This is a genomic window from Nonomuraea candida (assembly GCF_000725485.1).
GTDB classification, from domain to species: Bacteria; Actinomycetota; Actinomycetes; order Streptosporangiales; family Streptosporangiaceae; genus Nonomuraea; species Nonomuraea candida.
Window position 1 is genome coordinate 1 of record NZ_JOAG01000061.1, and the last position, 56,754, is coordinate 56,754.

The window sequence follows — 56,754 nt, forward strand, 5'->3', positions numbered from 1 at the left end:
GCCCCACCCCGACGGGCACGCCCGCCCCGATCCCGACCTCGACCGAGCTGCCGCCCGAACCGCCCGCCGAGCCCTCGGCCACCCCACCCACGGACGCCCCCACGCAGACCCCGCCGGAGACCCCGCCGGGCACCCCCACGGAAACGCCCACCGACCCACCGGCAGAGCCGCCCACGGACACCCCGACGGAGACCCCGGCTTCCTGAGACCCATCCCCACGCCGGCGCTTCCGATCTGATCAGCGTCACGCAGCCGGGCAGAGCCGCTCACACCCCCCACCCCGGCCACCCGGACCGCCTGACCGCCCAGTCACCCCGGCCGCCCAGCCACCCCGACCGCCCAGCCACTCCGGCCGCGGGGACGGCGTTGCCGTCGTGGTCAGAGCGCGCGTAGCTCGGCGACGGCCTCCGCGAGGGTCGGCCGCAGGTCCAGCACCTGGTCCAGGCCGCGCTGGCGGAAGGACGCCCGCATCAGGTCACCGACCCCGCACACCAGCGCCCGCCCTCCCGACGCCCGCGCGTGCCGGTGCGTCGCGAGCAGCACGGTCAGCCCGTACGAGTCCGCCGACGTCAGCCCGCCGAGGTCGATCGCGACCCGCGGCCACGCCCTGGCCAGCGCCTCCTGGAGCAGCGGGCAGGTGTCCATGTCCAGCTCCCCGCCGACGGTGACCACGGTGATGCGGGAGTCGAGCTGGACCTCGGTGATCCGCAGGCGTTCCGTCACGCGCGCGTCCTCGCCATCCAGGTGATCATCCCTACGACTCTATCCGCACCGCGGCGGCGACATGCCGATGCCCGTCGGCCCGCGCCCCCGCCGGTTGACCGGGGCCTGCCGTTTCTTGACGGCGCGGGCTTTGCGTCCGGGGCCGGCCGCTGGTGGAGTGGCCTCATGGGCAGAGGGCACCGGACGATCCCGCACACCGCCGACATCGCGCTGGAGGCGTGGGGCGACGACCGCGAGGAGTGCCTGGCCGAGGCGGTGCGGGCGCTGGTGGGCGGCTTCGCCGACCTCGGCGGGGCCACGCCGGACGGCGAGGTGGAGTTCGAGCCGGGGCGGGAGGACGGCCCGGCACCGCTGATCGCGCTGCTGGAAGAGGTCATCTACCGGGTGGAGGTGGACGGCGTGCTGGTGGTGGACGTCCGGCCGGGGCCGGCGGGCGTGCTGCTGCTGGCCACCGTACCGGTCGAGGGGGTGGAGCAGGTCGGCGCGATGCCGAAGGCGGTCACCACGCACGGGATGCGCTTCGGCCCCGAGAACGGGCAGTGGCGCGCGTACGCGGTCGTGGACGTCTGACCACCCCACGGGCGCCGGCCCACGCCCCACGAGCAAGCGCACGACATCCGCGGCCACCCACGACCGCCCGCACGACATTCGCGAGCGCCCGCGTGCCACCCCACGGGGCCGGTCCTCGCGGGTCTACCCCTTGACCACGCCGACCGGCGCCAGCTTGGCGACCTTCCTGGCCAGTCCCGCCAGGTGGCACGCCTCCACCACCGCGTCCACGTCCTTGTACGCCTGCGGCGTCTCCTCCGTCAGCCCCCGCGCCGACGCCCCGCGCACGGCGATCCCCGCCTCCCGCAGCTCGGCCCGCAGCCGATGCGCCGACGTGCTCTTGAGCGCCTGATGCCGGCTCATCCGCCGCCCGGCCCCGTGGCAGGCCGACGCGAACGCCGGCGCGTCCGGCGCGCCCGACATCACGTACGAGCCCACCCCCATCGACCCCGGCACCAGCACCGGCTGCCCCACGGCCCGCAGGTCCGGCGGCAGGTCCTCGTGTCCCGGCGGCAGGGCCAGGGTGGCGCCCTTGCGGTGCACGCACAACCGCCGCGCCCGGCCGCCGGCCCGGTGGGTCTCGATCTTGGCCAGGTTGTGCGACACGTCGTACAGCAGGGTCAGGCCGCCGTCCCCGGTGGCGCGCTCGAAGGCCCGCCGGGCCGCCTGGCCGAGCAGCTGCCGGTTGGCCCGGCCGTAGTTCGCGGCGGCGGCCATCGCGGCCAGGTACGCCGCGCCCTCCGGCGAGCCGACGGGCGCGCAGGCGAGCTGCCGGTCGGGCACGCTGATGCCGTACCCGGCCATCGCCGGCTCCATGGCCCGCACCGAGTCGGTGCACACCTGGTGGCCCAGGCCCCGGGAGCCGGTGTGGATCAGCACGCAGACGCGGCCGGGCCACAGCCCGTACACCCGTGCCACCTCCTCGTCGTACACCCGCGAGACCGCCTCCACCTCCAGGAAGTGGTTGCCGGAGCCGAGGCTGCCGACCTGCTCCAGCCCGCGCTCCCTGGCCCGTCGGCCGATCGCGCCCGGGTCGGCGTCGGCCACGGCCCCGCGGTCCTCGCAGCGCTCCAGGTCGCCGGGCTCCCCGTGGCCGCGCTCGACGGCGTACCTGGCGCCGCCGGCCAGGATCTCCTCCAGCTCGGACTGCCCGCTCAGCCGCCACACCGCGCCCTTGCTCATGCCGCGCGGCACGAGCGCGTCGAGCGCGTCCATGAGCGCGCCCAGCCGGGGCCGCAGCTCGTCGATGTGCAGGTCGGACAGCAGCAGCCGGACCCCGCAGGAGATGTCGAAGCCCACCCCGCCCGGGGAGACGACCCCGCCGTCCTCGACGTCGGTGGCGGCCACCCCGCCGATCGGGAAGCCGTACCCCCAGTGCATGTCCGGCATCGCGTACGCAGCCTCGACGATCCCCGGCAGCGCGGCCACCGCGGCCACCTGCCCGAGCGCCTGGTCCACGTCCGGGTCGGGCAGCAGGTCGGCGGTGGCGAACACGACGCCGGGCACCCGCATCGGCCCTTCCGGGTCGATGCGCCACCGGTACGGGCTCTCCTGGACCAGCCTGGTCGTCACCCTGTCCCGCCTTTCCCGCCTTCACCTGGGTAAACGCGCCTTATCTGGGCCGTCACCCGCGGGCTCGGCCCGCCAGGGCATGGCGCAGCCGCACGGCCGCCACCGTCACGGCCGCGACCGACGTCACCACGAGCCAGATCATGAACGACGGGTAGAGGTAGACCACCTGGACCCACATGACGTCCCGGCCCCGGGCCAGCACGCGGAAGATCGGAGCGGCCGACAGGCACAGCGCGAGCGGCGCCAGGTGCCACAGCAGCCACCACCGCCGCCATCCGGTGCGTCGGGCCGCCCACCGCCGGGCGCGGACCACCCCGAGTGCCGCCAGCGCGACGGTCACCAGGGCCGCGAGCAGGAACAGGACGTCGATGAGCAGGTGCTCCGAGCCGGAGGGGATCTCGGGGGTGCCGCCCTCGATCAGCGCGACCAGGCCCTCCATGAGCGCGTCGGCGTCGGAGCGGGCCATGCCGGTGTTGGCCATGACGGCGACGCCGTAGCCGGAGCCGGGCATGAGGAGCTGGCCGGCGGTGGAGGTGAACAGGTCGCCGCCGTGCTCGATGACCGGGGTGCCGCGCGGGGTCCGGCCGAGGTACCAGCCGAGCGCGTACTCGGGGTTGGCCCGGGAGGGGGTGCGCAGCTCCTCGATGCTCGCGGGGGTGAGCAGCCCGCCACCGTTCTGCGCGATCAACCACCTGGCCATGTCCGCGGCGGTGCTGAGGACACCGCCCGAGCCGTTGCCGAACCCGGGCGGCTCCGGCAGCGCGACGGCCCGCCCGAGGACGACCAGGTGGCCGCGGGCGGTGGGGGGCAGGTCGCGGTCGGTGTCGATGGTCGTGCTGGAGCGCATGCCGAGCGGCGTGAACACGTGCTCGCGCAGGTGGTCGGCGAACCTCTGGCCGCTCACCACCTCGACCAGGCGCGCGGCCACCTGGTAGTTGGTGTTGTGGTAGTTGAAGACGGCGCCCGGCTCGGCGGCGAGCCGGGCGGTCCTGAGCCGGGCCACGGCGCCCTCCAGCGTGGCGGGCTGGGGCAGGCTCTTCTCGCGGAAGGCCGAGTCGGCCATGCCGGAGGTCTGGTGGAGCAGCTGCCGCACGGTGATCCTGGCCGCCCTGGGATCGGCCATGGCGAACTCCGGCAGGTGGTCGCGTACGGGGCGGTCGAGGTGCACCTGCCCCTTCTCGGCGAGCCGCAGGACGGCCAGGGCGGTGAAGGACTTGCTGACCGAGGCGACGGCCATGGGGGTGTCGGCCGTCACCCGCTCGCCGGTGGCGGCCGTGCCGTAGCCTGCGGCGTGCACGACCCGCGTCCCCTTGACGATCGCGACCGCGGCCCCGGGCAGCCCCGTCGCCTCGCGGTAGCGGGTGACGAAGGCGTCCACCGCCGCGGGGGTGACGGGCTGCGGCGGGGGCTGGGCGGACACGGGAGGCAGCAGGGCGAGGCAGAGCGCGGTGAGAGTGTTCCTGAGCACCCGTCGACGCTAGTTTCGAGCCTCCTCGCCGACCATTGCGGAACTCCTCCGCGTTTCCTGCGGAAAACCCCCACAGCTCGGCTGAAGGACGCCAGGCCCCTCGCCGGCGCCCAACCGGGACGGCGAGACCGGCAAGCCGCCGAGCGCTGAGCACCGAGCCACCCTCGCCACGCCGCTGCCATGGCGCGCCTTATTCGTTTACGGTACCGTTTCGTAAATGAATGAAGGTTCGACGGACACCGACGTCCTCGTGGCCGGCGCCGGCCCGGTCGGGCTGGCCCTGGCCTGCGCGCTGCGCCAGCACGGCGTCTCGGTGCGGATCGTGGACAAGGCACCGGCCCCCGCCACCACGTCGCGGGCCAACTTCGTGCACGCGCGCGGCTCCGAGGTGCTCGACCGGCTGGGCGCCCTCGACGGCCTGCCCCAGGAGTCGGTCCGGGCCATGACGATCACCACCTACGCCGGCGACCGGCCGATGATGCGCATCCGGTTCGGCGACCCCGGCCTGCGCACCGCCGCTCCCCCGATGGTGATCTCACAGGCGCGGGTGGAGGCGCGGCTCCGGGAGCGCCTGGCGGAGCTGGGCGGGCGGCCGGAGTGGGGCGCGCCCGTGGTCGCGGCCGACCAGGACGGCTCCGGCGTCACCGTCGTGCTGGGCGACGGCCGCACGGTGCGGGCGGGCCGGCTGGTGGGCTGCGACGGCAGCGGCAGCACCGTCCACGAGCTGGCCGGCATCGGCTTCCCCGGCGTCAAGGTCAGCGAGCGGTTCCTGCTCGTCGACGCCCGGCTCGACACCACCCTCGACCGCTCGGGGACCAGCGGCTGGGTGCACCCGGAGGGCATGCTGGGCGCCATGCCGATGCCCGGCGGCCTGTGGCGGCTGATCGCCTATGACGCGGCGTTCCCCGGCGGGCCCGACGAGGAGCGGATCGTCGAGCGCATGCGGCAGATCCTGCCCGTGCGCACCGGCCTGCCCGGCATCCGGCTGCTGGACGCCTCCTGGGCCTCGCTGTTCAGCGTGCACCGCCGCCTGGCCGGCACCTACCGGCGGGGGCGCGTCCTGCTGGCCGGGGACGCCGCCCACGTGCACGCGCCCTTCGGCGGGCAGGGCATGCTCACCGGGCTCGGCGACGCCGAGAACCTCGCGTGGAAGCTGGCCCTGGTGGCCGGCGGCCGGGCGGGCGAGCGGCTGCTGGACACCTACGAGGCCGAGCGCCGCCCGCTGGCCACCCAGGTGCTGCGCGGCAGCACCGCGGTCACCAAGGTCAACATCGCCGCCGGTCCCGTCGGCCGGTTCCTGCGCGACCGGGTGATGGTGCCGGTGTTCGGCCTGCCCTGGTCGCAGCGCTGGGTCACGTACACCACCTCCCAGCTCTGGGTGAGCTACCGGCGCGGCCCGCTGGGCGGTGGCGGCGGGCCGCGGCCGCGGCCCGGCGACCGGGTGCCCGACGTGCCGTGCGTGCGCGCGGACGGCACGCGCACCCGGCTGCACGCGGAGCTGCGCGGCCGGTGGGCCGTGCTGGGCGGCGGCGACGCCTTCGAGGCGGCCCGCGCCCGGCTCGGCGGGCTGGTCGTGCACCTGCGGCCGGCCACCCCGCTCCCCGCTATGCTCATACGCCCGGACGCCCACCTGGCCTGCAGGGGCGGCCCCGCCGAGCTGACCCGCTGGCTGGACGGAGCACTGGCTTGACCGTTCGACGAGGGCGCGGACGCCCCCGCGACCCCGGCACCGACGCCGCGATCCTGCGTGCCGCGCTGGAGCTGTTCGTCGAGCGCGGCGTCGAGGGCACCAGCATGGAGCAGATCGCCAAGCGGGCGGGGGTGGGCAAGCTCACCGTCTACCGCCGCTGGAGCACCAAGGAGGACCTGCTCGCCCAGGCGGTCGAGGAGGAGGTCAGCGCCGACCTGGTGCCCTCCCCCGCCGACGTGCGGGCGCTGGAGCCGCAGGAGATCATCGAGGGCGTCCTGCGGGCGGCGGCGGAGACGACCGCGAGCCCGACGTTCCGCGCGCTGGTCGCCCGGATGATGGGCTCGGCCGTCAGCCACCCCCGGCTGATGGCCGTCTACTGGGAGCACCACATCCTGCCACGCCGCGAGCTGGCCATCGCCATGCTGCGGCGGGCCCAGCGCGACGGCACCGTGGCCGCCGACGCCGACCTCGACGTGCTGATCGACATGATGGCCGGCGCGGTGACCTGGCGGGTGCTGCAGCCCGACCCGCCCGACGCCGCCGCGATGCTCGACTATCTCAGGAGCGTCTACCGCCAGGTCGGGCTCTACCGGCCGCCCGACGGGTCCTGACCGGCCCCGCCGGGCGCCATCCGCAGGGCCCCCTGGCAGGGGGAACCGTCCGATCCTGCGGTGTTCGCGACGGGTATCGACAACGGTGCGGCGGCGGCCGATCCTGAAGTGATCGCAAAGTCCGTGCTCTCGGTGAGGAGCGAAGGTTGGTCAGGATCGGCTTCCTGCTTCTTCTCGTCGGGCTGGGGTGGCTGACCGCCGACCTGGGCGGCATCTCCGGCCTGGAGCACTCCGGCGCCTATCTCCTGATCAGCAGCCTGCTGCTCGCCATCGGGCTGTACGGCAGCACCCACGGCATCGACCGGGCCGAGGCCCGCGAGCACGGCCGGCTGATCCTGCTGGCGGTGACCATCGGCGTCCTGCTGAAGGCGGCCTTCATCGCCGGCGTCGTGTATCTCGTCTTCCGCGACCCGCGAGCGATGATCCTCGCGATCAGCGTCGCCCAGATCGACCCGCTGTCGGTCGCCTCGGTGATGGCCGACAACCGGCTGTCGGCGCGGGCCAGGACCATCCTCGGCGCGTGGTCGTCGTTCGACGACCCCGTGACCGTGATCCTCGCCTTCTACGCCGTGTCGCTCACCAAGCCCGGCCAGGACGGGCTCTCCCTGTCCTACCTGGCCGACCTGGGGCTCAACGCGCTGTTCGCGGCCGCCGCGTACGCCCTGTGGCGGCTCATCCGCAACGCCCCGCCGCTGCTGAGCTACCTGGCGGCGGCGGCCGCGGTCGTCTCCGCGGCGTGGAGCTCGCTGATGCTCGGCCTGGCCACCGCCGGCCTGTACCTGCGGCTGCCCGACTCCCGCTGGCTGGTCAGGGCCGTGGCGGTGGCGTTCGCGCTGTCCACGTTCCTGATGGGGCTGCTGCTGGTCGGCGGGGCGAACCTGATGAAGGGCGCCGTGCTGGGCCTGGCCGCCTTCGCCGCGCAGATGCTCGCCGCCCTGGTGCTCACGCGCGGCCTGCCGGTCACCGACCGCGTCCACCTGGGCCTGGCACAGCAGAACGGCATCACCGCGATCATCCTCGCGCTCGCCTTCGAGCGGGACTTCCCCGGCTTCGTGGCGGTGATCGCCCCGGCGATCGTGACCGTCAACCTCCTGTACGTGCTGGCCAACCGGCTCGCCGACCTCTGGGCCGGCCGCCGGACCCTGCCCTCCACCCCGGGCTGACCCGCCCTGCCGCGGGAGGGCTCAGTCCTCCGGCGGCGGCAGGACGGCGGGCAGCGCCTCCTGCACCGAGTCGAAGATCGGCAGGTGGGCGTGCAGCCCGGTGATCCGCAACCAGCGCATCACCAGCGCGTTGGGCCGCAGGAACGCCATCGCGTTGCCCTGCCGGCGCACCTGCTGGTAGGCGGCGACCAGGCTGGAGATCCCCGAGGAGTCGAGGAAGGTCAGCGCCGACAGGTCGACCAGCACGGGCGGGCGCGGCTCGGTGCCCGCCTGCGCCTCCAGCCAGGAGCGCCACCCGGCCACGGTCTCCCAGCCGAGCTGCCCGGACAGGCGGACGACGATCGCGCCCTGCTCCGTCTCTGCGCTCATGGTGAGCCCCTTGTCTCCGTCGCCCATGCCGTCCGTCCCCTCACGGTGGTCAGGTCAAGTAACGCAGCCACAGGTACGGGACGCACAACGCCACGGTGACCGCGGTGACGACCAGACCGTACCTGGTGAACTGCCAGAAGCTGATCGGGGTGCCGTTGCGCGCGGCGATGCCGAGCACGACGACGTTGGCCGCGGCCCCCACCGCGGTGGCGTTGCCGCCCAGGTCGGCGCCGAAGGCCAGCGCCCACCACAACACCCCGGCCGGCCCGGCGCCGCCGTTGGCCTGCACCAGGTCGGCCACGATGGGGCTCATCGTGGCCACGTACGGGATGTTGTCCACGATCGCCGACAGCCCGGCCGAGACGCCCAGCAGCCCCATCGTGGCCAGCCCCAGCCGGCCCTCGGTGGCGCCCGCCGCCGCGTGGGAGATCTGCCCGATGACGCCGGTGTGCACCAGCGCGCCGACCATGACGAACAGCCCGGCGAAGAACGTCAGCGTGGGCCACTCGACCTCGCCGATCGCCTCCGTGGCGGTCACCCTGGTGGCCGCCACCAGCACCCCCGCCCCCAGGATCGCCACCACCGACGGCTCGTAGTGCAGCACCGGGTGCAGCACGAACGCCACCAGCACCAGCACCAGCACCACCAGGCTCTGCGCCAGCAGCCGCCGGTCCTTGATCGCCTCACGCTCGTTCAGGCTCATGATCTCCGCCGCGCGCGCCGGGTCGTACCGGAACGAGCGCCGGAACAGCACCCGGCACAACCCGACGAACACCACCATCAGCACCACGACCATCGGCGCCATGTGCACCAGGAAGTCGTTGAAACTCAAATTGGCCCGGCTGGCGATGATGATATTCGGCGGATCACCCACCAGCGTGGCCGCCCCGCCGATGTTGGACGCCATGACTTCGGCGATCAGGTACGGCGCGGCGGGCAGCGCCAGCCGCTCGCACACCAGGAACGTCACCGGGGCGATGAGCAGCACCGTGGTCACGTTGTCCAGCAGCGCCGACGCGACGGCCGTGATCACCACCAGCAGCACCATGAGCTGGTACGGCCGGCCCCTGGCCCGCTTGGCCGCCCAGATCGCCAGATACTCGAACACCCCGGTCCGCTTCAGCACCCCGACGATGATCATCATACCGAGCAGCAGGAAGATGACGTTCCAGTCGATCCCGGTGGCCTCGTCGAAGAACGCCGTCCCGGCATCGGTGGCATGGATGGCCAGCATGATCCCCGCACCGCCGAGCGCGGCCGCCACCCGGTGCACCTTCTCGGTGGCGATCAGCGCGTAGGCCAGGACGAACACGGCTGCCGTGACCCAGGCGAGGACCGTCATCAGGCGATCGCCTCCGGCCCGGCGACCGACAGCAGGTCTGGGACCGTCCGCGCGCCGGGAGCGTCCGGGGAGCGGTCGTCCGGGGTGGTCGTGGCGAGGAGATCGTGTGCACGCATGGCAGAGCCCTCTTCAGAGGTCGGCAACGACGATTGCCGACCAGGCTTCCCGGCGCACCTGTCACGAACCTATCAAGAAACCTCAGCCGGGGTCACGGCCGGGCAGCGGCACGCACGCCCGGGACCGTGGGCGGGATGCTCCGGCTCTGCTCGTCCGGTCCTGGGCGAGAATGGACCGGCCGACGTCGGCCTCTGATCACGGGAGCACCTCATCGACTGGCAACCCGGCCTGCTCGGATTCGCCGCCGGGCTGCTCATCGCCGTGCTGACCGCGCCGGTCGGCGTCTCCGGGGCGGTGTTCCTGCTGCCCGTCCAGCTCAGCCTGCTGAACGTGCCGAGCCCCGCCATCACCCCGACGAACCTGCTCTACAACGTCGTCGCCACGCCGGGCGCGCTGGCCCGCTACCGCGCCGACGGCCGCCTGTTCGGGCCGCTCACCCGGTTGCTCATCTGCGGCACCCTGCCCGGCGTGGTGGCCGGCGCGGCGGTCCGGGTGTTCGCCGTGCCCGGCACCGGGGTCTTCCGCGTGCTGGTCGCCCTGCTCCTGCTCCCCCTGGGCGTGTGGTTGTGCGCGCGTACGCTGCGCCCGCCGCGCCGGCCGTCGCCGGCCGAGCCGTCCCGCCGCTTCACCGTCCTGCTCGCCCTGGCCGTCGGGGTGGCCGGCGGCGTGTACGGGATCGGCGGCGGCTCCCTGCTCGGCCCCATCCTGGCCGGCCGGGGCATGCCCGTCGCCCGGGTGGCGCCCGCCGCGCTCGCCGCCACGTTCGTGACCTCGGTCGCCGGCGCGGCGGCGTACGCGCTGCTGTCCCTCACCGGGGCGGGCGGCGGGCCGGGTCAGGTGGCCCCGGACTGGCGGCTCGGGCTGATGTGCGGGCTGATCGGCGGCTACCTGGGCGCCCGCCTGCAGCCCCGCCTTCCGGAGACCGCCCTGCGCCTGCTGCTCGGCGGCCTCGCCACCGCCCTCGCACTCCTGTACTTCGCCCAGTCCCTCACCTGAGACGGCACCCCCGGCGACCGGTCAGGGGCGAGGCCCGGTTACGGCAGGGGTGGGAGGACGACGAGGTCGTCCCGGTCGGCGGTCAGCTCGCTCACCACGTCCACCACGCCCTCGACCGCGCGCACCGCCTCCGCCGCGGTGATGGCCTGCGACCGCCACGGCACCCGGCCCCGGATCGTCACCACCCCTCCCCCAGCTCTGGCGGCCGGGCCGGTCAGCGGGCCGGGTGGTCGCGCCCTCGGCGCGCGGGCGCGGGGACGTCGGCCGGGCGCTCGGCAGCGTGATCGGCAGCGTGCTCGGCGGAGTGGTCAGCGGCACGGCCGGCAGGGTGGTCCGCAGCGCGGTCGGCGCGGTGGCCGGCGCGGTGGTCGGCGGGGAGGCGCATGCGCAGGCGTACGACCGTGCCGTGGGAGCCGGTGGTGAAGGAGACGTCGTCGGCCAGGCGTCGCATCAGCCAGATGCCCCTTCCGCCGGGGGAACCCGGGGGCGGCAGCGGGGCCTGGCGCAGTTTCTCCGCAGGGATGCCCGGGCCGGTATCCGACACGTCGCACACCAGTTCGCCGTCCTGCCGCCACAACCGGAGCCGGCCCCGCCCGCCCGCGTGCTCCAGCGCGTTCACCAGGCATTCGGACACCGCGAGAAGGAAGTCTCCGAGCCGGTCCCCGGCCATCCCCTGGTCCCCGGCCGCGCGCAGGACGGCACGGCGGGTGGGCGTGAGGGACTTCTCGTCGAAGTCCACCCTGAGCAGCGCTTCCATGTCCCACCCCTTGAGGCCCGGCCGGCCCACCGCTTGATAGAGGTACGTGTGGCGGCGACGGCGCGATCAATCCCGTTCACGAAAACGCCGTACCCGAGAGAAGTCTGTTACCCGAGAAAGCGCTGAGGAACGGAAAGACGCCGCCGAGGGGAACGGCACCGCGCCAAACGGCACCGTGAGAAGCGGCACCGTGGGAAGCGGCACCGTGGGAAGCGGCACCGCGCGTGCCGTCAGCGGGCCGGCCGGTGGGGAGGGGCGTCCGGGATCAGCGGCGGCGGCAGATCATCAGCTCGGTGGTGGGGCTCTCCCTGAGCAGGCGGACGAGCCGCCGTTCCAGCGGATGCAGCAGCGACCCCGCCACGAACCCGGTCCGCTCCGACACCGTGACGGCGCGCAGGAAGCCGCCCCACAGCCTGCGCCAGACGGGGTGCGCGTCGACCTGGGCGTTCATGAGCACGAGCATCGGCATCCTGCGCATCACGTCGAAGCCGGCCTCGTCCAGCGCCTCGGTGATCCATTCGAGGGTGTGGTTGACCTGGTGGTCGCCGCGTTGTTCCGGCCGGTGCAGGAAGTTCTCGGACAGGACGAAGATCCCGCCGGGGCGCAGCGCCGCCGCGACCGAGCGCAGGGCGGCCCGGTAGCGGGCGTCGTCGGTGATGTGGAAGAGCATGTCCATGGCCGAGACGGCGTCGAACGAGCCCGGTTCGAGCGTGTCGCCCGGCTCGGCGATGTCCAGTTCGTGGAACGTCACGTCCGGGAAGCGGCCGCGCAGCCGTTCGACGGCCGCGTGGGTGAGGTCGCAGCCGACGATCGACTTGACGCCCAGCCCCCGCCAGCGGCGGATGTAGAAGCCGGTGCCCGAGCCGATGTCGAGAACGCGGGCGTCCGGCAGGTGAAGGGGGATGGTGGCGACCTCGCGGTCGAACACCTCCGCGCGGACGCGGTACATCCAGACGTTGAAGGCCCGGCCGAGGGCCGCGTATCCGACGCCGCTCTCGGTCCAGTCGGCATTCAGGCGGGTTTCCCAGAAGCCTTTCAGTTCACCGTGCGTCTTCATCCGAGTCAGGCTAACCGGAAAGGAGCCGCCGACACAGGTGATCGTCGTTCCGACACGCGCCGCCCGGTGGCGTGTCTCCCGCCGGTGGCGTGTCTCCCGCCGGTGGCGTGTCTCCCGCCGGTGGCGGTGTCCCGGACTGGCGGGGGTGTGGACGGGTCCGGCCGAGTTCGTACGAGTCCGTCTGCGGCCCTGTTGGACACCTCGGCGCGGCGGTTCTGCTGGGTCACGAAAGCGACGGCCGCGAACCCGGCCCTCGCCACCCACCACAAGGGAGCAGCGACCGATGCACGACAAGATGAAGACGGCCCTCCTGCGCAGGGCGTTCGCCGGTGTCACCGTGGCCGCCGCCGTGATCGCGCTGAGCGGCACGGCGGCCTCCGCCACCACGCACGACATGACCGCCGCGCAGCAGGCCAGAGCCGGCTGCCCGTCCGGGCACGTGTGCATCTATCCGGACAGGACCGACAACGGGAATCCCGCCACCTACTTCCGGTACGGGGCCCACAACCTGCGGAACGTGTTCGGTGACCGGCTGGTCGTCAACAACCAGACCGGCGGCGCGGGCCTGCGCCTGTGCAGGTCCTACGGCGGGCAGAACTGCGAGCACCGGCTGGGCCCCGGCCGTTACGTGGTGAACCTCTCGCCGATCAACTCCATCCTGCTGGAGCCGTGAGCCGCGCGGCCGGATGAGCCGTCCGGGTCGGACCTTCCCTCTGGTCCGGCCCGGACCTGCGCGCCCGCCCCTTCCCGAACCCCAGCCCCCCGGATGCCTGCCCTCCCGGACCCCGGCCCTCCCTGCCCCCTGCCCTCCCTGCCCCCTGCCCTCCGCGCCGTCCGCCCGAGCCCGCGCACCCTTCCTCAGTTCCGGGCGCCGCCCGCACGAGGGCCGGCGGATCTGAAGGAGGCGCGGTAGGACTGCGGCGTGACCCCGGCGACGCGCTTGAAGCGCTCGCGGAAGGCGGTGGCCGAGCCGAACCCGGACTCGGCCGCGACCCGTTCCACCCCGTGATCGGTGTTCTCCAGCAGGAACTGCGCCCGGCGCACCCGGGCCCGCAGCAGCCACTGCAGCGGCGTGGTGCCGGTCTGCTCGCGGAAGCGGCGGCTGAACGTGCGCTCGCTCAGCCCGCTGCGCGCGGCCAGCTCCGCCAGCGTGATCTCCTCGGCGAGGTGCTCCTCGATCCACGCCAGCACCGGCTCCAGCAGCGAGCCCCGGGGCACCGGCGGCAGGGCGTGGCTGATGAACTGCGCCTGCCCGCCCTCCCGTTCCAGCGGCACCACCGACAGCCGGGCGGAGTCGGCGGCCACGGCCGAGCCGAAGTCGCGGCGGATGAGGTGCAGGCACAGGTCCAGCCCCGCCGCCGCCCCGGCCGAGGTGAGGATCTGGCCGTTGTCGACGTACAGCACGTCCGGCCGCACGTCGATCAGCGGGTACGCCTCGGCCAGCCGCCGCGCCGCCGCCCAGTGGGTGGTGGCGCTCAGCCCGTCCAGCAGGCCGGCCGCGGCGAGGGTGAAGGCCCCCACGCAGATGGAGGCGATCCTGGTGCCGCCGACCGCCGCCGCGCGCAGGGCCGCGAGCACCTCCGGGTCGGGCGGCGCGGCCGGTTCCGAGCGGCCCGGCACGATGACGGTGTCGGCCTCGCGCAGCGCCTCCAGCCCGTACGGGGCGACGATCGTGAACGCCTCGCCGGTCACCTGCGGCGTCCGCGCGCACACCCGGACCCGGTACGGACAGCGCCCGTCGGCGAGGGCGGCCCGCCCGAACACCTCGACCGGCGTGGCCAGGTCGGCCGGCACCACGTGGTCCTGGGCCAGGACGGCGATCGTGTGCATGAGTGACACCGTAGCGGCCATCCGCCCCGCCCGAGAGCCGGCGTCTGCGAGAGGGCCGGTGGCGGGAACCCGTGGGAAATTGTCGGTTCAGCCCATGGGGCGGCGGCGGACGGCCGTCCTAGTCTGGCGCGGCCCCCCTCTTCTGTCCCCTTCACGTTTCGCAGAACGGTACGCCGCACTCATGTCCATTCTCATGCCGATCCTGATCGGCCTGATCGCCGTCACCCTCATCTCCCTGATCCCCGAGCCGCACCGGCGCACGGTCAACGCCGTGATCGTGGCCGGCGCGGGCGCCGCCTACCTCAGCGGCGGCGCGCTCGGCTACGCGGAGTTCGTGCTGCCGATCGTCATGACGTACGTCGCCTACCGGGGGCTGACCAGCTATGCCTGGATCGGCGTCGGCTGGCTGCTGCACACCGTGTGGGACGTCATCCACCACCTCAAGGGCGCCCCGATCCTGCCCTTCGCCGAGCACTCCTCGTTCGGCTGCGCCATCTGCGACCCGGTGATCGCGCTGTGGTGCTTCGCGGGCGGGCCCTCCGTCATCGGCTGGATCCGCGCCCGCTTCTCCCGCCGGCCCGCGACCCCAGCCCCCTCCGGCAGGGAGACCACCCCCGGCCCGGAGACCACGTCCGCCGGGCCGTCCGGCACGGAGGCCACGTCCGCCGGGCCGTCCGCCGCCGGGTAGGCCCTCCTGCCCCGCGGCTACCATCGACCGGTGGAAGATCGACGGGACCTCGGCCCCTTGCGGTTGCTGGCGGGCGCGCCGGGCGCCGGCAAGACGACCCTGCTCCCCCACCTCCTGCGGGCGGCGGACGGCCTGGTCGTGATGGACATGGACGAGCTGCTCGAAGACGGCGCGCTGCTCGGGATCCCGATCGCCGAGCCGGCGGCCGCCCCCGTGTGGCCGGCCTATGACCGGTTGTGGGGGCGCGTCGTGACGATGGTGCGCCGGGCGGGCCATCCGGTGCTGCTGCTCTGCCCGATCCCCGACGCCGATGAGCTGGCCCCCGGCGCGCGGTGGGACGGGCCGGTGCGCTGGGCCCTGCTGGACTGCCCGGACGAGGAGCGGCTCCGCCGGTTGCGGGAGCGCGGCGCGCCGGCGGAGTGGATCGGCGGCGCGGTGGCGGACGCGGCGCAGGGGCGCGCGCTGATCCCGACCGTGTTCGACTCGGTGGCGGGCGAGCCCCGCGCCGAGCTGGCGGCCCGGGTCCTGGCCTGGGCCCGCGCCTGACGACCGGCGCCTCACCATCAGCGCCTGACGACCAGCGCCTCACGACCTGCCCTTCGGCCGGAGGCCCAACGGCTGGCGCTGACGGCCGACGGCCGACGGACTGGAACGGTCGGAGGTCGTGGAGTCACAGGTCGCCGCGGTGCCAGGACTCGGTTTCGGCCCGCAGGGCGTCCTCGTCGGGCCGGGGCGGGCGGGCGTGGGTGATCCAGTGGCGCAGCAGCCGGGCGAGGGCGGCGGCGTGCGGGGGCCGTACCGTGCCGTGGACGGCGAAGTACGTGACGATCGGCCCCGCGACCGGGTCGTCCGCGTCGCAGCGGGCGCAGACCAGCACCTCGCCGACCCCCCGGACGGGCCGGCCCGCGGCGTTGGTCCAGGTGTGCGGGAGCCGCAGGACGGCGAGCACCTCGCCGGTGCGGCACCGCGGGCAGGCGCCGGTCATGACCCGCCGACCGCCGCCGCCCCCAGCAGCGCCTTGATGTCGCCGTAGAAGGCCGGGCCGGGCGTGACCTGGAAGGGCGCGAGGTCGAGCAGCAGGTGCGCGGCGTGGAAGCGGTGCAGGTGCACGTGTACGGGGGCGCGCCCCGGGTGGGCGGTGAGGATCTGCCGGAACTCCCTGACCAGGCGCGGGCTCAGCTGGCTCTCCTGGAGCGAGATGACCACGGGCTGCTCGGCGCCCGCGGCCGTCAGGTCGAGCGGCACGACCTCCTCGCCGTACACGCTGAGCGTCTCGTCGCGCACGTTGATCCGGCCCCGCACCGCGATCACGCGGTCCTCGGCCAGGGTCTCGCCGTAGAGCGCGTACGTCTTGGGGAAGATCAGGCACTCCACGGCGGCGTCGTGGTCCTCGACGGTGACGATCGCCCACGGGCTGCCCTGTTTGGTCACCTTGCGCTGCAGGCCGGAGATGATGCCGCTGACCCTGACCGGCCCCCGTCCTGGCGGCCCGAGGCCAGCAGGTCGGCGATCGTGGTGTCGCGGTTGGCGTCGAGAACGCGTTCGGCGCCGTCGAGGGGGTGGCTGGAGACGTACAGGCCGAGCATCTCGCGTTCGAAGGCGAGCAGGGTCGCCTTGTCCCACTCCCCCTCGGGGACGGCGATCGAGAAGGCGCCGGTGTGGCCGGGCTCGCCGAAGAGCGTGTCCTGGCCGTGGGCCTCGTTGCGCTTGACGTCGATGATGGTGTCGATGGCCTGCTCGTGCACCGCCACCAGGGCCTTGCGGTGGTGTCCGAGGCCGTCGAAGGCGCCGGCCTTGGCCAGGGACTCGATGACGCGCTTGTTGCAGACGATCGGCGGGACCTTGGCCAGGAAGTCGTCGAAGTCGGTGTAGGGGCCCTTGGCCTCGCGGGCGGCGACGATGGCGTCCACGACGTTGGCGCCGACGTTGCGCACGGCGCCGAGGCCGAAGCGGATGTCGGCGCCGACGGCGGCGAAGTCGAGCCGGCTGGCGTTGACGTCGGGCGGCAGCACCTTGATGCCCAGGCGGCGGCAGTCGGACAGGTAGACGGCCATCTTGTCCTTGTCGTCGCCGACCGAGGTGAGCAGCGCGGCCAGGTATTCGCAGGGGTGGTTGGCCTTGAGGTAGGCCGTCCAGTAGGAGACGAGGCCGTACCCGGCGGTGTGCGACTTGTTGAAGCCGTACCCGCTGAAGGGCACCAGCACGTCCCAGACCGCCTTGATCGCCTCGTCGGAGAAGCCGCGCCCGCGCATGCCGGACGAGAAGCGGTCCCACTCGGCGTCCAGGACCTCCTTCTTCTTCTTGCCCATGGCCCTGCGCAGCATGTCGGCGCCGCCGAGGCTGTAGCCGGCGAGCTGCTGGGCGATGGCCATCACCTGCTCCTGGAAGACGACCAGGTGGTAGGTGTCGCCGAGGATGGGTTCGAGCGCCTGCTCCAGCTCGGGGTGGATCGGCTCGGTGGGCTGTTTGCCGGTCTTGCGCAGCGCGTAGCTGGTGTGGGCGTTCATCTCCATCGGGCCGGGACGGTACAACGCCGACACGGCCGCGATGTCGGTGAACTCGGTGGGCTGCATGAGCCTGAGCAGGGTGCGCATGCCGCCGCCGTCGAGCTGGAAGACGCCGAGCGTGTCGCCGCGGGCCAGCAGCTCGTACGTCCTGGCGTCGTCGAGCGGCACGTCCAGGATGTCGATGTCGAGGCCCTTGTTGGCGCGGACGTTGGCGATCGCGTCGCCGATGACGGTGAGGTTGCGCAGGCCGAGGAAGTCCATCTTCAGCAGGCCCATGTCCTCGGCCTGGGTGAAGGGGAAGCCGGTGATGACGGGGCCGTCGGCCTTGGGCCTGGCCAGCGGGATCACGTCGATCAGCGGCTCGCTGGACAGGATGACGCCGGCGGCGTGCACGCCGGTGCCCCTGGTCAGGCCCTCGATGCCGATCGCGGTGTCGATGACGCGCCTGACGTCGGGGTCCTGCTCGTACATGGCGCGCAGCTCGGCCGCCTCGCCGTGTCGGGGGTGGCCCTGGTCGTGGATGGCGGACAGGGGGATCTCCTTGCCGCCGACCGCGGCGGGGAACGCCTTGGTGATGCGGTCGCCCACGGCGTACGGCAGGCCGAGGACGCGGCAGGAGTCCTTGACGGCGGCCTTGGCCTTGATGGTGCTGAACGTGACGATCTGGCAGACGCGGTCCTCGCCGTACCTGCGGGTGACGTAGTCGATCATCTCGTCGCGCCGCCGGTCGTCGAAGTCGAGGTCCACGTCCGGCATGGTGATGCGCTCGGGGTTGAGGAAGCGTTCGAAGATGAGCTTGTGCTCGATGGGGTCGAGCTGGGTGATGCCGGTGCAGTACGCGACCATCGACCCGGTGGCCGAGCCGCGCCCCGGGCCCAGGCCGATGCCGTGCTCCCGGGCGTACCGGCAGATGTCGGCGACGACCAGGAAGTAGCCGGGGAAGCCCATGGCGTCGATGACCGACAGCTCGTAGTCGATGCGGTCGAGCACCTCCTGCGGCGGGTCGCCGCCGTAGCGGCGGCGCGCCCCCGCGAGGGTCTCCTTGCGCAGCCAGCTCGACTCGCTCTCGCCGCCGGGGACGGGGAAGCGCGGGGTCAGGTCGCGGTGGGCGAACACCTCGCCGTAGTCGCCGACCCGTTCGGCGATCAGCAGCGTGTTGTCGCACGCGCCGGGCACCTCGGCGTCCCACAGCGCCCGCATCTCGGCGGCCGGTTTGACGTAGTAGCCGCTGCCGCCGAAGCGGAACCGGTCGGCGTCGGCCAGCCGCTTGCCGGTGCCCACGCACAGCAGCGCGTCGTGCGCGGCGGCCTGGTCCTCGGTGACGTAGTGGGAGTCGTTGGTGGCCAGCGGCGGCAGTCCGAGCCGCCGGCCCAGGCGCAGCAGGTCGTCGCGGACCCGGCGCTCGATGGGCAGGCCGTGGTCCATCAGCTCCAGGTAGTAGTTGTCCGCGCCGAAGATGTCGCGGTAGCGGGCGGCGGCCTCGACGGCCCGGTCGTACTGGCCGAGGCGCAGCCGGGTCTGCACCTCGCCGGACGGGCAGCCGGTGGTGGCGATGATCCCCCGGCCGTGCTCGGCGAGCAGCTCGTCGTCCATGCGGGGATATTTCTGTACGTGCCCCTCCAGCCAGGCGCGCGACTGGAGGCGGAACAGGTTGCGCAGCCCGCCGGCGTCGGCCGCCCACATGGTCATGTGCGTGTAGAGGCCCCGGCCGGAGACGTCGCCGCCCTCGCCGGTCTCGTCGTTGGAGCGGCGCAGGGCCGGGTTGTCGCTGTAGTAGACGGGCTGCCGGTGGCGCCGGGAGGCGGGGGCGACGTACGCCTCGATGCCGATGACCGGCTTGACGCCCGCCTTGCGCGCCGACTGGTAGAACTCGTACGCCCCGTGCACGTTGCCGTGGTCGCTCATCGCCACGGCGGGCATGCCCTGCCGGGCCACCTCGTCCATCAGCAGGCCGACCTTGGCGGCCCCGTCGAGCATGCTGTACTCGGTGTGCACGTGCAGATGGACGAAGGAACCCACCGGCTGATCACTCCTGTCGGTTGTAAGCTCTGGGGCGGCCCGCGTCATTCGATCCGAGAGCAGGTGGGGTTGTCCAACAATCGACACGCCGACAAACCACAACCGCCGGTTGTCCAAGAAGGCGAGGCGGACCTGGATCTCGGCACGGTCCGCGCCTTCGTCGCCGTCACCGAGGAGCGTTACTTCAGCGAGGCCGCGATCCGGCTGGGGATCAGCCAGCAGGCCGTCTCGAAGCGGATCGCGCGGCTGGAGTCCGACCTCGGCCTGAGGTTGTTCTCCCGCTCCCGCAACGGGGCCAAGCCGACCGAGGACGGCCGGGCGTTCCTGCCGCACGCCCGCGCCCTCATCGGCCTGGCCGACCAGGCGCGGGAGGCGCTGCGCGGCCGGCGGCGGGCGCTGCGGGTGGACGTGCTGGACACCCGGCTGGCCTCCATCGAGCTGGTCAGGGCCTTCCACGGGCAGAGCGAGGGCGTGGACGTCGAGATCGTCACCTCCAACGGGCTGCGGACCGCCCGCGACTCGCTCGCCCGCGGCTCCGTGGACGCCGCCTTCTGCCGGGCCGCCGGCGACCTGGAGGGCCTGCGCCGCGTGCCCGCCTACCTCGAACCGGTGCACCTGCTCACCGGCCGCGACCATCCGCTGGCCGGGCGGCGGTCCGTACGGATGGCGGAGCTGGCCGGATCGGTGGCGTGGATGCCCGGCAACGCGCCCGACAGCGAATGGGCCGAGTTCTACCGCCTGCTCGGCGCCGAGTTCGGCATCGAGATGGACACCTCGGGGCCCGACTTCGGCTGGGAGCACTTCGTCGCCGAGGTCGCCGCGGGCCGCGGGGTGAGCCTGGTGGGCGCGACGCTGCGGCTGCCCTGGCATCCCGGCACCGTGCAGATCCCGCTGGTCGAGCCGGTGCCCGTCTATCCGTGCTCGCTGCTGTTCCACCGGCACAACCGGCATCCGGTGCTGGAGGCGCTCGTCCGGTTCGTCGCGGCCGGCCACCGTCCCTTCGACCCGGAACGGCAGTGGCTGCCCGAGCCCGACCGGGCCGCGTTCCGCTAGAGCAGCGGAGAAGATCACAAAAAGACGGGGTTTACCCGTATGATCCCGTCGAGGCGAGGAGGCAGGCATGGCGGACGAGCACGTTCCCCAGGGCATCGACCCGACGGTGCCGAGTGTCGCACGGATGTACGACTACTACCTGGGCGGCAAGGACAACTTCCGCGCCGACCGGGAGGCGGCCGAGCAGATCGTGCGGATCGCCCGCGAGAGCGGCTCCGACGTGCGGGAGATCGCCAGGGCCAACCGGGGCTTCCTCATCCGCGCCGTGCGCCACGTCGCCGAGGCCGGCGTGCGGCAGTTCCTCGACATCGGCACCGGCCTGCCGACCCAGGACAACGTGCACCAGGTGGTGCAGCGCGTCGCGCCGGAGTCGAAGGTCGTCTACGTCGACAACGACCCGATCGTGCTGGTCCACGCCCAAGCCCTGCTCGCCGACAACCCCGGCACCTTCGTGGTCGAGGGCGACCTGCGCCGGCCCGGCGACATCCTCAAGGCCGCGGCCGCGCACCTCGACTTCGACCGGCCCGTCGCGATCGTGGTGGCCGCCGTCCTGCACTTCGTCCAGGACGACGACGAGGTGGCGCGGATCGTCTCGACCCTGCGCGACGCGCTGGCGCCCGGCGGCTACCTGGCCTTGTCGCACGGCTACATCGAGCCGGAGGCCGGCGACCCCGGCCGGATCGACGAGGCGCGCGGCGTCTACCGGCGCTCGGCCTCGGGCTCGATCGCCTGGCGCGACCGGGAGACCGTGCGGGGTTACTTCGACGGGCTGGAGCTGCTGGAGCCGGGGATCGTACCGGCCCAGGAGTGGCACAACGACGACCCGTACGTACCGCCCGAGCTGGCCAAGGGCGGCGTGCTGGCCGGCGTCGGCCGCCTGCCCGGCCCCGCCTCCTCCTGACGCCCGCCCACCGAAAGGGGCTTCGCGATGCCGAGCGAGACCAGCGACCCGCCGACGGACGGCGGCGACAGGGACGCCACCCGGTTCCTCATCGACGAAGCGCTCGGATACGTCTACGCCGGCGCGCTGCGGGCCGCCGCCGCGATCGGCGTGGCCGACCGGCTGGCGGACGGGCCGCTCACCGTGGCCGAGCTGGCCGGGCGCACCGGAGTGCACGCGGACGGCCTGCGCCGGGTGCTGCGCGTCCTGGCCACCCGCGGCGTCTTCGAGGAGCTGCCCGACGGGCGGTTCGGCCTGACCGCCGTCGGCCGGTCGCTGCGCTCGGACGCCGCCCTGTCGGCGCGCCCGTCCGTCCTCATGCTCACCGACCCGACGTTGTGGCGGCCGTGCGGCGAGGTGGAGCTGTCCCTGCGGCGGGGCGGCTCGGTGTTCGAGGACATCTTCGGCATGTCGTTCTTCGAGTACATCGCCAGGAACGAGCAGACCGCCGCCGCCTTCCACACCGGCATGGCCGCCTTCTCCGACCAGGAGAACGAGGTCATCGCCGGCGTCTGCGAGCTGCCCGCGTCCGGCGTCGTGGTCGACGTCGGCGGCGGCCACGGCGGCTTCCTGCTGGAGGTGCTGCGCCGCAACCCCGGCCTGGAGGGCGTGCTGCTGGACGAGGAGCACGTGGTGGCCGGGCACCGGCTCGACGTCGCGGAGGTCAAGGGCCGCTGGCGGCTCGCGCCCGGCGACTTCTTCACCGAGGTGCCCGCCGGGGACGTCCACGTCGTCAAGCGCATCCTGCACGACTGGGACGACGAGCACTGCGTCACCATCCTGCGCAACTGCCGGCGGGCGCTGGCCCCCGGCGGCCGCATCCTCGTCATCGACGCGGTCATCCCGCCCGGCAACGAGCCCCACCAGGCCAAGGCCGTGGACATGATGCTGATGACGGCCTTCCCCGGACGGGAGCGCACCGAGGGCGAGTTCGCGGAGCTGCTCGCCGCGGCCGGGCTGCGGCCGGCGCGGATCGTACCGACCGGAACGGTCGTCTCGATCGTCGAGGCCACCCGGGCCTGACCCCACCCCGCGCGGGCCGAACGCCGACAGCGAACAGCCGTCGGCGCGCATCGCGGATGACCTTTCGCGCCTCGCCGCGCCAGTAAGGTTTGCCGCATGAAATCCACTACGGAGAGTATCCTCATGAGGACTCTCAGATACGATCTCCCAGCCTCGCTGGTGGTCTTCCTGGTCGCGGTGCCCCTCTCCCTGGGCATCGCCCTGGCCGCCGGCGCGCCGCTGGCCTCGGGCCTGATCGCCGCCGCCGCGGGCGGGATCATCGCGGGCTGGCTGGGCGGCTCGCCCGTCGTGGTGAGCGGGCCGACCGCGAGCCTGACCCTGGTGATCGCGGGCCTGGTGCACACCTACGGCTGGCGCGCCACCTGCCTGATCACGATCATGGCCGGCGCCCTCCAGGTGCTGCTCGGCGCGTTCAAGGCGGCGCGGGCCGCGCTGGCCGTCTCCCCCGCGGTCGTGCACGGCATGCTGGCCGGCGTCGGCATCATCATCGCGCTGGCCCAGCTCCACGTGGTGCTGGGCGGCAGTCCCCAGCACTCCGCGCTGGCCAACCTGATCCAGCTGCCGGGGCAGATCATCGACATGCACGGCCACAAGGTCATGGTGGGCGTGCTCACCGTCTCGGTGCTGCTGGTCTGGGACCGGCTGCCCAAGCCCGTCAGGGCCGTCCCGGCGCCGCTGGCGGCGCTGCTGGTGGCCGCCTGCACCGCGGGGCTGTTCGGCTGGAACGTCACCCGCATCGACCTGTCCGGCGCGATCACCTCCTGGACGCCGCCGGAGGTCCCGCAGGGCGACTGGCACCACGTCGCCGCCGGGGTGCTGCTGGTGGCGCTGCTGGCCGGGGCGGAGTCGCTGCTGTGCTGCGTGGCCACCGACGGCATGCACACCGGCCGCCGCGCCGACCTCGACAGGGAGCTGACCGGGCAGGGCGCGGCCAACATGGTCAGCGGCCTGCTGGGCGGGCTGCCGGTGGCCGGCGTGATCGTGCGCAGCACCACCAACGTACGCGCGGGCGCGCGCAGCCAGTGCGCGGCCATCCTGCACGGCGTCTGGGTGCTACTGTTCGCGCTCTGCCTGGGCTGGGCCATCAAGCTGATCTCGATGGAGGCGCTGGCCGCCCTGCTGGTCTTCATCGGCCTCAGAACGATCAGCCTCGGCCATGTCAGGAAGGTGCACGGCCACAACGAGGTGCCCGTCTACGCGGTGACCCTGGCCGGGGTGGTCCTGGTGGGGCTGGCCGAGGGCGTGCTGGCCGGGCTCGCCCTGGCCGCGCTGCTGGCGCTGCGGCGGCTGACCCGGGTGACGGTCGACAAGCGCGAGGAGCCCGACGGGCGCGTGCACGCCACCGTCTCCGGCTCGCTCACCTTCCTCGGCGTGCCCCGCCTGACCCAGGAACTGCGCGCCATCCCGGCGGGCACCACCGTGGACCTCGACCTGAACATCGACTTCATGGACAACGCCGCCTTCGAGGCCCTGCACAACTGGCGGCTGGACCACGAGCGCCTCGGCGGCACGATCAGGATCGACGAGCTGCACGACGAGTGGTACACCGTGGCGGCCAGCGGCGCCCGCATGTCCCCGGCCAAGAGCCCGCCCAAGCCGTCCGGGCGCTGGTGGCTGCCCTGGACCCACCGCCGCCGTCCCGGCTCCGCCGCGACCGCCGTCGAATGCCGGCTCACGCAGGGCGCCGACGAGTTCCACCGGCGTACGGCGCCGCTGGTGCGGCCCATCTTCACCGAGCTGGCCCGCAAGCAGCAGCCCACCCACCTGTTCATCACCTGCGCCGACTCGCGCATCATGCCCAGCCTGATCACCTCCAGCGGCCCGGGCGACCTGTTCACCGTCCGCAACGTCGGCAACCTGGTGCCGCGCGCCGGGTCCGACCCCGGCGACGACTCGGTCGCCGCCGCCATCGAATACGCCACCCGCGTGCTTGGCGTCCACACCATCACGGTCTGCGGCCACTCCGGCTGCGGCGCGATGGCCGCGCTGCTCAGCGGCCCGGCGGCCACGACCGATCTGCCCCAGCTGCACCGCTGGCTCCGGCACGGCGACGCGAGCCTCACCCGGCTCGACGCGGCCCGCGCCGGCGCCGCCACCCTGCCCCGGCCCGGCGAGGGAGCCGGCGGCACCCACGGCGCCGACGGTCCCTCTGCTCAGGGGGATGCCGAGGCCATGCTGGACCTGCTCTGCCGTCAGAACGTCCAGCAGCAGCTCGAGAACCTCAAGACCTACCGCAGAGTCAACGAGCAGGTGGAAGCCGGGCGGCTGAAACTGGTCGGGCTCTACTTCGACATCGCCGCCGCGCAGGTGCACGTGGTGCCACCCGCCACCGACCTCCTCGGGACCGCCGACCTCCCCAGGACCGCCGACCTCTCCAGGACTGCCGGCCTCACCAAGACAGACGGCCTCCCGGGGACGGGCGACCTCCAACGGACGAACGATCTTCCCGAGACAGGCGATCTTCCCGGAACGGATGATCTCCCCGGGACCGATGATCTCCCCGGGACGGATGCCTCCGTCCCTCCTGAACCGAGCCGCTCATGACCGGCCGCCCGCTCCCGCACTGACGCACGGAGCCCCACGCGCCGGACCGTGAGACCGACGGACCCCCCGTCCCCGGACCTGAGCGCGAGGCCGACAGACCCGGACCCCGAGCGCAGGTCCCACAGGCGGCGTCTCCCACAGGAGCGAGGCGACAGGCCACGGCCTCATGCCGGACCACACGGCCCACAGGCCACGGCCCTGGACCTGACTGGAGCGCAAGACCGGCAGGCCACGGCTCCAGGCCCGCGCGGAGCACCACTCCGCCGGAGCGCATGTTCGTCACGATCCTCGCCCGCCCGTCCCCCGCGTCGCACAGCGCACCTCGGGCGGGTCTCGACGCCCCCCGCCGGTCCGCGTCCATCGGCTGGGCGGGAAGCCGAGCACAGGGTTCACGGGGTCGGACCGCCGGCCGCACGGCGGGGCTCGCCGTAAGTCAATGTTTTGACATAGGGGCGGGAAAACGCCTAGTCTGCACGGCATGCCCGTTTTCAGCGTGTCCGTTCAGGACCACGACCGCGTGATTCCCGCGCTCGTGCCCGCGCTGCATGCCCTCACCGACGGGCAGCAGGACGCCTTGGGCTCCGTGCTCGGCGCCCTGAAGGCTTCCACCCGGCGGCACTGACCCGCCACCCCACCCCGACGACGCTGACCCGCCACCTCGCCCGACGGCCCGATCCGCCGCCGCTGGCAGGCGGTCCCGATCCGCAGCCTCTGGCGGCCGGCTTCGAGCGTCACGCCTGACCGGCGGCCGGTCACAAGCCGTCACCGCTCCCGGGCGGGCGGGCGCTTCTGCCCGGCGGCCGGTCCGAGCATCACGTCCGCCCGGCGGGCTGTCTCGAACCGTCACTTCTGCCGGCAGGCGGATCTGAGCCGTCGTTTCTTCCCGGTGGCCGGTCCCCAGCGTCACGTCCGCCCGGCAGGGCGTCCCGAGCCGTCAATTCTGTGGCGGGCGGGCCTGAGCCGTCGTCTGTGTGCGATGGCAGCGGCCCGCCTCCTTCGCACGGCAGCGGCGCGACCCCGGCGCCCGGCGCCCGGCGCGCCCATGATCCCCCATGTCCTCCTCTCACAGACAAGGCACCTTCATGCCCTCCACCACCGTGGAAGATCCGGCCCTGCCCGCGCACGCCCCGCCGGGCAGGCGGGCCAACGCCTGGCTGACGCTGATCGCCGTCGCGATCGGCCTGTTCATGGTCAACCTCGACGGCTCCGTCGTGGCGATCGCCAACCCCGAGATCGGCCGGGAGCTGCACGCCTCCACCGCCGACCTCCAGTGGGTCACGAACTCCTACCTGCTCGCCATGGCCGCCCTGCTGATCCTCGGCGGCAAGCTCGGCGACCGGTTCGGGCGGCGTACGTACTACCTGATCGGCACGGCCGGGTTCACCGCCGCCTCGGTCGCGATCGGCGTGGCCGGGTCGATCGAGGGCGTGATCGCCTTCCGGGCGGCGCAGGGCGTCTTCGCCGCGCTGCTGATCCCGAACACGCTCGGCCTGCTGCGCGCGGTCTTCCCGCCGCGGAGGTTCGGCATGGCGGTGGGCCTGTGGGCCATGGTGGCCTCGTGCTCCACCGCGCTCGGGCCGATCGTCGGCGGGCTGCTCATCGAGCACGTCAACTGGGAGTCGGTCTTCCTCATCAACCTGCCCATCGGCCTGATCGGCGTGGTCGTCAGCGCGCTGGTGCTGCCGCAGAGCAGGAACTCCACCGGCCACCACCGCTTCGACCTGCCCGGCGTGATCCTGCTCGCGATCGGCCTGGTCGTGCTGGTCTTCGGCGTGATCAAGGGCGAGACCTGGGGCTGGACGTCCGGCGGCACGCTGGGCGCGCTCGCGGCGGGCGTGCTGGTCCTGCTCGTCTTCGGCTGGTACGAGACCCGCCAGGCCCACCCGCTGCTGCCCATGCGGCTCTTCCGCAGCCCCGCGCTGACCGTCGGCGCGATCGTCACCGCGATCAACTTCTTCGTGCTGCTCGGCGTGGTCTTCTTCCTGATGCTGTACCTGCAGAACGTGCGCGGCTTCACGCCCGTCGAGGCCGGCGTGCGCACGCTGCCGCTGAGCCTGGCCACCGTGGTCGCCTCGCCGCTGGGCGCGGCGCTGACCGGCCGGTTCGGCGCCCGCTTCGCCATGCCGCTCGGCATGGCGCTGCAGGCCGCCGCCTCCTTCTGGATGCTCACCTGGGACGCGCACTCGTCCTACGCCGCCATGTGGCCGCCGTTCCTCGCGCTCGGACTGGGGGTCGGCATGGTGATGTCGGCCTCGTCCGACGCGATCGTGGGCAACGCGCCCGCCAGGGACGCCGGGGTGGCCGGCGGGCTGCAGGCCACGGCGCTGCAGATCGGCGGCGCGCTGGGCACGTCCGTGCTGGTCTCGCTGGTCAGCGCCCGGGTCGGGGCGACGCTCGGCGGCGAGCTGGCCCGCGCGGGCGTCCCGGACGGGACGGCGGCCGGGCTCGCGCACGCCACCGACGCGGTGGCCATGGGCGTCTCCCCCGTCCGGGACGGCATGGCCGGGCAGGTCGCGGCGGCCGTGGCCGAGGGCAGCGGCAACGCGTTCATGAACGGGGTGCACACGGCGGTGCTGGTCACCGGGGTGCTCTGCGTCGTGGGCGGGCTCCTCGCCGCCGCCGGCCTCCCCCGCCGGAACGCGGGCGCTCCGCGTTGACCTCAAGCGCACGCCGGCGCTTCGCGTCGACCTGGAACACACCCGCAAGCTCCGCGTTGACCTGGAGCCCACTCCAGCGGGCAGGCTTGGTCCCATGCAGGAACCCATGAGAACGCGCACCATCGGCGGACGTCAGGTCGGGGCCATCGGGCTCGGGGCCATGCCCATGTCGGTGGCCGGGCACATGCCGGACGAGGCGCAGTCGATCCGTACCATCCACGCGGCCCTGGACGCCGGCATCACCCTGATCGACACGGCCGACGCCTACACGCCCTCCCACGAGGACGTCGGCCACAACGAGCGCCTGGTCGCCAAGGCGCTGTCCACCTGGGGTGGCGACGCCGCCGCCGTGCTGGTGGCAACCAAGGGCGGGCACATCCGCCTCCCCGACGGCTGGGACGTGGACGGCCGGCCGTCGTACCTCAAGGAGGCCTGCGACCGGTCGCTGAAGGCGCTCGGCGTGGACAGCATCGGCCTCTACCAGCACCACCGCCCCGACCCGAAGGTCCCCTACGAGGAGACCATCGGCGCGCTGAAGGAGCTGCACGACGCCGGCAAGATCCAGATGGCCGGCATCTCGAACGCCGGCCCCGGCCAGATCAGGCTGGCCCACTCCATCCTGGGCGAGCGCCTGGTGAGCGTGCAGAACGAGTACTCGCCGCGCTTCCGCTCCAGCGAGCCCGAGATCGACGTGTGCGCCGAGCTCGGGCTGGCCTTCCTGCCGTGGTCGCCGCTGGGCGGCATCGGCCGCACCGGCGAGCTGCGCGAGCGCAACGCCGCCTTCACCGAGATCGCCGCCGCGCACGGCGTCTCGCCGCAGCAGGTCTGCCTGGCCTGGGAGCTGGCCCGCAGCCCGGTGGTCATCCCGATCCCCGGCGCGAGCCGCCCCGAGACCATCGCCGACTCGGCCGCCGCCGCCACGCTGGAGCTGAGCGAGGAAGAGCTGGCCCGGCTCCGGTAGGGACAGCCCTGCACGGGGGTCAGGTGGCCTGGTCGCGCAGCAGCTCGGTGACGGTGGTGGCGCGCATCATGTGCGGGTCCAGCAGCTCCGCCCGCCGCCTGGGGATGCCGCCGGCCAGGGCCGCGGCGGTGAGCGCCGCCCGCAGCCACGGCACGTCCACCGGGCGGCCGTCGGCCCGCCTGATCAGCGGCTCCCCGGCGGTCCTCATGGCCGACAGCGTACGCAGCAGCGGCCGGGCCGGCGGCGGCACCGGGAAGGCGACCAGGTCGCCGCGGCCGTCGTGCACGGTGACGATGGCCGGCTCGCCCGCCGTCACGGCCCGCAGGTCCTGGAGGGTCAGCCCGGCCAGGGCGGTGGCGGGCGCGCCGGTGGCGTCCAGCAGCGCGACGGCCGCGGCCTCGGCGGGCCTGCCCTCGGCCGCCAGCCGGGCGATCCCGAGCCGCAGCAGCCGCCGGTCCTCCCGGGTCAGCGTCCGGGCGTCGCGGGCCGGGGCCGGGCGCGAGACGGGGGTGCGGTCGTGCCGTACGACGCCGCTGCGCCAGGCGAAGGTGTAGAACGACGACAGCACGGCGCGTTTCCTGGCCACGGTCGCCCTGGCCAGCGGCTTGCCGGGGTTGCGCACGCCGATGGTGAGCGCGCCCGCCAGCGCCGCCTCGCAGTAGGCGTCGAGATGGGCGCCGGTGACGGCGAGCGGTTCGAGCTCCGGCTCCACGGTGCGCAGCCAGCGCAGGAACGAGGCCAGCACCTGGAGGCGGGCCTGCCGGGTGGCCGGGGAGCGCTTGTCCAGCAGCCAGGCGGCCACCGTACGGCGGGCCGGCGCGGCCAGCGCGTCCACCAGGTCCACGTCCGCGCCCGGCACCTCGCCCCCGTCGCCGGGACGGCGGCGCGGGCGCAGCCCGCCGATCCGCCCGACACTGAGCGCCTCGGGCTCCACGGCCTCCCCCTGACCCTGGTTCTCGCCGATCCGGCCGCTCTCAGCGGTGCTCTGGACCTCCTCCGCCGTCAGCACCTCGGCCCGCAGGCGCGCGGTCGAGGACGGCAGGTGTGAGTCGTCTGTTCTGGTCATGCTCAGCACTCGGCCTCGCCCGCCCGCGCGGCGCCGAGCAGCCCCGGCCGCGTCATGGACGTCACGGAGGTGTCGATGGCCGTCGCGCGGGCGGAAGCGCCCCGGCGGCCCGGGCCAGGCAGTCCAGTCATGATCTCGATCTTCTCACGGAGCGGCCCTCCGCCGCCCCCATATCGGACGGCGATCGCCAATGCCGCGATCGTCATCAACCCTCCGCCGAAGTGTATATAGTGCACATATACAGTAAGGATTCCGGTTCGATGGCCGCGCGAAAGGGTCAGAGATGCGCATAGTGATCTCCAACACCTCCGGCGTGCCCATCTACGAACAGATCAAGCAGCAGGTCATCGCCGCGATCCAGACCGGCGACCTGCCGGCCGGCGCGCCGCTGCCGTCGTTGCGGGCCCTGGCCAGAGACCTGCGGGTGAGCGTCATCACGACCACCCGGGCCTACAACGACCTGGCGCGCGACGGGTTCATCACCAACGTGCACGGCAAGGGCAGCTTCGTGCTGCCGCGCAGCCCCGAACTGGTGCGCGAGCAACTGCTGCGCGAGGTCGAGGAGAGCCTGACCGCGGCGCTGCGGCACGCCCGCCGGGCCGGCCTGACGAGGGACGAGGTGATCGAGATCCTCGACCAGCTTCTCCGACTTCCCGAGGAGGGACAGTGACGACCACGCGGAACGCCGTCGAGATCCGCGGCCTGACCAAGCGATTCGCCGGCTTCTGCCTCGACGGGGTGGACCTGGTGCTGCCGCCCGGCTACATCATGGGCCTGGCCGGCCCCAACGGCGCGGGCAAGACGACCCTCATCAAGTGCCTGTTGGGGATGTGGTCGCCGCCGCCCTGGCCCGCGAGGACGCCCCGCCCACGCACGTGGCCGTGGTGTGGCGCACGGCGGGCGCCACGGCGCGCATCCGCGCCTTCGCCCAGGCCGCGGCCGACGCCGTCCGCGCCAACGGCGGCCCCGCCCGCTTCTGACCGGAGAGCGCCTCCCGCCACACGCGCCCCGGGACAACCGGCGAGTACGCGCCGCCGGTGCGTCCTTTTACGAGGTGCCGGAGAGGAGGCTCCCCCAGAGTGTTCCGGGGCCCGGACACACCATCGAGGGGGAACCACAATGTTCAGCACCAGCAAGGGCCGTCGCCTGCTCAGAACCGCGGGCACGGCACTGGGGGCCGCCACCGTCCTGTTCACCGGCGCCGTGGCGCTGGCCGGACCGGCGTCGGCGGCCACCGTCACCGCGCAGCTCGACAGCGGCAGGATCCTGGTCAACGGCAGCCCGGCGGACGACGGCATCACGATCACGCTCAACAGCGCGGGAACCGTGGTGACCATCGCCAACACGCTCGGCTCGGTCGCCGCCGGCGCCGGCTGCACGCGGGCGGCGGGCGAGGCGCGCTGCCCGACCGGCGGCATCACCCGGGTCGAGGTGTTCGCGGGGGACGGCATCGACGCGATCCGCAACGACACCAGGCTGCCGAGCACGCTCTCCGGCGACAACGGCGTGGACACCGTCAACGGTGGCACCGCGGCCGACACCCTGTTCGGCGGGTTCGGCGACGACACGCTCAACGGCGGCTCGGGCAACGACCGCCTGATCGGCAGCATCGGCACCGACACGCTCAACGGCGGAGCCGACACCGACCGCTGCGACGGCGAAGTCGAGAGCGGCTGCGAGCTGTAGGGAGCCCGCGCGGGCCGCCTCCGCCGGAAGGACCGGCGGGGGCGGCTCGCCGTTCACGCGCCGACGGAGACGCCGAACTCCGCTTCGATGATCTCGAACATGATGTCCCAGGTCTTCCACTCGGTGTTGGTGTGCACGGCCACGGTGCGCCGGCTCTCCGGCTCGCTCACCGTGAAGAACCAGGTCCCCCAGAGGCTGCCGCCCGCGCCGCGCAGCGTCCGGCCGCCCGTCATCCGGCGGTCGAGCTCGAACATGCCCAGGCCGTACCGGGCGTGCGGGATCCAGTGACCGCCCTCGGTGGAGACCGTGGTCCACATCTGCCGGTGCTGCTCGGGCGGCAGCAGGGTGCCGCCGGCCATCGCCTCGACGAAGCGGATCATGTCACTGGAGGTGGAGACGACGTTGCCGGCCGACCAGGCCCAGGAGGAGTTGAACTCGGTCACGTCCAGGGGCGGGAGGCCCGGCTCCTCGATCATCGACTCCCAGTTCTCCGGGGTGACCGCCGCCAGGTCGGTGCCGTCCTTGTAGAACAGGTTCGAGTACAGGCGCGGGTGCGGATCGGGGTAGCCGGTCTCCCGCTCGGGGCGCACGCGGGTGTGGGTCAGGCCGAGCGGCCGGGTGATCCGGCGTTCGACCTCCTCGGCGTAGCTGTTGCCGGTGATCCGCTCGATGATCGCGCCGGCGATGTGGAAGCCGCCGTTGGAGTACTCGAAGCGCTCGCCCGGCGCGCCGACCGGCGGCTGGGACACCGCGATCCGCAGCAGTTCCTCGGTGCCGAAGGTGTCGAAGCGGTTCTGGCGGAAGGCGGAGCGGGTGGCGTAGCGGTGGGCCACCTCCGGCGCCAGGCCGGTCGAGAACAGGCCGCTGGTGTTGCTGAGCAGGTGCCTGACGGTGATCTTGTCGCCGTCGTAGCCGTTGACGTCCAGCACGCCGGGCAGCCATCTGTTCACCGGGTCGTCGAGGTTCAGCCGGCCGTCGGCCTCCAGGCCCAGCAGCACGGCGGCGGTGAAGGACTTGCCGCTGCTGCCGGCGTGCACGTGCTCCCCGGGCCGGCGCGGGGCCCCGGTCTCCAGGTCGGCCACGCCCGCGGTGCCGAACCAGGTCCGGTCGCCGTCCTTGACCTCGGCGACGATGCCGGGGACGCCGACCTCGGTCACCGCCCGGTCGAGCACCTGCTGCAGTTTCTCGTGCGCGGTCATTTGCGCTGCCTTTCGAGAGGATGTCTTGCGTACGCCCTTCACGGTGCCGGGCGGCTCTGACAGGCGGCTTATAACGATCTTCCAGCCCTGCCGTGCCGGGGTGAGCGGATTGTCAGGGAGCGCTCCGGACCCGCCCCGACCAGCGGAGACGCGCCCGTGCTTGATCGGTTCCGCCGCCCGTTAGCCTGGTGCGCATGCGGATTGAGCTGCTGGGGCCGGTCCGGGCCCGGGCCGACGACGGCACGCCGATCGAGCTCGGCGGCACCAGGGTCCGCGCGCTGCTGGCCAGGCTGGCCCTGGCCGGGGGCGAGGTGGTGCCGGTCGACTCGCTGCTCGGCAGCCTGTGGGAGGAGGAGCGGCCGCACGGCGAGGGCGTCAACGCGCTGCACGCGCTGGTGCACCGGCTCCGCAGGGCGCTGGGCACGCCCGCGACCGGGCCGGAAACCGGGGCGGCGTCTCGGGCCGGCGCAGGGTCTCGGGCCGGCGCAGGGTCTCGGGCCGGCGCAGGGTCTCGGGCCGGCGCAGGGTCTCGGGCCGGCGCAGTGACCGGGGCACGGGCCGAGACAGGAGACGGGGCGGGGGCGGGGAACGGGCTCGTCGAGACGGTGGGCGGCGGCTATCGCCTGCGCGTGCCCGCCGAGCACATCGACGCCGTCCGGTTCGAGGAGCTGGCCAGGCGGGGCCGTCACGAGCTGGCCGCGGGCGACGCGCCCCGGGCCGCCGCCCTGCTGCGCGACGCGCTGGCGATGTGGCGCGGCGACGCGCTGGCCGACGTACGCGACCTCCCGTTCGCCGGCACGGCCGGCGCGCGCCTCGACGAGCTGCGCGCCGGGGCGGCGGAGGACCGGTTCGAGGCGGAGCTGCGCCTGGGCCGCCACGGCGAGATCCTGGCCGACGTGGAGGCGGCGGCCGCCGCGCATCCGCTGCGGGAACGCCTGGCCGGGCTGCGCATGCGGGCCCTGCACGCGGCGGGCCGCCGGTCCGCCGCGCTGGCCGTGTTCGAGGAGGTCCGCGGCACGCTCGCCGAGGAGTTGGGCGTCGATCCCTCCGAGGAGCTGCGCAGGACGCACCTGGCCGTGTTACGGGGTGAGCCGGAGACCCTCCAGGCCGCCGGCGCGCCACCGGAGGTGGCACGGGGCCGGCTGCCGGCGCCGCTGACCAGTTTCGTCGGCCGGGAGGAGGAGCTGAGGTCGCTGGCCGGACTGCTGGAGACCGCCCGGCTGGTCACCGTCGTGGGGCCCGGCGGCGTGGGCAAGACCCGGCTGGCCGTGGAGGCGGCGGGCCGGCACCGGGCCCATGCCCGCGGCCGGGTCTGGCTGGTCCCGCTGGCCGGGGTGCGCACGGCCGGCGGGCTGCCGGAGGCGGTGCTGGGCGCGCTCTCCGTCACGGACGCCCAACCGGCCGGCACGCCGCTGGAGCGGGTGGCCGAGCTGCTCGCCGGCGGCGAGGGCGTGCTGGTGCTGGACAACTGCGAGCAGATCGCCGGGCCCGTCGCGGAGTTCGCCGGCCGGCTGCTGGAGCGCCGGCCGCACCTGAGGGTGCTGGCCACGAGCCGGGAGCCGCTGGACGTCATGGGTGAGGCGCTGTGCCGCCTGGGCCCGCTCGGCCTGCCGCCGGCCGGCGCCGACGCCGCCCGCGCCCGCGAGTCGGCCGCGGTGCTGCTGTTCCTCGACCGGGCGGCGGCCGTGCAGCCCGGCTTCGTGCTGGACGCGGCCACGGCCGGGCCGGTGGTGGACGTCGTACGCCGGCTGGACGGGCTGCCGCTGGCCCTGGAGCTGGCGGCGGCGCGGCTGCGCACCATGGACGCCGCCCAGGTCGCGCGGCGGCTGGACGACCGCTTCCGGCTGCTCACCACCGGCAACAGGACCGCCCAGCCCCGCCAGCAGACCCTCCACGCGGTCATCGAGTGGAGCTGGGAGCTCCTCACCGATCAGGAGCGGACGCTGGCCCGCCGGATGTCGGTGTTCCCGGCGCGTACCGGGAGCGCGGCGATCGAGGCGGTCTGCGCGGACGGGACGCTTCCCCCGGACGAGGTCGCGCACGTCCTCGACTCCCTGGTGGACAAGTCCATCGTGGAGCGCTCCGGTGACGGTTACCGGATGCTGGAGAGCATCCGGGCCCACGCGGCGGGCAAGCTCCCGCTCGCCGGGGAGCACGAGAGCGTCCTGCGCGGCTTCGTCCGGCACTTCGCCGGCCTGGCCGGGGAGCACGAGCCGCTGCTGCGCTCGGGCCGGCAGCTGGAGTCGCTGCGGCTGTTCCAGGCCGAGTACGACAACCTGCTGCACGCCCTGGACACGGCCGTCGACGGCGGCGACGCCGAGACCGCGGCCCGGCTGCTCGCCCCGCTGTACTGGTACTGGGTCATGCACCGCTACGACGCGCGGGCCGAGACGTACATCGCCCGGGTGGCCGGGTTCGGCGACGCGCTGCCCGCCGCCGCCCGGGCCGCGTTCACCGCGATCCACCTGGTCGGCGTCGCGGGCGGCCCGATCACCGACCCCGGCCGGCTGCGCGTGATCGTCGACGACTGCGCCCGCACGGGCGCGCTGCGGCGCTATCCGATGCTGCTGACCACGGTGCTGGTGATGGCGGCCGTGCTCGGCGTGGCCGAGCTGGACGAGCTGGCCGACCGGGAGATCGCCCGCGTGCGCGGCGGCTCCGACCGCTGGGCGATCGCCTGCACCTTCATGATCGAGGCCATCCGCCACCGCGAGCGGGGCGACCGGGAGGGCTGCGCGGGCGCGATGACGGCGGCGCTGCACGCGTTCGAGGAGACCGGCGACCGGTGGTGGACGGCCAAGACGCTGTACGGACTGGCCCAGCTGCACGCCGTCGCGGGCGACCACGACCGGGCGATCGGCGCCTACGAGCGCAGCATCGCTTTCGCCACCGGCCTCGGCTCGCAGGACGAGGTCTCGACCCGGCTCGGGCTGGCCACCGAACGCATGCGCGCCGGCGACCTGGACGGGGCCCGGCGCGACCTGGAGACCGCCGAGCGGGCGGTTCTGGAGCGCGGGCAGCCGCTGCTGGAGTTCGAGGTCCTGGGCGTCCTGGCCGAGCTGCACCGCCGCCGCGGCCAGGTCGAACGGGCCGAGCGGGCGCTCGACCGGATGGCGGCCGTCGCCCGCGAGCTGCTCCTGCCGGCGGAGGCCACCGACAACCGGCTGCTGCCCGCCCGGATGGCCAACCTGCTCACCGCCGGGGACACCATGCGCGCCCGCGAGCTGCTGCCCCACGCCGTGCGCGCGGCGCAGGCCAACATGGACGCCCCCGTCGCCGCGCAGCTCCTGGCCAGGCTCCAGTTCCTGGAGGGCGACCCGGCGGGCGCGGCCGTCTCGCTCGGCCTGAGCCAGGCCCTGCGCGGCGGCTTCGACCACGGCGACGCCGAGCTGCGCGCGCTGGCCGAGTCTCTCGCGGGGCGGCTCGGCCGGGCCGGCTACGCCGGCGCGTACCGGCGGGGCGCCGGCCTGACCCCGCACGAGGCGGCGGCGCGGCTGGCGGAGCTGTGCCTGCGGGAGCAGGAGAGACCGGCTCGGTGACGCTCCGGCCGGCGCGTGGCGGTGCCGGCCAGGCCGCCGCCGTCGGCGGTCATCATGGCGGCCGGGTCGAGGAGGTCGACGAGGGCCGCGATGTCCTTGGTCTCCCACGCCTCCTTGACCCGCCGCACCACCTCGGCCCGCCCATCCGCCGGCTGGCTTGCAGGCCGCGTCCTCGCCTCGGCCCAGGTCGCGCTCGGCATCGCGCACGTGCCGTCGCTCCATCTCCCCCTGCGCGTGCTGATGTTCGGGCTGAGCATGCTGGCCCTGGCCCGGCGCTGAACCCCCGGCCCGGGGCTCACCGGCGTTTTCCGGGACGCGGGGGCGCCCTCCTGGCGCGTCCCCGCGACGTCGCGCCCCCTGGCTGCCTACGTTGAGAACATGCAGGCACACGGCACCGGGCCGGCGGACCGCGGGCGCGGCCGCCCCGGCGACTCCCGCTACCTGCCGATCGGCGAGCACGGGCTGATCGGCGACCTGCGCACGGTCGCGCTCGTGGGCACCGACGGCACCATCGACTGGTACTGCTGCCCGCGCTTCGACGCCCCGTCGGTGTTCGGCTCGCTCCTGGACGCCGATCGGGGCGGCGCGTTCGAGCTGGCGGCCGACGTGCCGTACACGACCAAGCAGTTCTACTTCCCCGACACCAACGTGCTGATCACCCGCTTCTTCGCCGACGACGGCGTGGGCGAGATCCAGGACTTCATGCCCATCGAGGGCGACGCCTCCGAGGCCGACCGGCACCGGCTGATCCGGCGCGTCACCTGCGTGCGCGGCACGCTGCCGTTCCGCGCCCTGGTGGCGCCCCGCTTCGACTACGCCCGCCGGCCGCACACCGTCAGGCAGGAGGGCGGGCTGACGTTCTTCGCGTCGCCGTCGCTCACGCTGGAGCTGACCTCCAGCATCCCCGTCGAGCACGACGGCCGGGACGTGCGCGGCCGTTTCGTGCTGCGCGAGGGCGAGCGCGCCGTGTTCGCCCTCGACCGGCTCGCCTCCGGCGTCGAGCCCCGCGGCTGCCCGCTGGAGGAGGCCGAGCGGTTGTTCACCGCCACCGTGCAGTACTGGCGCCGATGGCTGTCGGCCTCCCGCTACCGGGGCCGCTGGCGGGAGGTCGTGCACCGGTCGGCGCTCACGCTCAAGCTGCTCACGTACGCGCCGACCGGCGGCATCGTGGCCGCGCCCACGACCAGCCTGCCCGAGCGGATCGGCGGGCGGCGCAACTGGGACTACCGGTACGTGTGGGTGCGCGACGCCGCGTTCTGCGTCTACGCCCTGCTGCGGCTCGGCTTCACCGAGGAGGCCGAGGCGTTCATGGCCTTCCTGGACGAGCACGTCCGGCTGGACGGCACCGGCGCGGGCGGGCCGCTGCAGATCATGTACGGCATCGACGGCCGCAGCGACCTGCCCGAGGAGGAGCTGCCGCACCTGGAGGGCTACCGCGGCTCGCGGCCCGTCCGGATCGGCAACGCCGCCGTGGACCAGCTCCAGCTCGACATCTACGGCGCGCTCATCGACTCGATGTACCTGTACAACAAGTGGGGCACGCCCATCTCCAGCCGGCGCTGGGACGAGCTGTGCACGCTGGTCGACTGGGTGTGCGAGCACTGGGACCAGCCCGACGAGGGCGTCTGGGAGACGCGCGGCGGGCGCAAGGACTTCACCTACTCCCGCCTGATGTGCTGGGTCGCCATCGAGCGCGCCATGCGCGTGGCCCTCCAGCGCGGCCTGCCCGCCGACATCCCGCGCTGGCGGGACAACCGTGACGCCATCTACCGCGACATCATGGAGCGCGGCTGGTCGGAGCGGCTGCGGGGGTTCGTGCAGCACTTCGGCGACGAGGTGCTCGACGCGGCCGTGCTGATGATGCCGCTGGCCAAGTTCGTCTCGCCGACCGACCCCAAGTGGTTGTCCACCCTCGACGCGCTCGGCGACACGCTGGTCTCCGACTCCCTGGTCTACCGCTACGACCCCGAGCTGAGCCCGGACGGCCTGGAGGGCCCCGAGGGCACGTTCTCGATCTGCTCGTTCTGGTACGTCGAGGCGCTGGCCCGGGCCGGCCGCGTCGAGGAGGCCCGGCTGGCCTTCGAGAAGATGCTCACCTACGCCAACCATCTCGGCCTGTACGCCGAGCAGATCGGGCACACCGGCGAGCAGCTCGGCAACTTCCCGCAGGCGTTCACCCATCTGGCGCTCATCAGCGCGGCCTTCAACCTCGATCACGCGCTCGGCTGAGCGGGGCGCGCGGCACGAAGGCGCGCCGGGGTGGGGGTGGGGCGGCGCTGGTCACACGGTGACCTCGGGGAGGCAAGCGCCTTGCCGTGAACACCCCTAGATAGGACAAATATGAAGATATGCCCCCACCTGGGCTGCGTACCGTTGACGTATGTCGCATCGGCTGACTGCGGAGGGGCCGACGCCGGACGGTCGTGCCCGGCGGGACGCCCCCCGTACCAGAACCCTCACCGGGGACGTGGCGGCGGCCGTCGACGAGGCCCTGGTCGAGGCGGCGGCCGAGACGGGCGCGCACCTCGCCACCCTGTACCTGCTGCACGAGACCGACCCCGTGCTGCTGATGGAGGCCGAGCTGGGGCTGCCCGGCTGGGGCGCCAAGCCCTGGACGAGGGTCAGGGCCGACGCCGACACGCCGGTGTCCGCCGCCGTCCGCCGGGGCGAGCTGGTCTGGGTGCCCGGCCCCGACGACATGGCCCGCCGGTTCCCGGGCACGGCGCTGTCCGTCCCGTACGCCTTCGCCCTGGCCGCCGCGCCGATCGACGGCGGCGAGCGCGTACGGGGATCGTGGGCGCTGGTCTGGCCCGCCACCCACCCTGACGTGCTCTCCCCCGCCGAGCTCACCACCGTCCACCGCACCAGCCGGCGCCTCGGCCGGCTGCTGACGGAGGCGGAGGACCACGGCCGCCCGCTGCGCCCGGCGGGACAGCCGCGCTCGCTCACCCTGCCCTCCGCCGGCCTCACCGACGCCCGGCAGGCCCCGGCCGCGCTCGACTGCCTCGACCGTCTCACCGACGGCATCGCCGCCATCGACGTCGAGGGCCACATCACCTTCTGCAACCCCGCCGCGACCGCGCTGCTCGGTCTCGACGGCGCCCCCGCGCAGGGCTGCCGGTTGTGGGACCGGGTGCCGTGGCTGCGCGATCCGGTGTTCGAGGACCGCTGCCGGGCCGCGTCGATCGGCCAGCACGTGGTCTCCTGCGTCGCCGGCCACCCCGACGGCCGCCTCATCCGCATCCGGCTGCATCCGACGCCGTCCGGGATCAGCCTGCACCTCGCCCCCGCCGAGACGGACCCGCCCGGCCCCGGCGAGGCCGCCCTCAGCGACGCGGCGGACGCCGGGTCACCGCCGCTGAGCGACTCCCGCGACTTCCTGCACGTGGCCTCCGCGCTGACCAAGGCGCTGGACGTGGGCGAGGTGGTGGACCTGGTCGCCGACCACGTCGCCCCCGCGTACGGCGTGCGTGCCATGGCCCTGCTGGTGGCCGAGGGCGGCAGGATGCGCGTCGCCGGCTCCCACGGCTGCGACCGTGAGGTGCTCGACCGCCTGAACGGCCTGCCCCTCACCTCCCCCACCCCCGCCGAACGCGTCATGCGCACGGGCCGGCCGCTGTTCTTCGGCAGCTGGGAGGAGCTCCGGCGCGAGGATGATCCGGACTGCGCGCGCTTCGACGACACGGCCGCGTGGGCGTTCCTGCCGCTCACGGTGTCGGAGCAGCGGATCGGCACCTGCGTGCTCGGCTTCGCGGACGAGCGCCGGTTCACCTCGCAGGAGCGTGCCACGCTGACCGCGCTGGCCGGCCTGATCGCCCGGGCGCTGGACCGCGCGCTGCTGTACGAGACCAAGGACCGCCTGGCCCACAGCCTGCAGACCGCCCTGCTCCCCGCCGCGCTGCCCGAGGTGGCGGGGTTGCGCAGCGCCGCCAGGTACGTGCCCGCCACCCGCGGCGTCGGCGTCGGCGGCGACTTCTACGACCTCGTCACGCTGGAGGACGGGGCGATCGCGGCCGTGATCGGCGACGTGCAGGGCCACAACATGACCGCGGCGGCGCTCATGGGCCAGGTGCGCACCGCCGTCCGCGCCTTCACCGGCACCGGCGCCGGCCCGGGCGAGGTGCTGCGGCACGCCAACCGGCTGCTGATCGAGCTGGGCACCGACCTGTTCACCAGTTGCCTGCTCGTCCACGTGGACCTGCGGCTGCGGACGTTCTGCGCGGCCAGCGCCGGGCACCCGCCGCCCCTGCTGTGCCTGCCGGAGCGGCACATCGACGTGATCGAGGTGCCCGCCGGCCCGCTGCTGGGCATCGACCTGGACGCGGAGTATCCGACCCTGAACGCGCCCTTCCCGCCCGAGGCCATTCTCGCGCTCTACACCGACGGCCTCGTGGAGGTGCCCGGCACCGACCCGGACGTCTGCATCGGCGCGCTCACCCGGCACCTGGCCGATGCGTGCGGGCAGCCGCTGCACCAGCTCATCGACACGCTGCTGGGCCACGCCCCGTCGCACCGGCGGCACGCCGACGACATCGCCGTGCTGCTGCTGAAGCACGACCCGTCGACGGCGGCGCCGCCCTGCCCTGTCTCATGACGGCCAGGGGGCTCCGGCCGGCGAGCCGTGGCCCCTGCGCTCCGGATGGCGGCCCGCCCGCCCCGGCCGTCGCCGGCGAGGGGTCAGTCCCAGCCGAGGCGTTGTTCCAGCAGCGCCTGCTGCGCCGGGTTGGCGGTCAGCTCCAGCGCCCGCTCATCGGCCCGGCGCGCCTGCTCGCCGCGTCCCAGGGCGCGCAGCAGCTCGGCCCGGGTGGCGTGCAGCAGCGGGTACCGCTCCAGCGCACCGGCGAGGCCGTCCAGCTCGGCCAGGGCCGCCCAGGGCCCTTGGACGTGCCACAACGCGATCGCCCGGTGCAACCGGGTGACGGGCGAGGGCGCCAGGTGCAGCAGCATGTCGTACAGCACCAGGATCTGCGCCCAGTCGGTCTCGGCGAAGCTCGCGGCCTCGGCGTGGCAGGCCACGATCGCCGCCTGCAGCTGATACGGACCCGGGCGGCGGCGGGTGCGGGCCGCGCGGGTGAGGAGGGCGGTGGCCTCGGAGATGGCCCGCCGGTCCCACAGGCCGCGGTCCTGGTCGGCCAGGAGCACCAGGCGGCCCTCGCCGTCGAAGCGGGCCGCGCCCCTGGCCCGGTGCAGCCGGATCAGCGCCAGCAGCCCGGCGGCCTCCGGCTCGTCCGGCACCAGGTTCACCAGCAGCGCCGCCAGCCACTCGGCGTCGTCCACCAGGTCGCGGGCCTGGGCCCGCGCGGCCGTGCTGCCCAGGTAGCCCTCGTTGAACAGCAGGTAGACGACCGCCAGCACCTCGCCCAGCCGCTGCGGCAGCTCGGCGCCGGGAGGGACGCGGTACGGGATGCCCGCCTCGCCGATCTTCCGCTTGGCGCGGGTGATGCGCTGCGCCACCGCCGTCTCGGGCACCACAAACGCCGCGGCGATCTGGGCCACCGACAGCCCGCACACCACCCGGAGGGTGAGCGCGATCTGCGCGGCGCGCGACAGCGCCGGGTGGCAGCAGGTGAAGATCAGCCGCAGCCGGTCGTCGGGCGGCGCGGGGCCGGGGCGGTCGAGCCGGGCCAGCTTGGCCCGGTAGTTCGACTCGCGGCGCAGCACGTCCAGACCTCGCCGCCGGGCCACGGTGAACAACCACGCGTCCGGCCGCTCCGGCACGCCCTCGACCGGCCAGCGCCGCAGCGCGGTCTCGACCGCGTCCTGGACCAGGTCCTCGGCCGCGGAGAAGTCGCCCAGCAGCGACACCAGCGACGCCGCCAGCCGGCCCGCGTGCTCCCGCACCACGCGGGCCAGCACCTCGTGACCGTCCCGGCCATCCGCCGGCCCGGGACCGGGCCGGCCGCCCGGCTCGGGGTGGCCGGGCGGGCCGGGGTGGCCGGGCGGGCCGGGGTGGCCGCCCGGCTCGGGGTGGGCGGGCGGGTCGGGGGCGGGGTCACCTGTCGATGCGGTCATGAGACGGGGCGGATCTCCACGATCGGGCAGGCGGGCCAGGAGCGGGCCAGCTTCAGCGCCTCGTCCAGGTCGGCCACCTCGATCTCGGCGAACCCGCTGACGACCTCCTTGCCCTCGACGAACGGCCCGTCGGTGACGATCGGCTCGCCCTGGTCCAGCCGCACCGTGGTCGCGGTGTGCACCGGAGCCAGATACGTGTGATGGGTGATCTTGTCGGCGTGCTCGGCGAACCACCGGCCCACCGCCTCGTAGGCGGCCCGCTGCTCCACCTCGCCCATCGCCTCCAGTTCCCGGGCGAACTGCTCGGTCTCGACGAACATCAGCACGTATTTCATGCGGCCCTCCTGCCCTTCGCCTGTGCCGTGACCCTTGGAGGTCCGGACCTCACCTCATAGACGAACGGCCGCGGCCTCGATCCGACAGGGACGCGAAATTTCCCGCCCCGGCTGTTCGCCCTGCGCCTGCCGCCCCCTCCCATCTCCGCAGATGCCGCGTCAGGAAGGGGGGCGGCTCCCCCCTTCCCCGGCCGGGGCCCGGCGCGGGGTGACGCGGCAGCGGCCGTCCGCGCAGGAGCGCTCCACGCGCCCGCGGCTGACCACCTCCGCGAGCCCCATCACCCAGCACAACGGGCAGCCGCGCAGCGCCAGCAGGCCCACCGGCAGCAGGAGCAGGCTGAGCAGCCCCACGACCGGGATCAGCGCGAACGACCCCGCGAGCAGCCCGAAGCCGGCGACGCCCCGCACGAGGTGGATCGACAGGGATCTCTCGGCGAACGAGGTCCCGCCCCGCGTCTCGACCGTTCTCATACCGGGGAGACCTCCTCCGAAACGTGCAGCCGGGCCCGTACGGCGGCGCGTGCCCGGTGCAGCCGGGACTTCATCGCCGCCGTGCTCAGCCCGAGGGCCTTGGCGACCGTACCTCCGGGCAGGCCCTGGACGTCGCGCATGATGAGCACCCGGCGCTGGTCGTCGGGCAGCGCGGCGATCGCCGCGGCGACGCGCTCGGCCTCCAGCCGGTCCAGCACGTCGTCCTCGGCCGAGGGCATGGCAGGCATGGCCGGCTCGCCGACCGGCTCCTGCCGGCGCAGCACGGCCTGGGCCCGCCGCAGGCACTCGTTGCGCACGATCCGGAACATCCAGGAGGCGAGCGCCGTGGCCGCGCGCAGCGTCCCGATCTTGCGGAACAGCACGATCATGGCCTCCTGCGCCGCGTCCTCGGCGTCCTGGCTGGTCGCGCAGAGCGCGAACGCGAACCGCCGGACGTGCGGGTACGCCCCCGAGACCAGCACGGCGATCGACGCCTCGTCACCCCCCTGGGCCGCCGTGACGAGCCGGTGCTCCGGCCAGGGGGCCGCGCCCGGGCTAGCCACGCGACCGTGCCTTCTTCCTGCGCAGGAACAGCACGCACCCGCACACCAGCACCGCCGCGACCAGCACGGCGATGACGATCTCCACCATCACTCCTCCTGAGGATTTCCACTCGGCCTCATTGCTCGGACGTCTATAAGAGCAACGGGACGGGAAAAGGATTCAGCCTTTCCCGGGAGACGACCGCTCCGGCCGCGCCGGCGCGGGGTCCCGGCGCGCGGGGAGGGCGGCGGCGAGCACGGCGACGGCGGCCATCGCCGCAGCGATGAGCGTGAACGCCTGCCCGTAGGCGGCGGCCAGTGCTCCCGCCGTGGCGTCGGCCCCGCCGGGCGGCTCGCCGGTCAGGGCGATCAGCGCGGCGAGGCCCAGCCCGCCGCCCAGTTGCTTGGCGGTGTTCATCAGCCCCGAGGCGGCGCCGGCGTCGGCCGGCCCGACGCCGGAGGTGACGGTGACGGTGAGGGGGGTGTTCAGCAGGCCGCCGCCGAGGGAGATCAGCACGGCCGGGCCGAGGATCGCCGCCAGGTAGGAGTCGCCGGGGGCGAGGGCGGCCTGCCAGAGGAATCCGGCCGCTCCGAGGAGGGCTCCGGCGGCGACGAGGACCCGGTGGCCGGCGCGGCGCATCAGCCACGGCGTCGCGTACAGGCCGACCAGCATGGTGAGCAGTGTGTGGGGCAGGAAGGCGAGGCCGGTCTGCAGCGGGCCGTAGCCGAGCACGCGCTGCATGGACAGGGTCAGGAAGTACCACATGGGGTTGAGGCAGGCGCCGGCCAGCAGCATCGCCAGGTTGCCCAGCCAGATCGCGCGCGGCCGGAGCAGGCGCGGCGGGATCAGCGGCGCGCGGGCCAGGCGTGCCTCTACCACGGCGAACAGCCCCAGCAGGACCACCCCGAGGAGGGCGTAGGCGGGCGCGCCGCCGAGCCCGTGGGCGAGCGCGACCATCCCGCCGGTGGCCAGCGCCGCGCCGAGGAGGTCCACCCGCCGCCCGGTCCCCCGTGCCGTGCCGGGGCCGAGCACGCGGGTCGCGGCCAGGCAGGCCAGCCCGATCGGCACGTTGACCAGGAGGATGGCGCGCCAGGACAGGTATTCGGTGAGCGCGCCGCCGATGAGGTTGCCCGCGGTGCCGCCGGCCAGGCTCACCGCGGTCCACACCGCGATGGCGCGGGTCCGGTGCGGCCCCTCCGGGAACGTCGTGGTGACGATCGCCAGGGTGACCGGGGCCAGGACGGCGGCGCCGAGCCCCTGGGCGGCGCGGGCGGCGACCAGCATGCCGCCGGAGCCGGACAGCCCGCCGACCAGGCTGGCCAGGGTGAACAGCGCGAGGCCGGCGGCGAGGACCCGGCGGTGCCCGTAGAGGTCGGCCAGGCGCCCGCCGAGCAGCAGGAACCCGCCGAAGACCAGGGCGTAGGCGTTGCCCACCCAGGCCAGGCCCCGGGGGTCGAAGCCGAGCGCGTCCTGGACGGACGGCAGCGCGACGTTCACCACCGACACGTCGAGCACCACCATGAACTGCGCCACGCAGACGAGCGCCAGAACGGCCCGCACCGGTCACCCCTCCACCAGATCGATGGGATCACATCGTTTTACCGGATGCAGCCTACAATCCGATATGGCCACATTGGAAAGGGGTCGGGTGATGGTCAGACGTGTCCGGGGGCCGGGGGCGCAGCACGAGGAGCGCCGCAACGAGATCGCCGACGCCGTGCTCGCCATCGTGGCCGAACGCGGGCTGGCCGCGGTGTCGCTGACCACGGTGGCCGCCCGGGCCGGCATCTCGCCCGGCCGGGTGCAGCACTACTTCCCCGCCAAGCGCGGGCTCATCGAGGCGGCGTTCGAGCGCGGCAACGAGCTGTCCGGCCGGCGCATCCGGCAGAAGACCGCCTCGGGGGCCGCCGACCCGCGCCTGGTGCTCACCACGGTGCTCACCGAGCTCATCCCGTACGACGCCGCCACCGAGGCCCACATGCGCGTGCGCCAGTCCTTCCACGCGCTCGGCTTCGCCGACGAGGGCATCGCGGCCCGGCTGCGCGCGCTGTACGCCGACTTCCACCGCCGGATGGCCGACCTCGTCCGCGCGGACCAGCAGGCCGGCCGCATCCGCCGCGACGTGCGGCCGGAGGGCGCGGCCCTGGCCCTCGTGGCCCTGGCCGAAGGGCTGGCCGCCTACGTGCTCACCGGCGTCGCCGCTCCCGAGGTGGCGCGCGAACGGCTGCTCGACGAGATCGCCGCGCTCTACGCCTGAGCGGGCACCCCTGCCGGGGACGAGCGCCCCTCGGGCGCTTCCCTTCCGGAAGGGCCCCTGCCGGGGACGAGTACCCCTCGGGCGCTTCCCTTCCGGGGGGCGCCGCGCCACCGGGGTATCGTCGTCTGAACGCTGTCGGCCCACCTCCAACCGTCACGTAAAGTTAATCTGACGTAAGGGTAGGTTCGGCTCCCGGCAGCGGGCCCACACCGGCGCGACGACGCGGAGGAGACGGATGTCCGACAGGCGGGTTCAGATCGGCGAGGTGGCCGAGCGGCTCGGGCTGTCCCTGCGGACGATCCGGCACTACGAGGAGGTCGGCCTGATCGTGCCCGAGCGCACGAGCGGCGGCTTCCGGCTCTACAGCGAGACCGACATCGCCCGCCTGGCCCTCATCAAGCGGATGAAGCCCCTGGGTTTCAGCCTGGAGGAGATGCGCGACCTGCTGGAGATCAGCGACCGGATCGCGGCCGGCGACGACGACCCCACGCTGGTCTCCCGGCTGGCCCTGTTCGAGCGCGCGGTCGCCGACCGGGCCGACCGGCTGCGCGAGCAGCTGGCGATGGCGCGGGAGTTCGCCGAGCAGCTGCGCCGCCAGCGGCAGAAGGCCGGCGCCTCCGCCTGACCGAATGAGACGTTTGTCACGCCGGCCACTCCTCGGCCAACCCTAACGTTAGGGTAGATTCAAGCTCGGCCGCGGCCCGGGCTTCCGCGCGGGCCCGCTCCGGCCGGACGCCTGCGCCCGCCGGTGCCGGGCACGCGTCCACCTGCCATTCGACGCCCCGGTCCGTACGGATCACGGCGTCCGCCTGTCATGTGACGTCCCGAACCGTACGGGGTCGTGGCGTCCGCCCGCCCGTCGTTGACGCCCCGGCTCCGTACCGGCCGGGGGTACGCCCTCCTGTCTGGATGATCTCTTTGTCTGCTGGTTCCACGGTGGCCGCGCGCCGCCCGCGCATGCCCGATCTGCGCCACCTGACGCCCCGGGTGCTCCGTACCGAGTTGCTGTCCGGCCTGGTGGTGGCCCTGGCGCTGATCCCCGAGGCGATCTCGTTCTCGATCATCGCCGGCGTGGACCCCAGCATCGGGTTGTTCGCCTCGTTCACCATGGCCGTGGTGATCTCGATCGTCGGCGGGCGGCCGGCCATGATCTCGGCCGCGACGGGCGCGATCGCCCTGGTGGTGGCGCCGCTGGCGCGCGAGCATGGGCTGGGCTACCTGGTCGCCACCGTCATCCTGGGCGGGATCTTCCAGGTGGCGCTCGGCGCGCTCGGGGTGGCCAGGCTGATGCGGTTCGTGCCGCGCAGCGTCATGGTGGGCTTCGTCAACGCGCTGGCCATCCTGATCTTCATGGCGCAGGTGCCGGAGCTGATCGACGTGCCGTGGGTGGTCTACCCGCTGGTGCTCGGCGGGCTGGCGCTGATGGTGTTCTTCCCGCGCGTCACCAGGGCCGTGCCGGCGCCGCTGGTGTCCATCGCCATCCTGACCGCCATCACCCTGGGCGCCGGCCTGGCGGTGCCGACCGTCGGCGACAAGGGCGCGCTGCCGTCGTCGCTGCCCGTACCGGGCCTGCCGGACGTGCCCTTCACCCTGGACACCCTCACCCTCATCGCCCCGTACGCCCTCGCCTTCGCGCTGGTCGGCCTGATGGAGTCGCTGATGACCGCCAAACTGGTGGACGACATCACCGACACCCGCTCCGGCAAGACCCGCGAGTCCATCGGCCAGGGCATCGCCAACATCGTCACCGGCGTCTTCGGCGGCATGGGCGGCTGCGCGATGATCGGCCAGACGATGATCAACGTGCGCAGCGGCGGCGCCAGGACCCGGCTGTCCACGTTCAGCGCGGGCGTCTTCCTCATGGTCCTGTGCATCGTCTTCGGCCCGTGGGTGTCGCAGATCCCGATGGCCGCGCTGGTCGCGGTGATGATCCTGGTGTCGTTCGGCACCTTCGACTGGCACTCCGTCGCCCCTGCCACGCTCAGGCGCATGCCCGCCGGCGAGATCATCGTCATGGTGATCACCGTCGCCGTCGTGGTCGCCACCCACAACCTGGCCATCGGCGTCGTCGTCGGCTCGCTGACCGGCCTGATCATCTTCGCCCGCCGGGTCGCCCACCTGGCCGGCGTCACAGCCTGCCTCGACCCGGACGGCAAGCAGGTCGTCTACGCCGTCACCGGCGAGCTGTTCTTCGCCTCCAGCAACGACCTCGTCTACCAGTTCGACTACGCGGGCGACCCCGACGACGTGGTCATCGACCTGACCGGCGCCCACATCTGGGACGCCTCCTCGGTCGCGGCCCTGGACGCCGTCGAGACCAAGTACGCCGCCCGCGGCAAGAAGGTCACCATCGTCGGCCTCAACCAGCCCAGCGCCCGCATGCACGCCACCTTGTCCGGCGAGCTGTCCGGCGGCCACTGACCCGGCCGCGCGGCCGGGCGCGGTGGCCGGGCGCGGTGGCCGGGCGCGGTGGCCGGGCGCGGTGGCCGGGCGCGGTGGCCGGGCGCGGTGGCCGGGCGCGGTGGCGCGGTGGCCGGGCGCGGTGGCCGGGCGCGGTGGCCGGGCGCGGGGAGGTCAGCCGGTGCGGTCGGCCGTGGTGGGCACGGGGTCGGCCGTCGCCGTCCGGGCCCTGCCCCGCCTCAGTACGAGCCAGCCCGCCACCCCGGCGGCCGATCCCACGCCGAGGATCCAGGCGGCGGTCGCATTGCTCACCTCCAGGAGCTTCAGCGCCGAGGCGAGCAGGACCAGCGCCAGCAGCGCCCGGATGAGCCCGCTCGGCGCCCGGGAGGAGACGCGCGCCCCGAGGTAGACCCCGGGGATCGAGCCGAGGATGAGCGAGGTGGTCAGGTGCAGCCGGAAGTCCCCGTAGAGCAGGTGGCCGAGCGCGGCGGCGCCGACCAGGGGCACGGCCTGCACCAGGTCGGTGCCCACGAGCTGGTTGGCCTTGAGCGCGGGGTAGAGCGCGAGCAGCGCGACGATGATCAGTGATCCCGCGCCCACCGAGGAGACGCCGACGGTGACGCCGCCCACCATGCCGACCAGCAGGGTCGGGATGGGCCGGACCGTGATGGCGGCCAGGTCGGAGCCGGGCCCGGGCCGCTCCCGCGCGGCCAGGAGGGACTTGGCGACGAGCCCGGCCACGGCCAGCAGCAGCGCGACGCCCAGGGCGTGCTTCACGGCCTCCTGGGCGGCCGCCTCCTCGCCGAACGCGCGGGCGAGGAACACCCCGCAGAACGCGGCGGGCACCGACCCGGCGCACAACCACGCCACCAGCCGCAGGTTGACGGTGCCGTGGCGCAGGTGGACGTAGCCGCCGATCGGCTTCATGACGGCCGAGGCCACCAGGTCGCTGGAGACGGCCGCCAGCGGCGGCACGTTGAAGAAGAGCAGCATCATGGGCGTCATGAGGGCCCCGCCGCCCATGCCGGTGAGCCCCACGATCACGGCCACCAGGAAGGAGCCGACGAGAAGGGGGAAGTCGATGATCACGCGGCTGTCACACCCCCGCGACCGGCGCCGGGCAGGCACGCCGCCGGGGCGGCGCTGTCATGGGCATGGGCAGATCGGGGGATGCTCGTCGGCATTCGGCCTTCTCCTCACGGTGAGCGACTGTTCGACTCCATGCAGTCACGGCCGGTCGGCGTGCCGGAAGTGACCGGCTGGACAGATGTTGCTGCAGGTCCGGGGCGTGCGCCCGGCGACCTTGCCGTACGGTGCGATTCTTGGCGGTTCGCCCTCAAGCTCTGGACAGCCGACTCCGTACAGTTATCTTCTGATTACATGGAGAATGCGCATGCGGAGCGGCTGCCGAGCGATGGCGGGAGCGGCTCGGAGCCCGATGTCCGGTTCACCTTCGCCAACGAACGCACCTTCCTGGCCTGGAGCAGGACCGCGCTGGCGCTGGTCATCGCCGGGCTGGCGATCGTCCAGGTGCTGCCCCCTTTCGCCGGGCTGCCCGGCGGGCGGCGCATGCTCGCGCTGCCGCTCATCCTGTTAGGCGCGCTCCTCCCCGGCGGCGCCTACCTGGACTGGCGCCGCAACCAGCGCGCGATGCGGCACGGCCGGCAACTGCCGCGCTCGGCGCTGCCGCGCGTCCTGGTGATCGTGATCACCGCCGTGGCGCTCGTCGCCATCGCCTTCGTCGCCCTGTCCGGCTGACATGGGGCCCGCCGACCTCCGCGACGGGCCCGCGTGGGACCCGGGGCTGGCGCGTGAGCGGACGCAGCTCGCCTGGACGCGTACGACGATGTCGCTCATCGCGCTGGGCACCGCCATCGTCAGGGCCGCGCCCCTGCCGGGCCTGGCCATCCTGGCGATGGGGGCCTTCACGTGGGTGGTGAGCCACCGCCTGGGCGGCTCTCACCCGTACGGCGGGGAGCGCAGGCGGCGGCGCCCGCTGAAGGCGATCGCCATCGCCATCACCCTGGTCTCCCTGGCGGCGCTGGTCACGACCGTGCTGGTCCCCGGCGCGCGCACCGCCCGCTCACCCCTGCTGCCCGCCCCCGCACCCGCCCCCGCCGGGCCGGCCGCGCCGCCGCCGGTGCGGTGACGGGCGCCACGGGCCGCGCCGTCACGGCGCGGTCGGTGATCAGGGATGGGCGTCTTCGCCGGAGGCGGAGGGCCGCCTGAATGCCGCCCCCGGCGAAGACGTGCCCGTCAGAACATGCCCGTCAGAACATGCCCGTCAGAACATGCCCGTCAGAACATGCCCATCAGAACGTGCCCGTCGGGAATGTGTGCGTCAGATGCGGGTCCACCGCTGGTTGGCGCCGCCGTTGCAGGACCAGATGATCAGCTTGGTGCCGTTGGCGGTGGCGTTCTCCGGCACGTCCAGGCACAGGCCCGACTGCACCCCGGTCACGGTGCCGTCGGCGTTGAGCCGCCATCGCTGGTTGGCCTGCCCGTTGCAGTCCCAGATGATCACCTGGGTGCCGTTGGCGGTGCCCTGCTCGTAGGCGTCCAGGCACTTGGCGCCGTAGACCCGCAGCTCGCCGCTCGCGGTGGGCGTCCAGCGCTGGTTGGCCTGGCCGTTGCAGTCCCAGATCTGCGCCTGCGCGCCGTTGGCCTGCGAGGCGCCGGTGACGTCCAGGCAGCGGCCCGACCCGGCCCCTCTGAGCGAGACCTCGGGGACGATGCCGCCGCCGGTCACGACGTACATGGCCGCCCCGTGCCCCGGCACCGGCGCGCTGATCGTCCCGGAGCTGGTGGACGTCGTGTGCGCCCACAGGTCACGCACCGTGTACGAGGACGCCGCGCCCAGCCCCAGGGCCGCGGCCGTGGTGGACACCGTGGCGGTCGAGGTGCCCCGGTTGAGCAGGACGACCGCGACCGAGCCGTTCGACATCGGCTTGCGCCAGACCTCCAGGTTCCCGCTGTCACCGATCTTGTGGCCCTGCCTGCCGCCCCAGTCCTGGTTGACCGCGATGACCTCGGTGTTCGTCAGGATGGACCGGGTCTCCGCGCTCATCGACCGCAGGTCGTTGCCGGCGATGAGGGGCGCGTTCAGCAGGGACCACAGGCTGAAGTGCGCCCGCCCCTCGGTCGCCGTCAGCGCGCCGACGCCCACCTCCAGCATGTCCGGGTCGTTCCAGCCGCCCGGCCCCGAGTACGCCTCGAGCCCGACCTGCCGGTCCAGGATGCCCATGATGGAGTTCCAGTTCGCCGCGATGTCGCCCGTCGTCCGCCAGGAGTTGCCCACCGGCATCCCCCAGGTCCACACGTTCTCCTGGCCCCAGTTGCACAGGCTGTACAGGATCGGCCGTCCGGTGGCGGCCAGCGCGTCCCGCATCGCGGTGTAGCGCTCCAGCCCGCTCTTGCCCTGGTGGTCGCCGCAGTTGTCGTACTTCAGGTAGTCGATCCCCCACGACGCCCACAGCGCGGCGTCGCGCCGCTCGTAACCCAGGCTGGCCGGGTACCCGGCGCACGTGGTCGTCCCGGCCGAGGAGTAGATGCCGAGCTTCAGCCCCTTGGCGTGGACGTAGTCCGCCAGCGCCTTGATGCCGCTGGGGAACTTCTGCGGGTCCGCCACCAGGTTCCCGCTGGCGTCGCGGCTCCTGGTGGACCAGCAGTCGTCGATGTTGACGTACTCGTAGCCGGCCGCCGCCATGCCGCTGGAGACCATGGCGTCGGCGGTCTGCCGGATGAGGGTCTCGTTGACGTCGCAGAAGAAGGTGTTCCAGTCGTTCCACCCCATCTGCGGCGTACGGGCGAGCCCGTTGTCCAGCGCGACGGCCGGCGACGACGTGCCGCCGACCGCGACCAGCGAGCCGGCCGCGAGCAGCACGGCCAGGAGCCACCTCATGACCTTGCGCATCTGACCTCCAACTTCGGGACGGGTCACGTGCGGGCGGGCGCCGGGCCGCTGCCCGGCGCCGGGGAGCACTACTGGAACGAGGCGTCGTCGACGGAGAAGCCGTCGGTGCCGGCGGCCGTCTCGACGTAGAAGGTGGCGGCGGTCAGCGTTCCGCTCCATGACACGGTCGCCGTGCCGGTGAGCCGGGTCCAGCCGCCGGAGCCGACCGGGGTCGCCGGGGTGAGCTGGTGGTAGGTCGTCGTGCCGCCGGCGGTGACCGCCAGGGTCGCCTTCGCGCTGGGCGTGCCGGCGTGCGCCCGCACCCAGACGCTCGTGGTGTAGCTCTTGCCGTTGGTGAGCTTGGCGGTCACGTCCTGGGTGGTGCCCTGCCACGACGCCGTGCGGCCGTCGATGGACAGCGCCCGCGCGCCTCCGTGCACCGGGGAGGTGACGGACGACAGGGTGCCGCCGGACGCGCCCCAGCCCGTGGTGCCGCTCTCCATGTCGCCGTTGGCCAGCAGGTTCCCGCCGGAGCCGCCGGTGAACTGCCACCAGTCGACGTTGAACAGGTAGCCGCTGCCGCCGGTGTAGGTGAAGTACAGGTCATGGGTGCCCGTCGCGCCGGTCACCGGGCAGGTGACCGTCGTCCACGTCTGCCAGCCGCCGGTGCCCGGCACGGCGCACGTGCCGACCAGGGTGCCGTTGACGCCGCCGAGGCGCAGCTCGATGCGCCCGCCACCGGCCGCCGAGGCCACCCGGGCCGTGAAGGACCTCGCGCCGGAGCCGAAGGCGACGCCCTTGACCTTGACGTAGTCGCCGTGCTCGATCCAGCCGACGTTCATGCCGCCCTCGGCGGAGCGCTCGGTCTCCACGCCGGACGCCCAGGCGATCGTCTCGGCCTCCTGGCGGACGTACGGGTCCAGCGTGCCCACCTGCGGAGCCCCGGCCGTGGTCATGGTGATCGTGGGGATGCTCCCGTCGGCGTTGTAGGCGAACCTCTCCACGGCCACCGAGCGGGTGAAGCCGCCACCGCCCGGCAGGGCGCCGTTGTGGTAGAAGAAGTACGATCCGCCCTTGAAGTCGACGATGCCGGCGTGGTTGGTGAAGCTGCTGCCCTGGGTGGGCATGACCGTCCCCCGGTAGGTCCAGGGGCCGGTGGGGCCGGGGGCCGTGGAGTAGGCGATGAACTCCGAGCAGCACTTCGCGGCGAAGACGTTGTAGTAGAGGCCGTTGCGCTTGTAGACCCAGGGCCCCTCCTCGTACAACGTCGGCCTGCTCGGGTTGCCGGTGCGGGTGCCGAAGCCGGCCGTGGTGAGCGGGATCTGGGCGGGGCTGCCCGAGTACGAGATCATGTCCGGGTTGAGCTTGACGTACCAGAGGTTGGGGTTGCCCCAGTAGAGGTAGGCCTGGCCGTTGTCGTCGATGAAGACGCTGGGGTCGATCTCGCCGTTCCTGACCAGCGGGCGGCCGATGGCGTCGGTGAACGGCCCGGTGGGGCTGTCGGAGACGCCGACGCCGATGGCCATCTGGCCGCTGGCCCGGTCCTTCACCGGCACGTACCAGTAGAACTTGCCGTTGCGGTGGATCGCCTGGCCGGCCCAGGCGTCCGCGCTCGCCCAGCTGAAGGTGGCCACGCTCATCGGCGAGCCGTGGTCGGTCCAGTTCACCATGTCGGCGGACGACCAGAGCCGCCACTCCTTCATCGTGAAGTAGGTCGAGCCGTCCTCGTCGTGGCCGGTGTAGAGGTAGACCCGGCCGTCGTGCACGAGCGGGGCCGGGTCGGCGGTGTAGATCGTCTGGACGATCGGGTTGTCCGCCCTGGCGGTGCCGGGGACCATCGAGACGGCGCAGAGCAGCGCCACGATCAGCAGCGCGGCGCGCCTGAACGGGACGCCGAGCCGGAGGGGGGAGGCGGCTTTCATGATCATCCTCCGAAGTCGGGCGAGCATGGTCGTCCGGTGAAGGCGGGCATGGCCGTCTTCACCGGACCTGGCAGGTCGTCCGCTGACCGCGCGAGGTCATCTCGCGAGGCCACACGGTCATGCGAGCGGGGCCGGGCCGTCATCCGGGCGGGGCCGGGCCGTCATCCGGGCGGGGCCGGGCCGTCATGCGAGCGGGGCCGGCGGTCATGCGGGCGGGTCAGGTGCGGGTCCAGCGCTGGTTGGCGCCGCCATGGCAGGTGTAGAGCTGGAGCCGGGTGCCGTTGGCGGTGCCCTGGCCCACCGCGTCCAGGCACAGCCCGGACTGCACGCCGGTGACGGTGCCGTCGGAGTTCAGGCGCCACTTCTGGTTGGCGCCGCCCCAGCAGGAGTAGATCTGGATCCTGGCGCCGTTGCCGGTGCCGGCCGCGTCGAGGCACTTGCCGCCGTAGACCCGCAGCTCGCCGTCGGCGGTGGCGGCCCACTGCTGGTTGGCCTGGCCGTTGCAGTCCCAGAGCTGCACCTGCGTGCCGTCCGCGGTGGCCGCGCCGGGCACGTCCAGGCAGAGCCCCGAGCCCACTCCCCTGAGCTGCCCCGCGGGCGGCGACGTCGGTGTCGTGGTGGACGAGCCGCCGTCGAGGCCGAAGAAGCGGATGGCGTACGCGGCCATCCCGGCGTGCGGCAGGTCATGGCCGGCGCCGTTGACCGTGTACGCCTCCACCTGCCCCGACCCGAAGACCCGCCGGCTCCATCCCGGCTGCGGGCTGTCGGTGGAGGCAGGGGTCTGGCTCAGGCCGTGCACGTTGGTCCACTGGTCGACCTCCTCCTGCAGCATCGTGTAGGGCAGGACGGAGTCGGCGGTGCCGTGCCAGGCCATCACGCGCGGCCGGGGCCCGGTGTAGCCGGGGTAGGCGTTCCTGGCCAGGTCACCCCACTGCTGCGGCGTCTTGTTCCCGCACCCGGCGGGGCCGAGGCAGCCGTAGGGGACCCCCGCGAACGGCGCGCCGGCCTTGAACACGTCGGGGTAGGTGGCCAGCAGGTTGAGGGTCTCCATCGCGCCGGAGGAGAAGCCGGTGGCGAAGACCCGCTCCGGGTCACCGTTGTGGCGTTGCAGCACGTGCTGGACCATGGAGACGATCGACACCGGGTCGCTGCCGCCGCCGTGGCGCAGGGCCGCCTCCGACCACACGTCGAAGCAGTTCGACATGCCGTTGGCGCTCTTGTTCGCCTGCGGGTAGACGACGATGAAGCCGTGCCGGTCGGCCAGCGAGGCGAACTCGGTGCCCTGGTGGAAGCCGGGGGCCCAGCCGTTGCAGCCGTGCATCGCCACCAGCACGCCGGGCCGGGGCGCCACCCGGTCGGGAACATAGAGGTACATCCGCAGGCCGCCGGGGTTGGCCCCGAAGTTCGTCACCTCGGTGAGGGCCGCCGCCGACGCCCGCGGCGTGACCGTGAGGAACATGGACAGAGCGGTGACCGCCGCCGCGATCAGGGCCGCCAGGCCGACTCCGAGACCGGCGCGCCTGCCGCGCGCCGTCCTGGGCCGCGCTTCTTTCATGGTTCCGCCTCTCTGTGCCGCCGTCGCGGCGGAGACCTGTCGCATCGGGCGAACGCCTGCTTGTTAGCGCTAACAAAGCAGGTTGCTGATCGGACTCCTCCTCCTCGGGCCGGATGGGAGGTGGTGGCGGGACGGAGCAAATATGAGGCGGAAACCTACTGTCAAGAGACGCCGGGCACCGACGGGACGGGACGCGTCGGCCGACGGGCAGGATGACCTCGGACGATGCGGTCCGGCCGGGCCCGGAGAATCGCGGGCCGCGGTGAAACTTTCATCTGGAGCCCCCGATTGACACCGCATCCCGAAAGTTTCAAACCCGCCGAAGACCCATCTGGCCAGTGCAAGCCGCATGAGCCTGAAGGGCGATCACCGAAAGTTTTTACTCTTCCTTGACAAGTTTCGGGAAGATCCACACACTGAGTGCCCGAGACGACCTCCCCTGCCGGATCGGTGGTGCGCGGCAGGAATCCGCCGTCACGACGCCCAGGTGGTGCGCGCTCCCTCGCGAGCACGGCGTCGATGCGGCGTCGGTCCGGACGTCTACGCGGCGCCGATGCGGCTCCGATGCGGCGGACGTCCCCGCACGCTCCTTTCCCATGACTCGCTTATGGAGGCTCAGGCATGAGCGACACCATGTCCACACCCCCCGGGTCCCCACCCGCCGGACCCCTGCCCGCCGGACCCCTGCCCGCCGGACCCCTGCCCCCCGCCCGGCGCCCGGCCGCCGGGCGCCGGCCCGCGCTGATCGCCGGCGCGCTCGGCGCGCTCGGCCTGATCGCCGCGCTGACGGCGCCCCTTCCCGCGGACGCCGCCGCGAGCACGCTCGGCGCGGCGGCCGCGCAGAGCGGCCGCTACTTCGGCACCGCCATCGCGGCGGGCAAGCTCGGCGACTCCGCCTACACCACGATCGCCAACCGCGAATTCACCATGGTGACGGCCGAGAACGAGATGAAGATCGACGCCACCGAGCCCAACCGGGGCCAGTTCAACTTCACCGCCGGGGACCGGATCTACAACTGGGCCGTCCAGAACGGCAAGCGGGTGCGCGGGCACACCCTGGCCTGGCACTCCCAGCAGCCGGGCTGGATGCAGCAGCTGTCGGGCAGCTCGCTGCGCCAGGCGATGATCAACCACATCAACGGCGTCATGGGCCACTACAGGGGCAAGATCTACGCCTGGGACGTGGTCAACGAGGCCTACGCCGACGGCAACTCCGGCGGGCGGCGCGACTCCAACCTCCA

General features: G+C 73.6%; 50 protein-coding genes and 1 pseudogene (1 of these 51 only partly in view). 28 read left to right on the forward strand and 23 right to left on the reverse strand.

Features of this window, described 5'->3' with window-relative positions; translation table 11 throughout:
• Positions 1-378: 378 nt before the first annotated feature.
• Positions 379-723 carry an STAS domain-containing protein gene (locus tag IO39_RS39195; protein WP_052423939.1) on the reverse strand — a complete coding sequence of 115 codons (345 nt, stop codon included), beginning with the start codon at positions 721-723 and terminating at the stop codon, positions 379-381.
• Positions 724-888: 165 nt separating this feature from the next.
• On the opposite strand from IO39_RS39195, the gene IO39_RS39200 reads away from it, so the two are divergent.
• A complete protein-coding gene (locus IO39_RS39200; protein WP_043635124.1) occupies positions 889-1,293 on the forward strand; it encodes an archease in 405 nt (134 codons plus the stop codon).
• 123 nt (positions 1,294-1,416) lie between these two features.
• On the opposite strand, the gene IO39_RS39205 is transcribed toward IO39_RS39200, so the two are convergent.
• Together IO39_RS39205 and IO39_RS39210 are read right to left on the reverse strand one after the other, a co-directional pair.
• The gene (locus IO39_RS39205) at positions 1,417-2,844 is read right to left on the reverse strand and encodes an RtcB family protein (RefSeq protein WP_281200357.1); all 1,428 of its coding nucleotides are present in this window, start codon (positions 2,842-2,844) and stop codon (positions 1,417-1,419) included.
• Positions 2,845-2,896: 52 nt separating this feature from the next.
• Entirely contained in the window at positions 2,897-4,312 is a 1,416-nt protein-coding gene (locus tag IO39_RS39210) for a serine hydrolase domain-containing protein (protein WP_043635127.1), read from the reverse strand.
• 217 nt (positions 4,313-4,529) lie between these two features.
• On the opposite strand from IO39_RS39210, the gene IO39_RS39215 reads away from it, so the two are divergent.
• The 3 genes from IO39_RS39215 to IO39_RS39225 all read left to right on the forward strand — a co-directional run bounded on the left by IO39_RS39215 (position 4,530) and on the right by IO39_RS39225 (position 7,776).
• A complete protein-coding gene (locus IO39_RS39215; RefSeq protein WP_043635130.1) occupies positions 4,530-6,002 on the forward strand; it encodes an FAD-dependent monooxygenase in 1,473 nt (490 codons plus the stop codon).
• A complete protein-coding gene (locus IO39_RS39220; RefSeq protein ID WP_043635131.1) occupies positions 5,999-6,613 on the forward strand; it encodes a TetR/AcrR family transcriptional regulator in 615 nt (204 codons plus the stop codon). Before IO39_RS39215 ends, IO39_RS39220 begins: the two co-directional genes overlap by 4 nt.
• A 146-nt stretch (positions 6,614-6,759) precedes the next feature.
• Positions 6,760-7,776 (forward strand): cation:proton antiporter, encoded by a 1,017-nt coding sequence (locus tag IO39_RS39225; RefSeq protein WP_052423940.1) that lies wholly within the window; start codon positions 6,760-6,762, stop codon positions 7,774-7,776.
• Between the two features lie 21 nt (positions 7,777-7,797).
• On the opposite strand, the gene IO39_RS39230 is transcribed toward IO39_RS39225, so the two are convergent.
• On the reverse strand, positions 7,798-8,145 hold the full coding sequence (locus IO39_RS39230; RefSeq protein WP_169789197.1) for an STAS domain-containing protein: 348 nt from the start codon (positions 8,143-8,145) through the stop codon (positions 7,798-7,800).
• A 49-nt stretch (positions 8,146-8,194) separates the two neighbouring features.
• A complete protein-coding gene (locus tag IO39_RS39235) occupies positions 8,195-9,487 on the reverse strand; it encodes an ArsB/NhaD family transporter (RefSeq protein ID WP_043635135.1) in 1,293 nt (430 codons plus the stop codon).
• 366 nt (positions 9,488-9,853) lie between these two features.
• On the opposite strand from IO39_RS39235, the gene IO39_RS39240 reads away from it, so the two are divergent.
• Positions 9,854-10,600: a sulfite exporter TauE/SafE family protein gene (locus IO39_RS39240; RefSeq protein WP_211267334.1), complete on the forward strand. Its 747-nt coding sequence runs from the start codon at positions 9,854-9,856 to the stop codon at positions 10,598-10,600.
• A 38-nt stretch (positions 10,601-10,638) separates the two neighbouring features.
• On the opposite strand, the gene IO39_RS53475 is transcribed toward IO39_RS39240, so the two are convergent.
• The 3 genes from IO39_RS53475 to IO39_RS39250 all read right to left on the reverse strand — a co-directional run bounded on the left by IO39_RS53475 (position 10,639) and on the right by IO39_RS39250 (position 12,414).
• Positions 10,639-10,782, reverse strand: coding sequence for a BON domain-containing protein (locus tag IO39_RS53475; RefSeq protein ID WP_211267331.1), 144 nt, complete (start codon positions 10,780-10,782; stop codon positions 10,639-10,641).
• Between the two features lie 32 nt (positions 10,783-10,814).
• On the reverse strand, positions 10,815-11,357 hold the full coding sequence (locus IO39_RS39245; protein WP_157549566.1) for an ATP-binding protein: 543 nt from the start codon (positions 11,355-11,357) through the stop codon (positions 10,815-10,817).
• Positions 11,358-11,622: 265 nt separating this feature from the next.
• Positions 11,623-12,414, reverse strand: a complete 792-nt coding sequence (locus IO39_RS39250; RefSeq protein ID WP_043635141.1) for a class I SAM-dependent DNA methyltransferase — start codon at positions 12,412-12,414, stop codon at positions 11,623-11,625.
• A 283-nt stretch (positions 12,415-12,697) separates the two neighbouring features.
• Here IO39_RS39250 and IO39_RS39255 point away from each other — a divergent pair, with 283 nt between their 5' ends.
• A complete protein-coding gene (locus IO39_RS39255; RefSeq protein WP_052423942.1) occupies positions 12,698-13,087 on the forward strand; it encodes a hypothetical protein in 390 nt (129 codons plus the stop codon).
• Between the two features lie 185 nt (positions 13,088-13,272).
• Here IO39_RS39255 and IO39_RS39260 read toward each other — a convergent pair whose 3' ends face one another.
• On the reverse strand, positions 13,273-14,244 hold the full coding sequence (locus IO39_RS39260; RefSeq protein ID WP_043635144.1) for a GlxA family transcriptional regulator: 972 nt from the start codon (positions 14,242-14,244) through the stop codon (positions 13,273-13,275).
• 181 nt (positions 14,245-14,425) lie between these two features.
• Here IO39_RS39260 and IO39_RS39265 point away from each other — a divergent pair, with 181 nt between their 5' ends.
• Positions 14,426-14,932 (forward strand): DUF6010 family protein, encoded by a 507-nt coding sequence (locus tag IO39_RS39265; RefSeq protein ID WP_084774273.1) that lies wholly within the window; start codon positions 14,426-14,428, stop codon positions 14,930-14,932.
• 30 nt (positions 14,933-14,962) lie between these two features.
• Positions 14,963-15,478 carry a P-loop NTPase family protein gene (locus IO39_RS39270; protein ID WP_211267332.1) on the forward strand — a complete coding sequence of 172 codons (516 nt, stop codon included), beginning with the start codon at positions 14,963-14,965 and terminating at the stop codon, positions 15,476-15,478.
• A gap of 124 nt (positions 15,479-15,602) precedes the next feature.
• Here IO39_RS39270 and IO39_RS39275 read toward each other — a convergent pair whose 3' ends face one another.
• Positions 15,603-15,917: a DUF6300 family protein gene (locus IO39_RS39275; RefSeq protein ID WP_043635148.1), complete on the reverse strand. Its 315-nt coding sequence runs from the start codon at positions 15,915-15,917 to the stop codon at positions 15,603-15,605.
• A pseudogene (gene dnaE, locus IO39_RS39280) lies at positions 15,914-19,506 on the reverse strand (DNA polymerase III subunit alpha). Before dnaE ends, IO39_RS39275 begins: the two are co-directional and overlap by 4 nt.
• Positions 19,507-19,527: 21 nt before the next feature.
• Between dnaE and IO39_RS39285 the strand changes: the two are divergent.
• From IO39_RS39285 to IO39_RS39310, 7 genes are all read left to right on the forward strand, one after another.
• Positions 19,528-20,511, forward strand: coding sequence for a LysR family transcriptional regulator (locus tag IO39_RS39285; RefSeq protein WP_052423943.1), 984 nt, complete (start codon positions 19,528-19,530; stop codon positions 20,509-20,511).
• Between the two features lie 67 nt (positions 20,512-20,578).
• On the forward strand, positions 20,579-21,412 hold the full coding sequence (locus IO39_RS39290; RefSeq protein ID WP_043635152.1) for an SAM-dependent methyltransferase: 834 nt from the start codon (positions 20,579-20,581) through the stop codon (positions 21,410-21,412).
• 27 nt (positions 21,413-21,439) lie between these two features.
• A complete protein-coding gene (locus IO39_RS39295; protein ID WP_052423944.1) occupies positions 21,440-22,474 on the forward strand; it encodes a methyltransferase in 1,035 nt (344 codons plus the stop codon).
• A gap of 123 nt (positions 22,475-22,597) precedes the next feature.
• The gene (locus IO39_RS39300; protein WP_245642539.1) at positions 22,598-25,018 is read left to right on the forward strand and encodes a bifunctional SulP family inorganic anion transporter/carbonic anhydrase; all 2,421 of its coding nucleotides are present in this window, start codon (positions 22,598-22,600) and stop codon (positions 25,016-25,018) included.
• A gap of 478 nt (positions 25,019-25,496) precedes the next feature.
• Positions 25,497-25,640, forward strand: coding sequence for a hypothetical protein (locus IO39_RS57055; protein ID WP_211267333.1), 144 nt, complete (start codon positions 25,497-25,499; stop codon positions 25,638-25,640).
• Positions 25,641-26,100: 460 nt separating this feature from the next.
• Positions 26,101-27,675, forward strand: a complete 1,575-nt coding sequence (locus IO39_RS39305; RefSeq protein ID WP_043635232.1) for a DHA2 family efflux MFS transporter permease subunit — start codon at positions 26,101-26,103, stop codon at positions 27,673-27,675.
• A 106-nt stretch (positions 27,676-27,781) separates the two neighbouring features.
• Positions 27,782-28,636, forward strand: coding sequence for an aldo/keto reductase (locus IO39_RS39310; RefSeq protein WP_043635156.1), 855 nt, complete (start codon positions 27,782-27,784; stop codon positions 28,634-28,636).
• A gap of 19 nt (positions 28,637-28,655) precedes the next feature.
• Here the strand turns inward: IO39_RS39310 and IO39_RS39315 are convergent, their stop codons facing one another.
• Positions 28,656-29,702 carry a site-specific integrase gene (locus tag IO39_RS39315; RefSeq protein ID WP_043635159.1) on the reverse strand — a complete coding sequence of 349 codons (1,047 nt, stop codon included), beginning with the start codon at positions 29,700-29,702 and terminating at the stop codon, positions 28,656-28,658.
• Positions 29,703-29,704: 2 nt separating this feature from the next.
• Positions 29,705-29,833: a hypothetical protein gene (locus IO39_RS59230; protein WP_281200358.1), complete on the reverse strand. Its 129-nt coding sequence runs from the start codon at positions 29,831-29,833 to the stop codon at positions 29,705-29,707.
• Positions 29,834-29,985: 152 nt separating this feature from the next.
• Between IO39_RS59230 and IO39_RS39325 the strand changes: the two genes are divergently transcribed.
• From IO39_RS39325 to IO39_RS59235, 3 genes are all read left to right on the forward strand, one after another.
• Positions 29,986-30,372, forward strand: a complete 387-nt coding sequence (locus IO39_RS39325; RefSeq protein WP_043635164.1) for a GntR family transcriptional regulator — start codon at positions 29,986-29,988, stop codon at positions 30,370-30,372.
• Positions 30,373-30,517: 145 nt separating this feature from the next.
• Positions 30,518-30,682: a hypothetical protein gene (locus IO39_RS56315; RefSeq protein WP_211267336.1), complete on the forward strand. Its 165-nt coding sequence runs from the start codon at positions 30,518-30,520 to the stop codon at positions 30,680-30,682.
• 139 nt (positions 30,683-30,821) lie between these two features.
• Positions 30,822-31,388, forward strand: coding sequence for a calcium-binding protein (locus IO39_RS59235; RefSeq protein WP_052423945.1), 567 nt, complete (start codon positions 30,822-30,824; stop codon positions 31,386-31,388).
• A gap of 53 nt (positions 31,389-31,441) precedes the next feature.
• Here the strand turns inward: IO39_RS59235 and IO39_RS39335 are convergent, their stop codons facing one another.
• A complete protein-coding gene (locus IO39_RS39335; RefSeq protein WP_043635166.1) occupies positions 31,442-32,587 on the reverse strand; it encodes a serine hydrolase domain-containing protein in 1,146 nt (381 codons plus the stop codon).
• 194 nt (positions 32,588-32,781) lie between these two features.
• On the opposite strand from IO39_RS39335, the gene IO39_RS59240 reads away from it, so the two are divergent.
• The 4 genes from IO39_RS59240 to IO39_RS39355 all read left to right on the forward strand — a co-directional run bounded on the left by IO39_RS59240 (position 32,782) and on the right by IO39_RS39355 (position 40,720).
• A complete protein-coding gene (locus IO39_RS59240) occupies positions 32,782-36,126 on the forward strand; it encodes an AfsR/SARP family transcriptional regulator (protein WP_043635169.1) in 3,345 nt (1,114 codons plus the stop codon).
• Between the two features lie 90 nt (positions 36,127-36,216).
• Positions 36,217-36,405 (forward strand): hypothetical protein, encoded by a 189-nt coding sequence (locus IO39_RS55330; RefSeq protein WP_169789196.1) that lies wholly within the window; start codon positions 36,217-36,219, stop codon positions 36,403-36,405.
• Positions 36,406-36,504: 99 nt separating this feature from the next.
• Positions 36,505-38,355, forward strand: coding sequence for a glycoside hydrolase family 15 protein (locus IO39_RS39350; protein WP_052423947.1), 1,851 nt, complete (start codon positions 36,505-36,507; stop codon positions 38,353-38,355).
• A 151-nt stretch (positions 38,356-38,506) separates the two neighbouring features.
• The gene (locus IO39_RS39355) at positions 38,507-40,720 is read left to right on the forward strand and encodes a SpoIIE family protein phosphatase (RefSeq protein ID WP_157549570.1); all 2,214 of its coding nucleotides are present in this window, start codon (positions 38,507-38,509) and stop codon (positions 40,718-40,720) included.
• An 83-nt stretch (positions 40,721-40,803) separates the two neighbouring features.
• On the opposite strand, the gene IO39_RS39360 is transcribed toward IO39_RS39355, so the two are convergent.
• The 5 genes from IO39_RS39360 to IO39_RS39380 form a co-directional block, all read right to left on the reverse strand.
• Positions 40,804-42,138, reverse strand: coding sequence for an RNA polymerase sigma factor (locus IO39_RS39360; RefSeq protein ID WP_157549572.1), 1,335 nt, complete (start codon positions 42,136-42,138; stop codon positions 40,804-40,806).
• The gene (locus IO39_RS39365) at positions 42,135-42,473 is read right to left on the reverse strand and encodes a YciI family protein (protein ID WP_043635177.1); all 339 of its coding nucleotides are present in this window, start codon (positions 42,471-42,473) and stop codon (positions 42,135-42,137) included. Before IO39_RS39365 ends, IO39_RS39360 begins: the two co-directional genes overlap by 4 nt.
• A gap of 159 nt (positions 42,474-42,632) precedes the next feature.
• Positions 42,633-42,944 carry a hypothetical protein gene (locus tag IO39_RS39370; protein ID WP_043635180.1) on the reverse strand — a complete coding sequence of 104 codons (312 nt, stop codon included), beginning with the start codon at positions 42,942-42,944 and terminating at the stop codon, positions 42,633-42,635.
• Positions 42,941-43,507, reverse strand: coding sequence for an RNA polymerase sigma factor (locus IO39_RS39375; RefSeq protein WP_043635184.1), 567 nt, complete (start codon positions 43,505-43,507; stop codon positions 42,941-42,943). The genes IO39_RS39370 and IO39_RS39375 overlap by 4 nt, the downstream gene beginning before the upstream one ends.
• A 160-nt stretch (positions 43,508-43,667) precedes the next feature.
• Positions 43,668-45,047: an MFS transporter gene (locus IO39_RS39380; RefSeq protein WP_281200359.1), complete on the reverse strand. Its 1,380-nt coding sequence runs from the start codon at positions 45,045-45,047 to the stop codon at positions 43,668-43,670.
• A gap of 91 nt (positions 45,048-45,138) precedes the next feature.
• On the opposite strand from IO39_RS39380, the gene IO39_RS39385 reads away from it, so the two are divergent.
• From IO39_RS39385 to IO39_RS39395, 3 genes are all read left to right on the forward strand, one after another.
• Positions 45,139-45,744, forward strand: coding sequence for a TetR/AcrR family transcriptional regulator (locus IO39_RS39385; RefSeq protein WP_043635187.1), 606 nt, complete (start codon positions 45,139-45,141; stop codon positions 45,742-45,744).
• A 235-nt stretch (positions 45,745-45,979) separates the two neighbouring features.
• On the forward strand, positions 45,980-46,369 hold the full coding sequence (locus IO39_RS39390) for a MerR family transcriptional regulator (RefSeq protein WP_043635189.1): 390 nt from the start codon (positions 45,980-45,982) through the stop codon (positions 46,367-46,369).
• 284 nt (positions 46,370-46,653) lie between these two features.
• Complete coding sequence (locus IO39_RS39395) at positions 46,654-48,165, forward strand: SulP family inorganic anion transporter (RefSeq protein WP_084774279.1); 1,512 nt, start codon at positions 46,654-46,656, stop codon at positions 48,163-48,165.
• Positions 48,166-48,318: 153 nt separating this feature from the next.
• Here IO39_RS39395 and IO39_RS39400 read toward each other — a convergent pair whose 3' ends face one another.
• The gene (locus IO39_RS39400) at positions 48,319-49,233 is read right to left on the reverse strand and encodes a sulfite exporter TauE/SafE family protein (RefSeq protein WP_052423948.1); all 915 of its coding nucleotides are present in this window, start codon (positions 49,231-49,233) and stop codon (positions 48,319-48,321) included.
• A 291-nt stretch (positions 49,234-49,524) separates the two neighbouring features.
• On the opposite strand from IO39_RS39400, the gene IO39_RS39405 reads away from it, so the two are divergent.
• Both IO39_RS39405 and IO39_RS55335 read left to right on the forward strand, forming a co-directional pair.
• Complete coding sequence (locus tag IO39_RS39405) at positions 49,525-49,902, forward strand: YidH family protein (RefSeq protein WP_052423949.1); 378 nt, start codon at positions 49,525-49,527, stop codon at positions 49,900-49,902.
• Position 49,903: 1 nt separating this feature from the next.
• Entirely contained in the window at positions 49,904-50,293 is a 390-nt protein-coding gene (locus tag IO39_RS55335; RefSeq protein ID WP_043635192.1) for a DUF202 domain-containing protein, read from the forward strand.
• A 192-nt stretch (positions 50,294-50,485) separates the two neighbouring features.
• Here IO39_RS55335 and IO39_RS39415 read toward each other — a convergent pair whose 3' ends face one another.
• The 3 genes from IO39_RS39415 to IO39_RS39425 all read right to left on the reverse strand — a co-directional run bounded on the left by IO39_RS39415 (position 50,486) and on the right by IO39_RS39425 (position 55,513).
• Entirely contained in the window at positions 50,486-52,057 is a 1,572-nt protein-coding gene (locus IO39_RS39415) for a glycoside hydrolase family 27 protein (RefSeq protein WP_043635195.1), read from the reverse strand.
• Between the two features lie 68 nt (positions 52,058-52,125).
• On the reverse strand, positions 52,126-53,958 hold the full coding sequence (locus IO39_RS39420) for a family 43 glycosylhydrolase (RefSeq protein ID WP_052423950.1): 1,833 nt from the start codon (positions 53,956-53,958) through the stop codon (positions 52,126-52,128).
• Positions 53,959-54,175: 217 nt separating this feature from the next.
• Positions 54,176-55,513, reverse strand: coding sequence for an extracellular catalytic domain type 1 short-chain-length polyhydroxyalkanoate depolymerase (locus IO39_RS39425; protein ID WP_052423951.1), 1,338 nt, complete (start codon positions 55,511-55,513; stop codon positions 54,176-54,178).
• A gap of 621 nt (positions 55,514-56,134) precedes the next feature.
• Here IO39_RS39425 and IO39_RS39430 point away from each other — a divergent pair.
• Positions 56,135-56,754, forward strand: partial view of an endo-1,4-beta-xylanase gene (locus tag IO39_RS39430; protein ID WP_245642541.1) — the beginning only. 898 nt of this gene lie beyond the right edge of the window; only the first 620 of its 1,518 coding nucleotides appear in the window; it begins with the start codon at positions 56,135-56,137; the stop codon falls past the right edge of the window.

Coding starts and splice junctions, on each gene's coding strand:
- IO39_RS39200 (WP_043635124.1), top strand. CDS start 889: ATGGGCAGAGGGCACCGGACGATCCCGCACACCGCCGACATCGCGCTG.
- IO39_RS39215 (WP_043635130.1), top strand. CDS start 4,530: ATGAATGAAGGTTCGACGGACACCGACGTCCTCGTGGCCGGCGCCGGC.
- IO39_RS39230 (WP_169789197.1), bottom strand. CDS start 8,145: ATGAGCGCAGAGACGGAGCAGGGCGCGATCGTCGTCCGCCTGTCCGGG.
- IO39_RS39235 (WP_043635135.1), bottom strand. CDS start 9,487: ATGACGGTCCTCGCCTGGGTCACGGCAGCCGTGTTCGTCCTGGCCTAC.
- IO39_RS39245 (WP_157549566.1), bottom strand. CDS start 11,357: ATGGAAGCGCTGCTCAGGGTGGACTTCGACGAGAAGTCCCTCACGCCC.
- IO39_RS39250 (WP_043635141.1), bottom strand. CDS start 12,414: ATGAAGACGCACGGTGAACTGAAAGGCTTCTGGGAAACCCGCCTGAAT.
- IO39_RS39255 (WP_052423942.1), top strand. CDS start 12,698: ATGCACGACAAGATGAAGACGGCCCTCCTGCGCAGGGCGTTCGCCGGT.
- IO39_RS39260 (WP_043635144.1), bottom strand. CDS start 14,244: ATGCACACGATCGCCGTCCTGGCCCAGGACCACGTGGTGCCGGCCGAC.
- IO39_RS39265 (WP_084774273.1), top strand. CDS start 14,426: ATGTCCATTCTCATGCCGATCCTGATCGGCCTGATCGCCGTCACCCTC.
- IO39_RS39275 (WP_043635148.1), bottom strand. CDS start 15,917: ATGACCGGCGCCTGCCCGCGGTGCCGCACCGGCGAGGTGCTCGCCGTC.
- IO39_RS39290 (WP_043635152.1), top strand. CDS start 20,579: ATGGCGGACGAGCACGTTCCCCAGGGCATCGACCCGACGGTGCCGAGT.
- IO39_RS39295 (WP_052423944.1), top strand. CDS start 21,440: ATGCCGAGCGAGACCAGCGACCCGCCGACGGACGGCGGCGACAGGGAC.
- IO39_RS39300 (WP_245642539.1), top strand. CDS start 22,598: ATGAGGACTCTCAGATACGATCTCCCAGCCTCGCTGGTGGTCTTCCTG.
- IO39_RS57055 (WP_211267333.1), top strand. CDS start 25,497: ATGCCCGTTTTCAGCGTGTCCGTTCAGGACCACGACCGCGTGATTCCC.
- IO39_RS39305 (WP_043635232.1), top strand. CDS start 26,101: ATGCCCTCCACCACCGTGGAAGATCCGGCCCTGCCCGCGCACGCCCCG.
- IO39_RS39310 (WP_043635156.1), top strand. CDS start 27,782: ATGAGAACGCGCACCATCGGCGGACGTCAGGTCGGGGCCATCGGGCTC.
- IO39_RS39315 (WP_043635159.1), bottom strand. CDS start 29,702: ATGACCAGAACAGACGACTCACACCTGCCGTCCTCGACCGCGCGCCTG.
- IO39_RS59230 (WP_281200358.1), bottom strand. CDS start 29,833: ATGACTGGACTGCCTGGCCCGGGCCGCCGGGGCGCTTCCGCCCGCGCG.
- IO39_RS39325 (WP_043635164.1), top strand. CDS start 29,986: ATGCGCATAGTGATCTCCAACACCTCCGGCGTGCCCATCTACGAACAG.
- IO39_RS59235 (WP_052423945.1), top strand. CDS start 30,822: ATGTTCAGCACCAGCAAGGGCCGTCGCCTGCTCAGAACCGCGGGCACG.
- IO39_RS39335 (WP_043635166.1), bottom strand. CDS start 32,587: ATGACCGCGCACGAGAAACTGCAGCAGGTGCTCGACCGGGCGGTGACC.
- IO39_RS59240 (WP_043635169.1), top strand. CDS start 32,782: ATGCGGATTGAGCTGCTGGGGCCGGTCCGGGCCCGGGCCGACGACGGC.
- IO39_RS55330 (WP_169789196.1), top strand. CDS start 36,217: ATGTCCTTGGTCTCCCACGCCTCCTTGACCCGCCGCACCACCTCGGCC.
- IO39_RS39350 (WP_052423947.1), top strand. CDS start 36,505: ATGCAGGCACACGGCACCGGGCCGGCGGACCGCGGGCGCGGCCGCCCC.
- IO39_RS39355 (WP_157549570.1), top strand. CDS start 38,507: ATGTCGCATCGGCTGACTGCGGAGGGGCCGACGCCGGACGGTCGTGCC.
- IO39_RS39360 (WP_157549572.1), bottom strand. CDS start 42,138: ATGACCGCATCGACAGGTGACCCCGCCCCCGACCCGCCCGCCCACCCC.
- IO39_RS39365 (WP_043635177.1), bottom strand. CDS start 42,473: ATGAAATACGTGCTGATGTTCGTCGAGACCGAGCAGTTCGCCCGGGAA.
- IO39_RS39370 (WP_043635180.1), bottom strand. CDS start 42,944: ATGAGAACGGTCGAGACGCGGGGCGGGACCTCGTTCGCCGAGAGATCC.
- IO39_RS39385 (WP_043635187.1), top strand. CDS start 45,139: ATGGTCAGACGTGTCCGGGGGCCGGGGGCGCAGCACGAGGAGCGCCGC.
- IO39_RS39390 (WP_043635189.1), top strand. CDS start 45,980: ATGTCCGACAGGCGGGTTCAGATCGGCGAGGTGGCCGAGCGGCTCGGG.
- IO39_RS39395 (WP_084774279.1), top strand. CDS start 46,654: ATGATCTCTTTGTCTGCTGGTTCCACGGTGGCCGCGCGCCGCCCGCGC.
- IO39_RS39405 (WP_052423949.1), top strand. CDS start 49,525: ATGGAGAATGCGCATGCGGAGCGGCTGCCGAGCGATGGCGGGAGCGGC.
- IO39_RS55335 (WP_043635192.1), top strand. CDS start 49,904: ATGGGGCCCGCCGACCTCCGCGACGGGCCCGCGTGGGACCCGGGGCTG.
- IO39_RS39415 (WP_043635195.1), bottom strand. CDS start 52,057: ATGCGCAAGGTCATGAGGTGGCTCCTGGCCGTGCTGCTCGCGGCCGGC.
- IO39_RS39420 (WP_052423950.1), bottom strand. CDS start 53,958: ATGAAAGCCGCCTCCCCCCTCCGGCTCGGCGTCCCGTTCAGGCGCGCC.
- IO39_RS39425 (WP_052423951.1), bottom strand. CDS start 55,513: ATGAAAGAAGCGCGGCCCAGGACGGCGCGCGGCAGGCGCGCCGGTCTC.